This window comes from Pseudomonas sp. EA_15y_Pfl1_P101 (assembly GCF_963970835.1).
Taxonomy (GTDB): domain Bacteria; phylum Pseudomonadota; class Gammaproteobacteria; order Pseudomonadales; family Pseudomonadaceae; genus Aquipseudomonas; species Aquipseudomonas tritici.
Genome location: NZ_CAXAPA010000003.1, coordinates 54,407 through 111,565, shown reverse-complemented (window position 1 = coordinate 111,565; position 57,159 = coordinate 54,407). Strand labels below are relative to the sequence as shown.

General features: G+C 60.3%; 55 protein-coding genes (1 of these 55 running past the window's edge). 24 read left to right on the top strand and 31 right to left on the bottom strand.

Translation table 11 applies throughout. The annotated features are described in order from the left end of the window. Positions 1-61 precede the first annotated feature (61 nt). The 11 genes from AACY36_RS05225 to arcD (AACY36_RS05175) form a co-directional block, all read right to left on the bottom strand. A complete protein-coding gene (locus tag AACY36_RS05225) occupies positions 62-274 on the bottom strand; it encodes a cold-shock protein (RefSeq protein ID WP_339417184.1) in 213 nt (70 codons plus the stop codon). A gap of 392 nt (positions 275-666) precedes the next feature. Beyond that, complete coding sequence (gcvT, locus tag AACY36_RS05220; RefSeq protein WP_339417182.1) at positions 667-1,791, bottom strand: glycine cleavage system aminomethyltransferase GcvT; 1,125 nt, start codon at positions 1,789-1,791, stop codon at positions 667-669. A gap of 39 nt (positions 1,792-1,830) precedes the next feature. After that, positions 1,831-3,207, bottom strand: a complete 1,377-nt coding sequence (locus tag AACY36_RS05215) for an L-serine ammonia-lyase (RefSeq protein ID WP_339417180.1) — start codon at positions 3,205-3,207, stop codon at positions 1,831-1,833. A gap of 187 nt (positions 3,208-3,394) precedes the next feature. Beyond that, positions 3,395-6,235, bottom strand: coding sequence for an aminomethyl-transferring glycine dehydrogenase (gcvP, locus tag AACY36_RS05210; protein ID WP_339417178.1), 2,841 nt, complete (start codon positions 6,233-6,235; stop codon positions 3,395-3,397). Positions 6,236-6,245: 10 nt separating this feature from the next. Continuing rightward, a complete protein-coding gene (gcvH, locus tag AACY36_RS05205; RefSeq protein WP_339417177.1) occupies positions 6,246-6,629 on the bottom strand; it encodes a glycine cleavage system protein GcvH in 384 nt (127 codons plus the stop codon). A 407-nt stretch (positions 6,630-7,036) separates the two neighbouring features. Further along, entirely contained in the window at positions 7,037-8,545 is a 1,509-nt protein-coding gene (locus tag AACY36_RS05200) for a sigma-54-dependent transcriptional regulator (RefSeq protein WP_339417176.1), read from the bottom strand. Positions 8,546-8,656: 111 nt separating this feature from the next. Then, positions 8,657-9,019, bottom strand: a complete 363-nt coding sequence (locus AACY36_RS05195) for a DUF5064 family protein (protein WP_339417175.1) — start codon at positions 9,017-9,019, stop codon at positions 8,657-8,659. An 18-nt stretch (positions 9,020-9,037) separates the two neighbouring features. Next, complete coding sequence (gene arcC / locus AACY36_RS05190; RefSeq protein WP_339417173.1) at positions 9,038-9,967, bottom strand: carbamate kinase; 930 nt, start codon at positions 9,965-9,967, stop codon at positions 9,038-9,040. Between the two features lie 156 nt (positions 9,968-10,123). Beyond that, positions 10,124-11,134: an ornithine carbamoyltransferase gene (locus AACY36_RS05185; protein WP_339417172.1), complete on the bottom strand. Its 1,011-nt coding sequence runs from the start codon at positions 11,132-11,134 to the stop codon at positions 10,124-10,126. 11 nt (positions 11,135-11,145) lie between these two features. After that, positions 11,146-12,402, bottom strand: coding sequence for an arginine deiminase (arcA, locus tag AACY36_RS05180; RefSeq protein ID WP_339417171.1), 1,257 nt, complete (start codon positions 12,400-12,402; stop codon positions 11,146-11,148). Between the two features lie 41 nt (positions 12,403-12,443). Continuing rightward, positions 12,444-13,871, bottom strand: a complete 1,428-nt coding sequence (gene arcD, locus AACY36_RS05175; protein ID WP_339417170.1) for an arginine-ornithine antiporter — start codon at positions 13,869-13,871, stop codon at positions 12,444-12,446. Between the two features lie 447 nt (positions 13,872-14,318). Here arcD (AACY36_RS05175) and arcD (AACY36_RS05170) point away from each other — a divergent pair, with 447 nt between their 5' ends. Both arcD (AACY36_RS05170) and AACY36_RS05165 read left to right on the top strand, forming a co-directional pair. After that, the gene (gene arcD / locus AACY36_RS05170; RefSeq protein ID WP_339417168.1) at positions 14,319-15,746 is read left to right on the top strand and encodes an arginine-ornithine antiporter; all 1,428 of its coding nucleotides are present in this window, start codon (positions 14,319-14,321) and stop codon (positions 15,744-15,746) included. Then, on the top strand, positions 15,743-16,606 hold the full coding sequence (locus AACY36_RS05165) for a DNA-3-methyladenine glycosylase family protein (RefSeq protein ID WP_339417166.1): 864 nt from the start codon (positions 15,743-15,745) through the stop codon (positions 16,604-16,606). The genes arcD (AACY36_RS05170) and AACY36_RS05165 overlap by 4 nt, the downstream gene beginning before the upstream one ends. Positions 16,607-16,703: 97 nt before the next feature. Here the strand turns inward: AACY36_RS05165 and AACY36_RS05160 are convergent, their stop codons facing one another. From AACY36_RS05160 to AACY36_RS05130, 7 genes are all read right to left on the bottom strand, one after another. Continuing rightward, positions 16,704-18,053 carry a CoA transferase gene (locus tag AACY36_RS05160; RefSeq protein WP_339496796.1) on the bottom strand — a complete coding sequence of 450 codons (1,350 nt, stop codon included), beginning with the start codon at positions 18,051-18,053 and terminating at the stop codon, positions 16,704-16,706. 40 nt (positions 18,054-18,093) lie between these two features. Next, the gene (locus AACY36_RS05155; RefSeq protein WP_339417164.1) at positions 18,094-19,437 is read right to left on the bottom strand and encodes a sensor histidine kinase; all 1,344 of its coding nucleotides are present in this window, start codon (positions 19,435-19,437) and stop codon (positions 18,094-18,096) included. 68 nt (positions 19,438-19,505) lie between these two features. After that, positions 19,506-19,970, bottom strand: a complete 465-nt coding sequence (locus AACY36_RS05150; protein WP_032890971.1) for an LTXXQ domain protein — start codon at positions 19,968-19,970, stop codon at positions 19,506-19,508. A gap of 162 nt (positions 19,971-20,132) precedes the next feature. Next, positions 20,133-20,810 carry a response regulator transcription factor gene (locus tag AACY36_RS05145; protein ID WP_339417163.1) on the bottom strand — a complete coding sequence of 226 codons (678 nt, stop codon included), beginning with the start codon at positions 20,808-20,810 and terminating at the stop codon, positions 20,133-20,135. 7 nt (positions 20,811-20,817) lie between these two features. After that, positions 20,818-21,225, bottom strand: coding sequence for a translation initiation factor 2 (locus tag AACY36_RS05140; protein WP_339417162.1), 408 nt, complete (start codon positions 21,223-21,225; stop codon positions 20,818-20,820). A gap of 106 nt (positions 21,226-21,331) precedes the next feature. Next, positions 21,332-21,631 (bottom strand): YciI family protein, encoded by a 300-nt coding sequence (locus AACY36_RS05135; RefSeq protein WP_015885584.1) that lies wholly within the window; start codon positions 21,629-21,631, stop codon positions 21,332-21,334. 1 nt (position 21,632) lies between these two features. Beyond that, entirely contained in the window at positions 21,633-22,229 is a 597-nt protein-coding gene (locus tag AACY36_RS05130) for a septation protein A (protein WP_314568617.1), read from the bottom strand. An 87-nt stretch (positions 22,230-22,316) separates the two neighbouring features. Between AACY36_RS05130 and AACY36_RS05125 the strand changes: the two genes are divergently transcribed. From AACY36_RS05125 to rluB, 6 genes are all read left to right on the top strand, one after another. Beyond that, positions 22,317-23,180: a PHP domain-containing protein gene (locus tag AACY36_RS05125; RefSeq protein ID WP_339417158.1), complete on the top strand. Its 864-nt coding sequence runs from the start codon at positions 22,317-22,319 to the stop codon at positions 23,178-23,180. A gap of 13 nt (positions 23,181-23,193) precedes the next feature. Further along, complete coding sequence (locus AACY36_RS05120) at positions 23,194-23,823, top strand: L-threonylcarbamoyladenylate synthase (RefSeq protein WP_065873575.1); 630 nt, start codon at positions 23,194-23,196, stop codon at positions 23,821-23,823. A gap of 120 nt (positions 23,824-23,943) precedes the next feature. Next, positions 23,944-24,642 (top strand): segregation and condensation protein A, encoded by a 699-nt coding sequence (locus tag AACY36_RS05115; RefSeq protein WP_175403020.1) that lies wholly within the window; start codon positions 23,944-23,946, stop codon positions 24,640-24,642. Positions 24,643-24,654: 12 nt separating this feature from the next. Further along, the gene (gene scpB / locus AACY36_RS05110; protein WP_339417157.1) at positions 24,655-25,599 is read left to right on the top strand and encodes an SMC-Scp complex subunit ScpB; all 945 of its coding nucleotides are present in this window, start codon (positions 24,655-24,657) and stop codon (positions 25,597-25,599) included. Between the two features lie 49 nt (positions 25,600-25,648). Beyond that, positions 25,649-25,840 carry a DUF1289 domain-containing protein gene (locus tag AACY36_RS05105; protein WP_339417156.1) on the top strand — a complete coding sequence of 64 codons (192 nt, stop codon included), beginning with the start codon at positions 25,649-25,651 and terminating at the stop codon, positions 25,838-25,840. Positions 25,841-25,984: 144 nt separating this feature from the next. Then, positions 25,985-27,193 carry a 23S rRNA pseudouridine(2605) synthase RluB gene (rluB, locus tag AACY36_RS05100; RefSeq protein ID WP_181080089.1) on the top strand — a complete coding sequence of 403 codons (1,209 nt, stop codon included), beginning with the start codon at positions 25,985-25,987 and terminating at the stop codon, positions 27,191-27,193. A 107-nt stretch (positions 27,194-27,300) separates the two neighbouring features. On the opposite strand, the gene AACY36_RS05095 is transcribed toward rluB, so the two are convergent. Both AACY36_RS05095 and AACY36_RS05090 read right to left on the bottom strand, forming a co-directional pair. Next, positions 27,301-28,260 (bottom strand): leucyl aminopeptidase, encoded by a 960-nt coding sequence (locus AACY36_RS05095; RefSeq protein ID WP_339427471.1) that lies wholly within the window; start codon positions 28,258-28,260, stop codon positions 27,301-27,303. A 73-nt stretch (positions 28,261-28,333) separates the two neighbouring features. Continuing rightward, positions 28,334-28,471, bottom strand: a complete 138-nt coding sequence (locus AACY36_RS05090) for a hypothetical protein (protein ID WP_003175756.1) — start codon at positions 28,469-28,471, stop codon at positions 28,334-28,336. Positions 28,472-29,108: 637 nt separating this feature from the next. Between AACY36_RS05090 and AACY36_RS05085 the strand changes: the two genes are divergently transcribed. Both AACY36_RS05085 and arfB read left to right on the top strand, forming a co-directional pair. Beyond that, on the top strand, positions 29,109-30,530 hold the full coding sequence (locus tag AACY36_RS05085; protein ID WP_339417148.1) for an amino acid permease: 1,422 nt from the start codon (positions 29,109-29,111) through the stop codon (positions 30,528-30,530). A 111-nt stretch (positions 30,531-30,641) separates the two neighbouring features. Beyond that, positions 30,642-31,055: an alternative ribosome rescue aminoacyl-tRNA hydrolase ArfB gene (gene arfB / locus AACY36_RS05080; protein WP_016975416.1), complete on the top strand. Its 414-nt coding sequence runs from the start codon at positions 30,642-30,644 to the stop codon at positions 31,053-31,055. Here the strand turns inward: arfB and AACY36_RS05075 are convergent. The 3 genes from AACY36_RS05075 to AACY36_RS05065 all read right to left on the bottom strand — a co-directional run bounded on the left by AACY36_RS05075 (position 31,052) and on the right by AACY36_RS05065 (position 33,215). Further along, entirely contained in the window at positions 31,052-32,248 is a 1,197-nt protein-coding gene (locus AACY36_RS05075) for an MFS transporter (protein ID WP_339417144.1), read from the bottom strand. The two genes, arfB and AACY36_RS05075, sit on opposite strands and share 4 nt — an antisense overlap. A 105-nt stretch (positions 32,249-32,353) precedes the next feature. Then, positions 32,354-32,536: a hypothetical protein gene (locus tag AACY36_RS05070; protein ID WP_065873565.1), complete on the bottom strand. Its 183-nt coding sequence runs from the start codon at positions 32,534-32,536 to the stop codon at positions 32,354-32,356. A 367-nt stretch (positions 32,537-32,903) separates the two neighbouring features. Next, positions 32,904-33,215, bottom strand: a complete 312-nt coding sequence (locus AACY36_RS05065; protein WP_049711785.1) for a DUF962 domain-containing protein — start codon at positions 33,213-33,215, stop codon at positions 32,904-32,906. 160 nt (positions 33,216-33,375) lie between these two features. Here AACY36_RS05065 and AACY36_RS05060 point away from each other — a divergent pair, with 160 nt between their 5' ends. Further along, positions 33,376-34,434, top strand: a complete 1,059-nt coding sequence (locus tag AACY36_RS05060; protein ID WP_339496795.1) for an AraC family transcriptional regulator — start codon at positions 33,376-33,378, stop codon at positions 34,432-34,434. Here AACY36_RS05060 and AACY36_RS05055 read toward each other — a convergent pair. The 7 genes from AACY36_RS05055 to AACY36_RS05025 form a co-directional block, all read right to left on the bottom strand. Next, positions 34,391-35,845, bottom strand: a complete 1,455-nt coding sequence (locus tag AACY36_RS05055) for a TrkH family potassium uptake protein (protein ID WP_339417138.1) — start codon at positions 35,843-35,845, stop codon at positions 34,391-34,393. The genes AACY36_RS05060 and AACY36_RS05055 overlap by 44 nt on opposite strands. A 256-nt stretch (positions 35,846-36,101) precedes the next feature. Then, positions 36,102-37,445: an imelysin family protein gene (locus AACY36_RS05050; RefSeq protein WP_339496793.1), complete on the bottom strand. Its 1,344-nt coding sequence runs from the start codon at positions 37,443-37,445 to the stop codon at positions 36,102-36,104. A 126-nt stretch (positions 37,446-37,571) separates the two neighbouring features. Next, positions 37,572-39,623: a putative bifunctional diguanylate cyclase/phosphodiesterase gene (locus AACY36_RS05045; RefSeq protein ID WP_339427470.1), complete on the bottom strand. Its 2,052-nt coding sequence runs from the start codon at positions 39,621-39,623 to the stop codon at positions 37,572-37,574. Between the two features lie 208 nt (positions 39,624-39,831). After that, positions 39,832-40,020 (bottom strand): hypothetical protein, encoded by a 189-nt coding sequence (locus AACY36_RS05040; protein WP_049711790.1) that lies wholly within the window; start codon positions 40,018-40,020, stop codon positions 39,832-39,834. A 153-nt stretch (positions 40,021-40,173) separates the two neighbouring features. After that, the gene (locus AACY36_RS05035; protein ID WP_017125974.1) at positions 40,174-40,770 is read right to left on the bottom strand and encodes a superoxide dismutase; all 597 of its coding nucleotides are present in this window, start codon (positions 40,768-40,770) and stop codon (positions 40,174-40,176) included. A gap of 178 nt (positions 40,771-40,948) precedes the next feature. Then, positions 40,949-41,548 carry a LysE/ArgO family amino acid transporter gene (locus AACY36_RS05030; RefSeq protein ID WP_339427469.1) on the bottom strand — a complete coding sequence of 200 codons (600 nt, stop codon included), beginning with the start codon at positions 41,546-41,548 and terminating at the stop codon, positions 40,949-40,951. A 5-nt stretch (positions 41,549-41,553) separates the two neighbouring features. Continuing rightward, on the bottom strand, positions 41,554-41,955 hold the full coding sequence (locus AACY36_RS05025; RefSeq protein WP_339496792.1) for an ACT domain-containing protein: 402 nt from the start codon (positions 41,953-41,955) through the stop codon (positions 41,554-41,556). 96 nt (positions 41,956-42,051) lie between these two features. On the opposite strand from AACY36_RS05025, the gene AACY36_RS05020 reads away from it, so the two are divergent. From AACY36_RS05020 to AACY36_RS04975, 10 genes are all read left to right on the top strand, one after another. Beyond that, the gene (locus AACY36_RS05020) at positions 42,052-42,948 is read left to right on the top strand and encodes a LysR family transcriptional regulator ArgP (RefSeq protein WP_339417123.1); all 897 of its coding nucleotides are present in this window, start codon (positions 42,052-42,054) and stop codon (positions 42,946-42,948) included. Positions 42,949-43,053: 105 nt separating this feature from the next. Then, complete coding sequence (locus tag AACY36_RS05015) at positions 43,054-44,052, top strand: NAD-dependent epimerase/dehydratase family protein (protein ID WP_339427468.1); 999 nt, start codon at positions 43,054-43,056, stop codon at positions 44,050-44,052. Between the two features lie 114 nt (positions 44,053-44,166). Then, positions 44,167-45,012, top strand: coding sequence for an ATPase (locus tag AACY36_RS05010; RefSeq protein ID WP_339417119.1), 846 nt, complete (start codon positions 44,167-44,169; stop codon positions 45,010-45,012). A 208-nt stretch (positions 45,013-45,220) separates the two neighbouring features. After that, a complete protein-coding gene (locus AACY36_RS05005) occupies positions 45,221-46,480 on the top strand; it encodes a D-mannose isomerase (RefSeq protein WP_339427467.1) in 1,260 nt (419 codons plus the stop codon). A gap of 104 nt (positions 46,481-46,584) precedes the next feature. After that, positions 46,585-47,871: an ABC transporter substrate-binding protein gene (locus tag AACY36_RS05000; RefSeq protein WP_339417115.1), complete on the top strand. Its 1,287-nt coding sequence runs from the start codon at positions 46,585-46,587 to the stop codon at positions 47,869-47,871. A gap of 101 nt (positions 47,872-47,972) precedes the next feature. Further along, positions 47,973-48,881, top strand: coding sequence for a carbohydrate ABC transporter permease (locus tag AACY36_RS04995; protein ID WP_339496791.1), 909 nt, complete (start codon positions 47,973-47,975; stop codon positions 48,879-48,881). Further along, positions 48,874-49,719 carry a carbohydrate ABC transporter permease gene (locus AACY36_RS04990; protein ID WP_065873551.1) on the top strand — a complete coding sequence of 282 codons (846 nt, stop codon included), beginning with the start codon at positions 48,874-48,876 and terminating at the stop codon, positions 49,717-49,719. The genes AACY36_RS04995 and AACY36_RS04990 overlap by 8 nt, the downstream gene beginning before the upstream one ends. 2 nt (positions 49,720-49,721) lie before the next feature. Continuing rightward, positions 49,722-50,882, top strand: coding sequence for an ABC transporter ATP-binding protein (locus AACY36_RS04985; RefSeq protein WP_339417111.1), 1,161 nt, complete (start codon positions 49,722-49,724; stop codon positions 50,880-50,882). Positions 50,883-50,966: 84 nt separating this feature from the next. Then, on the top strand, positions 50,967-52,313 hold the full coding sequence (locus tag AACY36_RS04980; protein WP_339427466.1) for a carbohydrate porin: 1,347 nt from the start codon (positions 50,967-50,969) through the stop codon (positions 52,311-52,313). Positions 52,314-52,415: 102 nt separating this feature from the next. Continuing rightward, entirely contained in the window at positions 52,416-53,261 is an 846-nt protein-coding gene (locus AACY36_RS04975) for a D-hexose-6-phosphate mutarotase (RefSeq protein ID WP_339417109.1), read from the top strand. 114 nt (positions 53,262-53,375) lie between these two features. On the opposite strand, the gene AACY36_RS04970 is transcribed toward AACY36_RS04975, so the two are convergent. After that, positions 53,376-54,236, bottom strand: a complete 861-nt coding sequence (locus tag AACY36_RS04970; protein WP_339417331.1) for a MurR/RpiR family transcriptional regulator — start codon at positions 54,234-54,236, stop codon at positions 53,376-53,378. A 219-nt stretch (positions 54,237-54,455) separates the two neighbouring features. On the opposite strand from AACY36_RS04970, the gene zwf reads away from it, so the two are divergent. The 3 genes in view from zwf to AACY36_RS04955 are tightly spaced (at most 17 nt apart) and all read left to right on the top strand, a layout consistent with a single transcriptional unit that may run on beyond the window. After that, positions 54,456-55,922, top strand: coding sequence for a glucose-6-phosphate dehydrogenase (gene zwf, locus AACY36_RS04965; RefSeq protein ID WP_065873547.1), 1,467 nt, complete (start codon positions 54,456-54,458; stop codon positions 55,920-55,922). Then, the gene (pgl, locus tag AACY36_RS04960; RefSeq protein WP_339417107.1) at positions 55,909-56,622 is read left to right on the top strand and encodes a 6-phosphogluconolactonase; all 714 of its coding nucleotides are present in this window, start codon (positions 55,909-55,911) and stop codon (positions 56,620-56,622) included. The genes zwf and pgl overlap by 14 nt, the downstream gene beginning before the upstream one ends. A gap of 17 nt (positions 56,623-56,639) precedes the next feature. Next, positions 56,640-57,159, top strand: partial view of a bifunctional 4-hydroxy-2-oxoglutarate aldolase/2-dehydro-3-deoxy-phosphogluconate aldolase gene (locus tag AACY36_RS04955; protein WP_065873545.1) — the 5' portion only. The gene runs 146 nt beyond the window's last position; the window shows 520 of its 666 coding nt (coding positions 1-520); it begins with the start codon at positions 56,640-56,642; the stop codon falls past the right edge of the window.

Sequence of the window (57,159 nt, the reverse complement as noted above, 5' to 3'; positions counted from 1 at the left end):
AGCAATCGCACATAAAAAAGCCCCTGATGTCAGCATCAGGGGCTTTTTGTCGCAGTTGGGATCAGCCTTCTGCTTGTACTTCGTCAGCCTGCATGCCTTTCTGGCCTTGCACAGCAACGAACGTCACTTTCTGGCCTTCTTTCAGGCTCTTGAAGCCGTTGCCCTGAATGGCGCGGAAATGCACGAACAGATCCTGACCGCTTTCTGGCGTGATAAAACCAAACCCTTTCTCGTCGTTAAACCACTTGACGGTACCGCTCTGACGTTCAGACATTTTCTTATTTCCTTGACGCTAAAATTAATGACAGCCTCTTTCACATGAAAGAGCACTGGGCTGGGTTGCAGGAAAGTAAGAGACGTCGAACGGGTTGTAGCACAACTACTTCAGCTACTGCCCAGGTCCAGGTTCCAAGCGACCCATGCAAACACAGTGCGCAAACTCTACGCCAACTAATAGATAAAAAACAAGTCCTGGCAAATGCCCCGTGTTTGCTGGGCTTTATGACGCTTTGGCGAATAATGAGGCGTCGACTTATTCGATAGAGTTGGTCACTTGTTATGGGTTTAAACACTTAATAAAGACTATCGGTGATGCACTGTTTTGTGGCGGTTGCGTTACAGATTAGTGCACGCTGGCGCAACCGCGTTACTTATAGAAACAGTCAATCAACCGCGGTAGTAACGTTGCGGCACAAATGGCATTTTACTTACACGCAGTGGCACTTTTTTCCCACGCACCAGCGCAGACACTTCGGTATCCAGCGCGATGAATGCACTGTCCAGGTAACCCATAGCCAGCGGGCCACCCAGCGTCGGACCGAAACCACCGCTGCACACCCTGCCAATCACTGTGCCGTGTTCGTCAACGATTTCCGCGCCTTCACGCACTGGCGTGCGCTCCTGTGGCAACAGGCCAACACGTTTACGACTTACGCCGGCTTGCTGCTGGGTGAAGACCTTGTCGGCGCCCGGGAAGCCACCGGCACGCGCGCCGTCGGCGCGGCGGGCCTTGGAGATCGCCCACAACAGGCTGGCTTCGATGGGTGTGGTGTCGGTGTTCATGTCGTGGCCATACAGGCACAGGCCGGCTTCCAGGCGCAGCGAGTCGCGGGCGCCCAGGCCGATGGCCTGTACTTCGGTCTCAGCGAGCAGGCTGCGGGCCAGGCTTTCGGCGTTGGCGGCCGGCACGGAGATTTCAAAGCCGTCCTCACCGGTGTAGCCCGAACGACTGACGTAGCAGTCCACACCCAGCAGGCGCAGGGTGGTGAACTGCATGAAGGTCATCTTGGTGACTTCCGGTGCCAGGCGTGCCAGTACCTTGACCGCCGCCGGCCCCTGCAGGGCCAGCAATGCACGCTCTTCGAACAGCGGTTCGATGCTGCACTGGTCGCCGATATGCTGGCGCAGGTGCGCCAGATCCTGATCCTTGCAGGCGGCGTTGACCACCAGGAACAGCTCGTCGTTACCCAGGTTGGCCACCATCAGGTCGTCGAGAATGCCGCCCTGGTCATTGGTGAACATCGCGTAGCGCTGCATGCCCACCGGCAAGTCGATGATGTCGACCGGCACCAGGGTTTCCAGGGCTTTGGCCGCATTGGCGCCGGTGAGGCGGATCTGGCCCATGTGGGACACGTCGAACAGCCCGGCTTGATCACGGGTGTGCAGGTGTTCCTTCATCACACCCAGAGGGTATTGCACCGGCATGTCGTAGCCGGCGAAGGGCACCATGCGCGCGCCCAGCTCAATGTGCAGGGCGTGCAGTGGGGTTTTCAACAGGGTTTCGGTGGACATATTCAGCTCCTGAAAAACGTGCTGGCGCGCCGTTAGGCGTCAGCACTCGATAATGTTGACCGCCAAACCGCCACGGGCGGTTTCCTTGTATTTGCTTTTCATGTCGGCGCCAGTCTGGCGCATGGTGCGGATGACTTTATCCAGCGAGACGAAATGTTGGCCGTCGCCGCGCAAGGCCATACGCACCGCATTGATCGCCTTGACCGAACCCATGGCATTGCGCTCGATGCAGGGCACCTGCACCAGCCCGCCAATCGGGTCGCAGGTCAGGCCGAGGTTGTGTTCCATGCCGATCTCGGCGGCGTTTTCCACTTGGGAGACGCTGCCACCCAATACTTCGCACAGCGCGCCCGCCGCCATCGAACAGGCCACGCCTACTTCACCCTGGCAGCCGACTTCGGCGCCGGAAATCGAGGCGTTTTCCTTGTACAGAATGCCGATGGCAGCGGCGGTGAGCAGAAAACGCACCACGCCGTCTTCGTTCGCGCCGGGGATAAAGCGCATGTAGTAATGCAGTACGGCTGGCACGATCCCGGCCGCGCCGTTGGTCGGCGCCGTGACTACGCGCCCGCCGTTGGCGTTTTCTTCGTTGACTGCCAGGGCGTAAAGGTTGACCCAATCCAGCACCGACAACGGGTCGCGCAGCGCCGATTCCGGGTGCTTGCACAGCTGGCGATGCAGCGCAGCAGCGCGCCGCTTGACCTTCAAGCCACCCGGCAAAATCCCCTCATTGCGGCAGCCCGCGTCGACGCAGTCCTGCATCACTTGCCAGATTTTCAACAGGCCTGCGCGGGTCTCCGCTTCGGGGCGCCAGGCACTCTCATTGGTCAGCATCACCTGGCTGATGGACAACCCATAGGTAGTGCAATGACCGAGCAGGTCTTTGGCGTGTTTGAAGGGGAAGGTCAGCGGCGTGGCGTCTTCGACAATCCGGTCAGCGCCTGCGGCGTCCTCATCTACCACAAACCCGCCACCGACCGAGTAGTACTCGCGGCTGCGGATCTGGATGTTGGCGGCGTCAAAGGCACGAAAGATCATGCCGTTGGGGTGGTAGGTGAGGGGTTTGCGAATCATCGCCAAGTGTTCTTTCTCATTGAACGCAATGCTGTGTTCGCCGAGCAAATTCAGGCAGCCGTCCTTGCGCATCTGCGCCAGGCGCGTCGCCACGGTTTCGGTGTTGACGGTGTCCGGGTGTTCGCCTTCCAGTCCGAGCAGCACGGCCTTGTCGCTGCCGTGGCCTTTGCCGGTGGCGCCCAGCGATCCATAGAGTTCCACCTTGACGGTGGTGGTGGCGCTCAGCAGGTTGTCACGGCGCAAGCCCTCGACAAACCGGGCTGCGGCGCGCATCGGGCCGACGGTGTGGGAACTGGAGGGGCCGATGCCAATCTTGAACAGGTCGAACACGCTAAGGGACATGGTTGTTCTCCGGTTTCTTATTATGTGTGGGAGGTACTCGATTCAACTGTGGAAGAGGTGTGTGTGGGAGCCGGGCTTGCCCGCGATGCAGGCACCTCGGTCCATCTGGCAGACCGAGGTGAGGCTATCGCAGGCAAGCCAGCTCCCACACAAGCCAGCTTTCACATCTAATCGAGCACAGCCTCAGTTATGCGTAGCTCTCGATCGACGGGCATGCACACACTAGGTTGCGATCGCCAAACACGTTGTCGACCCGGCCAACCGGCGGCCAGTATTTGCCTTCGATCAACGAAGCCACCGGGTACACAGCCTGTTCACGGCTATACGGGTGTGTCCACTCGCCCACCAGCTCGGCTGCGGTGTGCGGCGCGTTCTTCAGCGGGTTGTCATCCTTGTCCAGGGTGCCGTTTTCCACGGCGCGGATTTCTTCGCGGATGGCGATCATGGCGTCGCAGAAGCGGTCCAGTTCTTCCTTGGATTCGCTCTCGGTCGGCTCGATCATCAACGTGCCCGCGACCGGGAACGACATGGTCGGCGCATGGAAGCCGAAGTCGATCAGGCGCTTGGCCACGTCATCTACGCTGATGCCGCTGCTGTCTTTGAGTGGGCGCAGGTCTAGGATGCATTCATGCGCTACCAGGCCGTTGCTGCCGGTGTAGAGCACGGGGTAGTGCTCCTCCAGACGACGGGAAATGTAGTTGGCATTCAGGATCGCCAGTTGCGAAGCGCGCTTGAGGCCCGCGCCGCCCATCATGCTGATGTACATCCAGGTGATCGGCAGAATGCTTGCGCTGCCGAACGGCGCCGCGCAGACCGCGCCTTCCTTGCGTTCCATGGCTGCGTGGCCTGGCAGGAACGGCGTGAGGTGCGACTTGACGCCAATCGGGCCGACGCCCGGGCCGCCACCGCCGTGGGGAATGCAGAAGGTCTTGTGCAGGTTCAGGTGGGACACGTCGCCGCCGAACTTGCCCGGTGCGCACAGGCCGACCATGGCGTTCATGTTGGCGCCGTCGATGTACACCTGGCCGCCGTTGTCGTGAATGATGCCGCAGATTTCGCGGATACCTTCTTCGAACACACCATGGGTGGACGGGTAGGTAATCATCAGCGCGGCGAGGTGGTCGCGGTGCTCGATGGCCTTGGCGCGCAGGTCTTCGATATCGACGTTGCCACGCGCATCGCAGGCTGTGACGACAACGCGCATGCCAGCCATGTTGGCGGTGGCAGGGTTGGTGCCGTGGGCCGACGATGGGATCAGGCAGATGTCGCGGCGTTCATCGCCACGGCTCTGGTGGTACGCACGGATGGCCAACAGGCCCGCGTACTCGCCTTGGGAGCCGGCGTTCGGCTGCAGGGAGATTGCATCGTAACCGGTGGCCGCGCAGAGCATGGCTTCCAGGTCGGAGGTCAGCTCCAGGTAACCGGTGCTTTGCTCGGCCGGGGCGAAGGGGTGCAGGGCACCGAACTCGGCCCAGGTCACCGGGATCATTTCGCTGGCGGCGTTGAGCTTCATGGTGCACGAGCCCAGCGGGATCATGGTGCGGTCCAGCGCCAGGTCCTTGTCGGCCAGCTTGCGCAGGTAGCGCATCAGCTCGGTTTCCGAGTGATAACGGTTGAACACCGGGTGGCTGAGGACGGGCGACTGGCGCAGCAGTGCGGCCGGTAGGGCGCTGTCAACGTTGGCAGTGAAGGCTGGCAGCGGCTTGCCGTCGGCGAAGATGCTCCACAGCGTTTCGATATCCGCCTGGGTGGTGGTTTCGTCCACCGACACGCCAAGACGCTCAGCGTCCACCACACGCAGGTTGATGCGCTGGGCACGGGCCTTGTCGTGCAGGGCGGCGGTGTTGGCGCCGGTGTTGAGGGTAATGGTGTCGAAGAAGTTGGCTTGCTCGACTTTCAGGCCCAGGGCGGTCAAGCCCTTGGCCAGGATCGCGGTCAACTGGTGCACGCGCTGGGCGATCTGGGTCAGGCCTTTGGGGCCGTGGTACACGGCGTACATGCTGGCGATGTTGGCCAGTAGCACCTGGGCGGTGCAGATGTTGCTGGTGGCCTTTTCGCGGCGGATATGCTGCTCGCGGGTCTGCATCGCCAGGCGCAGGGCCGGCTTGCCGAAACGGTCGACGGACACACCTACCAGGCGGCCCGGCATGTCGCGCTTGAACGCATCCTTGGTGGAGAAGTACGCCGCGTGCGGGCCACCGAAGCCCAGCGGCACGCCGAAGCGTTGCGCGCTGCCGATGGCCACGTCGGCGCCGAATTCACCCGGTGGGGTCAGCAGGGTCAGGGCCAGCAGGTCAGCGGCTACCGCGACCAGTGCGTTGGCGGCGTGGAAGCGCTCGGTGAGCTCGCGGTAGTCGAACACGTCACCGTTGCTGGCTGGATATTGCAGCAGGGCGCCGAAAAACGGGGTGACGTCGTTCAGTTCGCGCTCATCGCCTACGACCACATCGATACCCAACGGCTCGGCACGGGTGCGCAGCACGTCGAGGGTTTGCGGGTGGCTGTGGATCGAGGCGAAGAAGGCATTGCTGCCCTTGTTCTTGCTCAGGCGTTTGCAGAAGGTCATGGCCTCGGCGGCAGCGGTGGCTTCGTCGAGCAGGGAGGCGTTGGCGATCGGCAGGCCGGTGAGGTCGCTGATCAGGGTCTGGAAATTCAGCAACGCTTCCAGGCGGCCTTGGGAAATCTCTGGCTGGTACGGCGTGTAGGCGGTGTACCAGGCCGGATTTTCCAGCAGGTTACGCAGGATCGGCGACGGCGTGTGGCAGTTGTAGTAGCCCTGGCCGATGTAGGTTTTGAACAATTGGTTCTTGCCGGCGATGGCCTTGATCCTGGCCAGGGCCTCGGCTTCGCTCAGGCCGTCTTCCAGGCCGAGCACGCTGGTGCCCTTGATGCTTTCCGGGATCACGCTGGCGCTCAGGGCTTCCAGGGAGTCGAAACCCAGGCTGGCCAGCATGTGCTGCTCGTCTTCCTGACGCGGGCCGATGTGGCGGGCGATAAATTCGTTGGCAGTGCTCAAGTTGATCGTCATGGCGCGCTCCTCAGGCTTCAGCGTTGGCTTTGATCAGGCGGTCGTACGCGTCCTGATCCAGCAGTTTAGCTACCGCCTCGGCGTCGGCCGGTTTAAAGCGGAAGAACCAACCTTCGCCCATCGGGTCTTCGTTGACCAGTTCCGGGTTGCCATCGAGTTTTTCGTTCACTTCGAGCACTTCACCGTCCAAAGGCATGTACACGCCGCTGGCGGCTTTTACGGACTCGACGGTAGACGCTTCGGCGCCCTTGTCGTAAGCCTGCAACTGCGGCAGTTGCACGAAAACCACATCACCCAGCGCGTTCTGCGCAAAAGCGGTGATCCCCACGGTGACGCTGCCGTCAGCTTCGGCGCGCAGCCATTCGTGATCTTCAGTGAAACGCAACTCGCTCATGGAAACTCCTCGGGGCCAGATTCGTCTGGTGGACGGGATTGGAATAATGGGGAGTTACTTAGCAATATCGCGGCCAAGCTTGTTAAAGCCTTTTAAATCAAGGGTTTAATAAAAAATGGTTATGACGATAGGGCATTTGGCTGTAGCGATTTCGCTACACTCCGACGCGCAGAAAAAAGCCTATGCGGATCAAAGCCTTGCATGGCGCGCAAAAAACAAGGTTGTAGCGATATCGTTCCGCTGTAGCGCTTTCAGTACAGCCGATGTCGTTCTCAGACCAACTTTTGCAATACGGTCCTGTGGGCGCTGGCTGGCCTGCGATGGCGGTCCATCAAACCCAAATGGGCCGGCTGACCCACCGCTATCGCAGGCCAGCCAACTCCCCCATTGAGACTGCGTTTGTTCAGTCAGGGTTTGTTGGGAATGCCGTACTTGCGCAGGCGATGGGCAATCGCCGTGTGGGAAGTCTGCAAGCGGCTGGCCAGTTGGCGCGTCGAGGGGTAGCTGCTGTAGAGCTTTTCCAGCAGGCTGCGCTCGAAATCTTCCATGGCCTGTTCCAGGCTGTCGACTTCACCGTCGCCCTGGCGCGCTACTGACGTGCCGGCGATGTCGAGGTCGCCAATGTCCACCAGGCTGCTTTCACAGATGGCGGCGGCTCGGAAGATCACGTTTTGCAACTGGCGCACATTGCCCGGCCAGCGGTTGCCCAACAGCGCCGGGTAAGTGCCGGGCGCCAGGCGGCAGACCGGACGTTGGATCTGCGCACAAGCCTGCTGCATGAAATAGCGCGCCAGCAGCAGGATGTCCTGGCCGCGTTCGCGCAGCGGCGGTACTTCGACGTTGAGCACATTGAGGCGGTAGAACAAGTCTTCGCGAAAGGTGCCCTCGCTGACCATCTTTTCCAGGTCGCGGTGGGTGGCGCTGAGGATGCGCACATTGACCTTCACTTCACGGTCGCCACCGACGCGACGGAAGCTGCCGTCATTGAGAAAACGCAGCAGCTTGGCCTGCAGGTACGGCGACATCTCACCGATCTCATCCAGGAACACCGTGCCCTGGTTGGCCAACTCCATCAGCCCCGGCTTGCCGCCGCGTTGCGCGCCGGTAAAGGCGCCCGGTGCATAACCGAACAGTTCACTTTCGGCGAGGTTTTCCGGCAGCGCCGCGCAGTTCAATGCCAGAAAGGGCGCGCTGTGACGCGCGCTGATGGCGTGGCAGGCACGTGCCACCAGCTCCTTGCCGGTGCCGGTTTCGCCTTGAATCAATAGCGGTGCATCCAATGCCGCCACCCGCTGCGCGCGCGCCTTGAGCGTGCGGATGACGGGGGATTCGCCGAGCAGCGCATCAAACCCTTCGGCATGGTCGTGGTGCAGCGCCGACAGTTGTTCGCCGATACGGTTGGGTTGGTAGAGGGTGAGCAGGGCACCGGCGTCGGTGATCGGCGTGGCGTCCAGCAGCAAGGTCTGGCCGTTGACGCTGATCTCACGCAGCGGCAGGCGAAAGCCGTGTTCCAGCAACGTGTCCAGCAGCGTCGGGTCGTTGAACAGCTCGCTGATGCTTTCCCCGGCCGGTTCGCGGCCATACAGGGCGATCAGTGCCGGGTTGGCCAACAGAATCTTGCCGGCGCTATCCAGGGCCAGCACCGGGTCGGTCATGGCGGCCAGCAGGGCATCGAGTTGCAGGTGGCGGCGTTGACCGGGGAGGATATCCACCACCGTGACCGCCTGTACGCCGTGCACGCGGAAGAGGGCGTCGCGCAGCGCTTCCAGCACCTCAGCGCTCAGGGTCGGCGCATCGATGTAGACATTGGGCGGCACCATTTCCACCGCATCCAGGTTGAGATTACGCCCACCGAGCAAGGCCAGGACTTCCTGGGTGATGCCGACGCGGTCGATGAAGCTGACGTGGATACGCATGGGGCGGATCTTGATTCTGGAGTGCGGAGGGTGGCCAGTATGCCTTGGAGATGATGGAGATCAAAATGTGGGAGCAAGCCAGTCAGCTCCCACAGGGGATTTGCGGTGTTGTTACTCCAGGTGCTCGGGCTTGACTGGATCACCCGGCTTCACATCCAGCTGATGCCGCACATCCTCGAACATCAAGTCGTACTGCTTGTGCATCGAGCCGTTCAACACCGCGGTCTTGGGCATTCCATACTTCTGCGCAATATTCATCGCATGCCGCGCAAAGTCGAACGCCTGGTCCTTGGGCAGGAAGAACGCTTCCTTGAGGTCCTTGCCCTGCACCGAGCCATGCAGCGTGAACAGCATCCCCTTGCCTTCCTTGGGGTCCTGGCTGACTTCATACTCGATGCACAGGTTGTAGCTGTAGTCCTGGGCATTCAGCGCGTGACGTTCAACGTGCAAGTGACCGGGTTCAAAGGTGGCCATAGGCGTCTCTCCTCCACTTCACAGATAGGTGATGCCAGGTTTTGCCGTGCTGATGCGTGTACCGGCGCTGCCCTGGACGATGGCTTCGATGTCCGAGAGTGAACCGATGACGGCGGTTTTGCCAGTCTGGCGGGCGAACTCGCAGGCGGCTTGCACCTTGGGCCCCATGGAACCGGCGGCGAAGCCGAGTTTTTCCATTTCGTCAGGGTGGGCCTGGCCGATGGCTTTTTGGGTCGGCTTGCCGTAGTCGATGAAAGCGGCGTTGACATCGGTGGCGATCACCAGCAAATCGGCGTCCAGTTGCGCAGCCAGCAAGGATGAGCAGAGGTCTTTGTCGATCACCGCTTCGATGCCTTGGAGCTTGCCGTCTTCGCCGTACATTGTCGGGATGCCGCCACCTCCGGCGCAGATCACGATGGCGCTTTTTTCCAGTAGCCACTTGATCGGGCGGATTTCAAAGATACGTTTCGGCCGTGGGCTGGCGACCACACGGCGGTATTTATCGCCGTCTGGTGCAATTGCCCAGCCTTTTTCGGCGGCGAGCTTTTGCGCTTCGGCCTTGGAGTACACCGGGCCGATGGGCTTGGTCGGGTTCTGGAACGCTGGGTCCTTGGCGTCGACTTCCACCTGGGTGAGCAAGGTGGCGAACGGCACTTCGAAGTCCAATAGATTGCCCAGCTCCTGCTCGATGATGTAGCCGATCATGCCTTCGGTCTCGGCGCCGAGCACGTCCAGCGGGTAGGGCGAAACCTGGGTGTAGGCCGCCGCCTGCAATGACAGCAGGCCGACTTGCGGGCCATTGCCGTGGGCGATCACCAGCTCGTTGCCGGTATGGATCTTGGCGATCTGCTCGGTGGCGATGCGAATATTGGCGCGTTGGTTGTCCGCCGTCATGGGTTCACCACGGCGGAGCAGGGCGTTGCCGCCCAGGGCTACGACGATGCGCATACAAAGTGTCCTTCTGAAAGTTCTGATGAAGGAACGCGGTCAATGTGGGAGCTGGCTTGCCTGCGATAGCATCACCGCGGTCTGCTTGATAGACCGAGGTGCCTGCATCGCGGGCAAGCCCGGCTCCCACATTTGTCCTCATTGCCAACTTAAGGGTTAGATATCCGCCAACGCCGACACCAGAATCGCCTTGATGGTATGCATGCGGTTCTCCGCCTGCTCAAACGCAATGTTGGCCGGCGATTCAAACACCTCTTCAGTCACTTCCACGCCATTGGCCAGGTTCGGATAGCGCGCGGCGATGTCCTTGCCGACCTTGGTTTCGCTGTTGTGGAACGCCGGCAGGCAGTGCATGAACTTCACGCGTGGGTTGCCCGAGGCTTTCATCATCTTGGCGTTGACTTGGTAGGGCAGCAGTTGCTCGATGCGCTCGTCCCACGCTTCCACCGGCTCACCCATCGACACCCAGATATCGGTGTGGATGAAGTCCACGCCTTTCACGGCTTCTTTCGGGTCTTCGGTGATGGTGATGCGTGCGCCGCTTTCTTCGGCGAACGCCTGGCATTGCTTGATGAAATCTTCGTGCGGCCACAGGGCTTTCGGCGCACCGATGCGCACGTCCATGCCCAGCTTGGCGCCGATCATCAGCAGCGAGTTGCCCATGTTGTAACGGGCATCGCCGAGGTAGGCGTAGCTGATGTCATGCAACGGCTTGTCGCTGTGTTCGCGCATGGTCAGGGTGTCGGCGATCATTTGCGTCGGGTGGAATTCGGCGGTGAGTCCGTTGAACACCGGCACGCCGGCGAATTTGGCCAGCTCTTCGACGATTTCCTGCTCGAAGCCACGGTACTCAATGGCATCGAACATGCGCCCGAGCACCCGGGCGGTGTCTTTCATGCTTTCTTTGTGGCCGATCTGCGATGAAACCGGATCGATATAGGTGACGTGGGCACCCTGGTCATGGGCTGCGACTTCGAAAGCGCAACGGGTGCGGGTCGAGGTTTTTTCGAAGATCAGCGCGATGTTCTTGCCTTTCAGGTGCGCACGCTCGGTGCCGGTGTATTTGGCGCGTTTGAGGTCTCGGGACAGGTCCAGCAGGTAGTTGAGCTCGCGGGTGGTGTGGTGCATCAGCGAGAGCAGGCTGCGGTTGCGCATGTTGAAAGCCATGATGGATCTCCTTAATAGTCGATTGGGTCGCGGATGATCGGGCAGGTCATGCAGTGGCCGCCGCCACGGCCGCGGCCGAGTTCACCGGCGCTGATGGTGATGACTTCCACACCGGCCTTGCGCAGCAAGGTGTTGGTGTAGGTGTTGCGGTCGTAACCGATCACCACGCCAGGCTCCACGGCGACTACGTTGTTGCCGTCGTCCCACTGCTCGCGTTCGGCGGCGAAGCTGTTGCCACCGGTTTCAACCACACGCAGGGCCTTGAGGTTGAGCGCTGCGGCTACGGTCTCAAGGAAGTTGGTTTTCTCGCGTTGGATATCGATACCGTGCGGCTTGCTTTCGTCAGGGCGCAGGGTGAAGGGGACGATTTGGTTGACCACTTCGGGGAAGATGGTGACCAGGTCGCGGTCGCAGAAGCTGAACACGGTATCCAGGTGCATCGCCGCGCGGGATTTCGGCAGTCCGGCAACGATCACGCGTTCCACGGCTTTGTTTTTGAACAAGTTGCGCGCCAATTGGCCGATGGCTTGGTGGGACGAGCGTTCGCCCATACCGATCAAGACCACGCCGTTACCAATGGGCATCACGTCGCCGCCTTCCAGCGTGGCGGCACCGTGTTCCTGGTCGGGGTCGCCGTACCAGATCTGGAAGTCCGCGTGGGTGAACTCAGGGTGGAATTTATAGATGGCGCTGGCCAACAGGGTTTCCTGGCGTCGCGCCGGCCAGTACATCGGGTTCAGCGTCACGCCGCCGTAGATCCAGCAGGTGGTGTCACGGGTGAACTGAGTGTTGGGCAGCGGGGGCAGGATGAAACTGGCGTGGCCGAGGAAGTCGCGGAACATCTCGATGGTCTTGCCACCAAAGCTGCTCGGCAGGTCATCCGCCGATACGCCGCCGATCAGGAACTCAGCGATCTTGCGCGGCTCCAGACTGCGCAGCCACGAGCTGACTTCATCGACCAGGCCCAGGCCGACCGTGTTGGAGGTGATCTTGCGCGCCAGGATCCAGTCGAGCGCTTCAGGGTTGGCAACGATGTCGGTCAGCAGGTTGTGCATTTCCAGCACATCAATGTCCCGCTCGCGCATCTTGGTCACGAAGTCGAAATGGTCGCGCTTGGCCTGGGCCACCCACAACACGTCATCGAACAGCAGTTCATCGCAGTTGTTGGGCGTCAGTCGTTGATGGGCCAAGCCTGGGGAGCACACCATGACTTTGCGCAGTTTGCCGGCTTCGGAATGTACGCCGTACTTTACTTTTTCCGTGGTCATTACAGATCCTCCAAGGAACAACAGTTTCTTTGGGTAAAAAGCTACAAGGTCAAAAAGCCGTCGTAGAGCCCATACGCCGCCACCAGGGCGCCAATGACCACTGCGGCGAAAATCAGCTTCTCGACGAGGGTGAAAATCGGTTTGCCCAGTTCACGCTTGGCCTTGGCGAACAGGATCGCGCCGGGGGCGTAGAGCAGGGCGGAGAGCAGCAGGTATTTGGTGCCGCCGGCGTAGAGCAGCCAGATCGCGTAGATCAGGGCGACCGCGCCAATGAACAGGTCTTTCTTGCGTTCGGCCAGGGCGTTTTCGTAGGTTTCGCCACGCACCGCCAGCAGCAGGGCGTAGGCCGCCGACCACAGGTAAGGCACCAGGATCATCGAGGTGGCGAGGTAGATCAGCGACAGGTAGGTGCTGGCGGAAAACAGTGTGATCACCAGGAAAATCTGCACCATCGCGTTGGTCAGCCAAAGGGCATTGACCGGCACGTGGTTGGCGTTTTCCTTACGCAGGAACTCCGGCATGGTGTGGTCCTTGGCAGCGGCGAACATGATCTCCGCACACAGCAGCACCCATGACAGCAACGCCCCGAGCAGCGAGATGATCAAGCCGACGCTGATCAGCACCGCGCCCCAGTGGCCCACCACATGCTCCAGCACGGCGGCCATCGACGGGTTCTGCAGCTTGGCCAGTTCTGGCTGAGTCATGATCCCCAGCGACAGTACGTTCACCAGCATCAGGAACAGCAACACGGTGATAAAACCAATCACGGTAGCCTTGCCCACGTCGGAGCGTTTTTCCGCACGGGAGGAGAAGATGCTTGCGCCTTCGATGCCGATGAACACCCACACGGTGACCAGCATCATGTTGCGCACCTGGTTCATCACACTGCCCAGGTCAGGGTTTTTCACGCCCCAGATGTCTGCGGTGAAGATGTCCAGCTTGAACGCGAACACTGCGATCAACACGAACAGCACCAGCGGCACGATCTTGGCGACGGTGGTCACCAGGTTGATGAACGCCGCTTCCTTGATCCCGCGCAGCACCAGGAAATGCACGGCCCACAGCAGTACCGACGCACCGATCACTGCGGCCGGCGTGTTGCCTTCGCCAAAGATCGGAAAAAAGTAGCCGAGGGTGCTGAACAGCAACACGAAGTAACCGACGTTGCCCAGCCAGGCGCTGATCCAGTAGCCCCACGCGGAGGAGAAACCCATGTAGTCGCCAAAACCGGCCTTGGCGTAGGCGTACACCCCGCCGTCGAGGTCGGGCTTGCGGTTGGCAAGAGTTTGAAAGACAAACGCGAGGGTCAGCATGCCGATGGCGGTAATCACCCAACCAATCAACACCGCACCGACATCGGCGCTGGCGGCCATGTTTTGCGGCAGTGAGAAGATCCCGCCACCAATCATTGAACCGACGACAAGTGCAACCAGTGCGCCTAATCGAAGTTTTCCGGGAGATTCAGACATCGCATAACTCCAATGCAGGAGAAGAGAGGCCGCAGAATAATGCCGTGCGCTAATCAATCATCTGACTCAGATCACTTCATTGGCAGATACCTTTGTGAATTAATAACTTGAGGTTGAAAGCTTCAGGCACGAATTTTCCGCGCAAAGCCGCTTCCCAGAGCGATCCCTGCGTTTTGATTAATCATTTAGTGCTGCCTATGGGCGTTTGAAGCTAGACCGTTTTCTCGAATGTGCAAACTTTGCGAAAATGCGACAGCAAGTAGCGTGGAAGCGACAAGGTAGTCGCCGTATTTAAATCATAAGTAAGCCTAAACTATACAAGCTGTCATGCCGTTGGGTTATGGGCGTAGCGTTTTTATCGCAGTCTCTAATAAACGATACACTGGCTGAGTTAATTAGTTGAGTGCACGGTTGTTAGCTCGAATTATTATTTATTCAGGAGTGTTCATGTCCCAACCGGCCCAAAAACTTCGACTCAGTGCTTTGATTGCCTTGGTAGTGGGCTCGATGATCGGCGGCGGGATCTTCTCCCTACCGCAGAACATGGCCGCGCGCGCCGAGGTAGGTGCCGTATTGATCGGCTGGGCGATCACCGCCGTCGGCATGCTGACCCTTGCGTTTGTGTTCCAGACCCTGGCCAATCGCAAACCCGATCTGGACTCGGGGGTGTATGCCTACGCCAAGGCGGGTTTCGGCGACTATATGGGCTTCTCCTCCGCATGGGGCTATTGGATCAGCGCCTGGATGGGCAACGTCGGTTACTTCGTGTTGCTGTTCAGCACCCTCGGTTACTTTTTTCCGGTGTTTGGCCAGGGCAACACACCAGTGGCCATCGGCTGTGCGTCGTTGCTGCTGTGGGGCGTACATTTCCTGGTAATGCGCGGGATCAAGGAGGCGGCCCTCATCAACCAGATCACCACGGTGGCCAAGATCGTGCCGTTGCTGATGTTCATCGTGATCGCCGCCGTAGCGTTCAAGGCGGATATTTTCACCCGGGACATCTGGGGCCTGGGTAATCCGGGCATCGGCAATGTGGTGGACCAGGTGCGCAACATGATGCTGGTCACCGTGTTTGTGTTTATCGGCATCGAGGGCGCCAGCGTGTATTCGGCGCGCGCCGAGAAACGCTCGGACGTGGGCCGCGCCACGCTGATCGGCTTTCTTGGCGTGTTGGCGTTGCTGGTGCTGGTGAATGTGCTGTCCCTGGGGATCATGAGCCAGCCGGAGCTCGCGCAGTTGCAAAACCCGTCCCTGGCCGGTGTGCTGGAGCATATCGTCGGGCCCTGGGGCGCGATGGCAATCAGCATTGGCCTGGCGGTGTCACTGCTCGGCGCCTTACTGTCCTGGGCGCTGCTCTGCGCGGAAATTCTCTACGCCACCGCCCATGACAAGACCATGCCGGCCTTTCTGAAAAAGGAAAACGCCAACCAGGTGCCGGTCAACGCGTTGTGGCTGACCAATGTGATGATCCAGGCCTTCCTGGTGATTACACTGTTTTCCCACAGCACCTACACCACCCTGATTTACCTGGCCTCGTCGATGATTCTGGTGCCGTACCTGTGGTCGGCGGCGTATGCGGTGTTGTTGAGCGGGCGTGGCGAAACCTATGAGGGCGCTCACGGCCAGCGCATGAAAGACTTGCTGGTGGGCCTGATCGCCCTCGGCTATGCGGTGTGGCTGCTCTACGCTGGCGGCTTGAAGTACCTGCTGCTGTCGGCGCTGCTGTATGCACCGGGCGTGATCCTGTTTGCCCTCGCCAAGCGTGAGCAGGGCCAGCCTCTGTTTACCCACCTGGAAAAAGGCATTTTCAGCTGCGTGATCGCGGGCGCCGGGTTGGCGGCGTATGGGCTGTATAGCGGAGTGCTGTCGCTGTGAGACTGGCGTATCAGCCGCCTTATGACTGGGCGGCGATGGTGGGTTTTCTATCGGCGCGCGCTATCGCTGGGATGGAGACGGTCGAAGCTGGCATGTACCGGCGCAGTATCAGCGTGAGCGGCCAGCACGGCTGGCTCAGCGTGGTACCGGGGGCTGGCGATTGGTTGGACGTGGCGGTGGAGTTTCCAGAGGGTTCGGCGCTGCCTGAGATCGAACGGCGCCTGCGCAAGCTGTTTGATCTGGATGCCCAGCCTCAGTTGATCAACGCGCAATTGGCGACGGACCCGTTGATGGCGCAGTTGGTGGCGGCGCGTCCCGGCCTGCGCGTGCCGGGCACTTGGGATGGCCTGGAACTGGCGATTCGGGCAGTGCTGGGCCAGCAGATCACGGTAGTGGCCGCGATTCGTTTGGCGGGCAAGCTGGTGGCGCAATACGGTCAGCCGCTGCAAACACCGTATGCGGGTATCACGCATGTTTTTCCCACGCCCGAGGTATTGGCGGCTGCGGACCTGGCGACCTTGGGCATGCCCAAGGCGCGTGGGCGCACGTTGTCGGGTGTCGCACAGGCGTTGCTGGATGATCCTGAAGTGTTCGAACCCAAGGCCAGCCTCAAGGAAGGCGTGGCACGGCTGGTGGCTTTACCGGGGATTGGCGATTGGACGGCGCAGTACATCGCAATGCGCCAGATGCGTGAGGCGGATGCGTTTGCGACGGGGGATATCGGGCTGATTAATGCGCTGGCAGCGTTGGCGGGTGGGCCGGTTTCGGCGCGGCAGTTGTCGGCGCGGGCCGAGGCTTGGCGGCCGCTCAGGGCTTATGCGGCGCAGCATTTGTGGACGTCGTTGCAGCGGTCAGATTGATAGTGTCTGTACGGGCCTTATAGCAGGCAAGCCAGCGCCCACAGTTGGAATGCGGTCAAGTGTGGGCGCTGGCTTGCCTGCGATAGCGCAGGTCAGATCACCACTGCGGCCGGTGCGACCCCAATTCCCCAGCCGGCAAATCCCACTGCAACGGCGTGCCGCTGATGGTCAGCGGCGCCAACAACCGATGGGCCTGGCCCCAGGTTGTTTGCTCCATCACCAAACCCTGATCCCCTGGCTCTTCAGTGCGCAACCCCGGTTGCTCCGGCACCTGTCCCGCCTCCACCAATAACTTCGCCGTACGTGCCAACGACAACCGCGCCGAACCGCCGCGCCCGGTTTTCAACCGTTCGCTCAATGCCTGAATCGCACTGGCCGCCATCAAATACCCGGTCGCGTGATCCAGCGCCTGCAACGGCAGCGGCACCGGTTTATCCGATTGTTTCCAGGCCATGCCCGCGTCGGCAATCCCGCTGCTCATTTGCACCAGGCTGTCGAAACCCCGGCGATTTCGCCACGGGCCGCTCCAGCCGTAGGCGTTGAGACTCACGTCGATCAGGCCGGGGGTGAGGGTTTGCAGTTCGTTGGCGGTGTAACCCAATTGCTCCAAGGCGTCGGCACGGTAGCCGTGGAACAGAATGTCGGCCTCCTTGAGCAGGCTTTCGAAAATCCGACGGCCTTCTGGGGTCTTCAAGTCGAGACGGGCACAGCGTTTGCCGAGGGTCATTTCCGGTACTACGCCGGGTTCGTTCCAGGTCGGCGAGTCGATACGCAGCACGTCGGCGCCCAGGCCCGCGAGAAAACGACTGGCCACGGGGCCGGCCAGCACGCGAGTCAGGTCCAGCACCTTGATGCCCGCGAGTGGCCGCGTCACCGAGCCGAGCCAGGGTTTGTCGGCGTCGGGTTCAAAGGTCTGGCGCTGCACCAGGTCTTCAGCATTCACCGCCAACCCTTGCGGGTGCACTTGCCAGGCCTGCCAGGCACGCATCTGCGCCGCACAGCCACCTTCATCGACAATCGCCTGTTCCAGTTCAGCGGCGCTCCATGGGGCAACGCGGGCAGCCATCTCGGCACGGTCAGTGACTTTGCCTAACACCCGCTCGGCGGCGCCTCGGTGATGGGGGGCGTTGGTGTGCAGGCGAATCCAGCCATCGGCGCTGGCATAGTCACCGGCTACCGGATCCCACAGCGGCGGCACTTGCCAGCCCACCGGGCGAATCGAGGATGAAAACCAGAAAGAGGCGAGGCGCCGGTCCACGCTGACGCCGGGCAAGCGCCCGGTCTGTTGCTGGATCAACTGGGCCAAGGCCTGGCCGGCAGCGCCGATACTGGCGCTGGCCAGTTCGGTCACGGCTAAAGTCGAGGGCAGGGCGCCGGCTTCGGTAAAGGTCAGGGGCGTTTGCGGCAGGTCGAGTGCAGCTTGGATGGGAGTCAGCAGGTCAGTCATCGAAGGCCCTCCGTAAGAGAAGGGCCACTATAAGAGATGATCAGCCCGGTGTGACAACCCCAGGCACCAACGGCAGGTCGATGCTGGCGATAAAACCACCCTCTGCAGGGTTGGCCAGGATCAGGCTGCCACCGTGGCGTTCGGCGGCGCGACGGGCAATCGCCAGGCCCAGGCCGTGGCCTTGTGCTGTTTGGCCGGGAGCGCGATAGAACGGTTCGCCCAACTGGCTCAAGTGTTCGGCTTCAACGCCTGGGCCGTGGTCGCGCACGCTGATCAGGATGCGCTCGCCCAGGCGCTGGGCCTGCAACTCGATCGGCAATCCCGGCGGGTTAAAGCGCTGTGCATTGCGCAGCAAGTTATCCACAGCACGTTCGATCATGGTCGGCCACCCCTTGAGGTGCAGGTCGGTGTGAGTGATCAGTTTCACTGCTTGGTCCGGCGCGCTAAGTTGCGCGTCTTTCTGCAGGGTCTTGAGCAGCGGGTTGAGGTCGATGTCTTCGGCGCTGGCATTGTCGGCGTCGACACGGGCCAATACCAGGATTTCGCTGATCAGCGCTTCCAGTCGATCGCATTCGCGGGTCAGGCGTGGCCAGAGTTTTTCCCGCTCTTCGGGGTTGGCGCGTTCGGCCAAGGCCAGGGCGATTCGCAAGCGGGCCAGGGGCGAGCGCAGTTCGTGGGACACGTCCCGCAGCAATTGGCGCTGACTGCCGATCAGGCTTTGCAGGCGCGCGCCCATGCGGTTGAAGTCGGTGGCCAACACGCCGAACTCATCGCGCCGGTTAGCCAGTTGCGCCAAGCTGTTTTGCTGGTAGGTGGCCTGGCCGAGGTCATGCACTGCACCGCGCAGACGGCTGAGCGGGCGAGTGATGGACAACGTCACCAGCAGGCTGAACAGGGTCAGCACTACCAGCGCAATTGCCAGTGCACTCAACGGCCACGTCAGGCTACTGCGGTGCCATTCGTCCAGTTCCGGGTGCGGGATGCGGTAGATCAACAGGTAGGTGTCGCCGGTTTTTGCACTGGTGTATTCGGCGGTCAGGCGGCGCCAGGGCAGATGGCCGTCCTGGCTGTCATTCTGGCGAGCTTCGAAGGCGGCGGCGCGACGTGGGAAAGTACCGCGCACCACCGGGTCGCCGCTTTCGTTGAGCACTTGCACGTCGATGTGGTACTGGCGTTTGCGCTGCTGCAGCAGATCCTGCGCAGCGACCTCACCCTGGGCTTCGTAGCGTTGGGTCCACTCTTGCGCCAGGTTATTGAGGCCGGGGTGACGGCTGAGAATCCAGGCATCTTGATTGAGCATGTGCCCAATCAGGATCGACAACCCGGCAACCAGGGCGATGGCCAGCCAGAAACTGGCCAGGATGCGCCAGAACAGTGAACGCACAGGAAACCCTCAAACAGGAAAAGCCCAGTGGCGCAGGCCACTGGGCTGGGAACGTTAATGGGAGGGCATTATTGCGCTTTTTGCGGCTGTTGCGCTTTCCAGGCTTGGAATTCCTTCCATTCGGCACGACGCTGTTCTTGCTTCTTGACGATCTCGTCGAACTTTTTCTGCTGGTCAGGCTTGAGTACCGCGCGGATATCGGCCTGGGTTTTCTGCTTGCCGGCGGCGATTTCGTCCTGCATGGCTTTCTGGTCAGCGGCTGGCAGTTTGTCCAAGTACTTCTTGGTCAAGTCTTTGCGAGCGTGCCATTGGTCGCCCATCAGTTTGCCGATCTGCTGGCGCTGTTCCTTGCTCAGGTCCAGTTGGCTGAAGGGGCCGCCTTTGCCACGCGGACCGTGTTCACCGCCGTGGCCCGGGCCACCCATCATGTGACCTTCCGGGCCACCCATCGGGCCTGGGCCTTCTGGCATTGCTGCCATGGCAACGGTCGGCAGGGCAGCGGCGAACATCAAAGCGATAAGGGTCTTGCGCATGGTGATTCTCCTGTCTCTATTCCGGTGAGTCCGGATGTGAGTAGATTACGGAGATCAAGGTCAGCCGCCGTCAGGAGAGGGTAAAGGTTTGGTAAGGGGGAGGGGGCAGCTGCAAGTCTTTAGCTGCAAGCGGCAAGTAAGAGCTTTTCGCTTGCAGCTGCTTTAAAGACTGTAATAGTAACCACGGCTACGCAATGCCACGATCCGCGGCCGGCCATCCGGGTGCGGGCCGATCTTTTTGCGCAGGTTGCTGACGTGCATGTCCAGGCTGCGATCGTAAAGGGTCAACTTGCGGCCCAGGGCGATCTGCGCCAGTTCCTGTTTGTCCAGTGGCTCGCCGGGCTGGCGTAGCAGGGCTTCCAGCAGACGACTTTCGGAGACGGTGAGGGTGAATTCCTGTTCATCGATGCTGACCACGCCGCGCACCGGGCTGAAGCACAAGTCGCCCAGTTCCAGCTGTGAGGACACGGCGGCCGGGTGGCTGCGGCGCAGCACGGCGCGCAGGCGAGCGGTAAGCTCGCGGGGGTCGCAGGGCTTGGCCAGGTAATCGTCGGCGCCCAGTTCCAGGCCGAGGATGCGGTCCAGGGGTTCGCCGCGGGCCGAGAGCATCAGCACCGGCAGCTCCGGGTGGTCGTTGCGCAATTGCTTGAGCAGCTCCAGCCCGCTGCCGTCGGGCAGCATCACGTCGAGCACCACCGCCGCCGGGGCGCTGTCGGCCAAGGCTTTGCGGGCGCTCAAGCCGTCATGGCAGGCGCGCACCTGGAAGCCTTCCTGGCTCAGCCAACGGGTCAGCAGCTCGCAGAGCTCCTGGTCATCATCTATCAGTAACAGCTCGCTCATGACTCACTCAATTTAGCCATTGTCGACGGCGACGGTGCCCACCGCTGGCGAAGATCCCGCACAGCAGGGCGATCAGAGCGACGGCCCCGCCGGTGACAAACCATTGCTGTTGCTCGGTCAGCCAGCGGGTCAAGGCGCCGCCCTGTGAATCTTTGAGTTGCTGGGCCAGGCGTTGATTCTCTTGGCGAAGGCGACTCAATTGGGCGCTTTCGCGGGAGGCCTCCGCACTTTGCAGCTGCTTGCCCAGTTCTTCACGCTGGCGTTCGCTTTCTTTCAAACGTTGCTGCAACTCGGTGATCTGGGCGCCGGCACTCAAGGACAGGGGCGTGGAACTGCCGGTGTTCGAGGTTTCTTCAGCGTGGGCCGTAGCCCCGATCATTAACACTGCCAACAGACACAACTGACGTAAGCGCATCGGAACTCCTGATTCCACACGAATATTCAGAACGTTGTCGGCAGGTTACTCAGAATAATGAGCAATTAGGAGCGCGCCGAACTGAAATGGTTCGGCGCGACCTGAGTCAAGGCAGGACTTGCTTGAACGGCTTGATCACGACGTCAGCGTAAACGCCTGCTGCAACGTAAGGATCGGCCTTGGCCCAAGCCTGGGCATCGGCCAGGGAGGCGAACTCGGCGACGATCAGGCTACCGGTGAAACCGGCATCGCCTGGGTCATTGCTGTCCACCGCCGGATGCGGGCCAGCCAATACGATACGGCCTTCGGCTTGCAGCTGTTTGAGGCGCTCGACGTGCGCCGGGCGCACGGAAAGGCGCTTTTCCAGCGAGTTGGCAACGTCGGTAGCAATGATGGCGTAGAGCATGTCAGTCCTCGGTTTTTGGCGTGGTAGGGTCGGTGTCATGCAGATGGCGCGACAGGTAAATACCCTGGGCAACCAGGAACAGCACGGTCATGCCAAGGCTGCCGAAGACTTTGAAGTCGACCCAGTAGTCCTGGAAGGTGAACGCCACGAACAGGTTGGCGGCGCCGCAGAACAGGAAAAACACGATCCAGGCGATGTTCAGGCGCACCCACACCGGCTCTGGCAGGGTCAGGGCATGGCCCATGATCCGCTTGATCAGCAGGCGGTCACCGATGAAATGGCTGCCGATAAACGCCAGGGCGAACAGCCAGTTCACCACCGGGGCTTTCCATTTAAGGAAGGTTTCGCTGTGAAAGGCCAGGGTCAGGCTGCCGAAGACCAGGCACGCAACCAGGGTCAGCCATTGGCTTTTTTCCAGTTTGCGCTGGGAGATGAAGAGGGCGCCGTAGACCACGAGTGAGCTGATGATGAGCACGGCGGTGGCGCTGTAGATGCCCCCGAACGTCAGCTCATGGCCGGCCAGATCAATGACCCTGGGGTCGAGTTTGTAAACGATGAAAAACAGCAACAGCGGGATGAAGTCGATGAATTGTTTCACAGTAAGAGCCAGAAGCTGGATGTGGCGGCATAATAACAAACATCCTTGGTAGCGAAAGCGCCAGCTGACTTGAGGTTACAAAGCCCCGTGAATGTTGATTTGCACTGCCACAGCACGGCCTCCGACGGCGCCCTGGCGCCTGCGGTACTGGTTGCGCGTGCGTTTGAAAAAGGCGTGCGAGTCCTTTCGTTGACCGACCACGACACCCTCGAAGGGCTGGACGAAGCCCGCGAAACCGCGCAGGCGCTGGGCATGCAGCTGGTCAACGGTGTGGAATTGTCCTGCACCTGGGGCGGCGCCACCATTCATGTGCTTGGCTACGGGTTTGATCAGAAAGCCCCGGCATTGGTGCAGTCCATCGCTAATTTGCACGATGGCCGTTGGCTGCGGTCAGAAGAAATAAGCCGCAAACTCAGCCTTAAAGGCATGCCCAATGCCCTCGACGGCGCCCGCGCCATCCAGCAGCAACTGGGCGACAGCGGCAACGCACCGGCCCGGCCGCATTTTGCCGACTGGATGGTACGTGAAGGTTTTGTTAAAGACCGTGCCGAAGCCTTTCGCAAATGGCTGGGCGCCGGCAAGTTGGGGGATGTGAAGTTGCATTGGCCGACCTTGGAAGACACCGTCGAGACCCTGCGCGCCTCCGGGGCCTGGGTCAGCCTGGCGCACCCTTGGCATTACGATTTCACCCGCAGTAAGCGCCGCAAGCTGATCAGCGACTATATTGGTGCGGGTGGCCACGCGATTGAAGTGGTCAATGGGCATCAACCCGCCGAACAGGTGGGCAGCCTGGCGATTCTTGCTCGCGAATTTGGTCTGCTGGTCAGCGCCGGCAGTGACTTTCATGGCCCAGGCGGCTGGTCCGAGATCGGCGAGTATCGCCAGGTCCCGGAGGACTTGCCGCTCTTGTGGGGGCGATTCAAGCATGACCCCATTATTGCCACCGTCTGAACAGGTAGAACACGTGAGTCAATTTTTCCAGATTCATCCGGAAAACCCCCAGGCGCGCCTGATTAAACAGGCCGTCGAGATCATTCGCGCCGGCGGCGTGGTGATCTACCCGACGGATTCGTCCTACGCTATTGGTTGCCAGATCGGCGACAAGGGCGCGGTAGAGCGTGTAAGGCGACTGCGTGACCTGGACAAGAACCACAACTTTGCGCTGATCTGCAGCGACTTGTCCCAACTAGGGCTGTTCGCCAAGGTCGACACCGGCACCTTCCGCCTGCTCAAGGCTCACACGCCGGGCCCCTACACGTTCATTCTCAACGCCACCCGTGAAGTGCCGCGCCTGCTGCTGCACCCGAAGAAACGCACCATCGGTCTGCGCGTGCCGGAGCATCCGATTGCCCTGGCGCTGCTGGCCGAGCTGGGTGAGCCACTGATGAGCGTGTCGTTGATCATGCCCGGCGACAGCGAACCGCTGGAAGACCCGTACGAAATGCGCCAGCTCCTGGAAAAACAGGTGGACCTGATCATCGACGGTGGCTTCGGGGGTGGCAAAGCCTCTACGGTGATCAACCTGGCCGACGGCGAACCGGAGGTAATCCGTGTGGGGTGCGGTGACCCGGCTCCGTTTATGGTTGAGGCCTGAATGTCGTCTGTGGAAACCGTCGACAGCCAGGCCGGCGCCCAGCAGGAACTGCCATTTGCAATGGTGTATGGCCAGGCCGTGCTGGAAATGCCGCTGGACTTGTACATCCCGCCGGACGCCCTGGAAGTCTTCCTTGAAGCCTTCGAAGGCCCGCTGGACTTGCTGCTCTACCTGATCCGCAAGCAGAACATCAACATCCTCGACATCCCGGTGGCGGAAATCACCCGTCAGTACATGGGCTATGTCGAGTTGATGCAATCGGTGCGCCTGGAACTGGCCGCCGAGTACCTGGTGATGGCCGCCATGCTTGCCGAGATCAAGTCGCGCATGCTGCTGCCGCGCTCGGAGACGGTTGAGGCCGAAGAAGACGACCCGCGCGCCGAACTGATCCGTCGCCTGCAAGAATACGAGCGCTTCAAGGCGGCCGCCGAAGGCATCGATGGCTTGAGCCGGGTCGGCCGTGACGTGGTGGTGCCCAAACTCGACGCGCCCGAGGCCCGTGCGCGCAAGTTGTTGCCGGACGTGAGCCTGGAAGAATTATTGATGTCCATGGCCGAGGTATTGCGCCGTGGGGATATGTTTGAAAGCCACCAGGTCAGCCGCGAAGCGTTGTCGACCCGCGAGCGCATGAGTGATGTGCTGGATCGCCTCAAGGGCGGCGGGTTTGTGCCTTTTGTCGAACTGTTTACGAAAGAAGAAGGGCGCCTGGGGGTGGTGGTGACGTTTATGGCGATCCTTGAATTGGTCAAGGAATCCTTGGTCGAGCTGGTCCAGAATGAGCCTTTTGCGGCTATCCACGTGCGGGCGCGAGCCGAATAAAGAGCTGAATCGATGAATCTGACTGAACCCCGCGAATTGGCGACGCTGCTGGAGGCTTTTCTCCTGGCCTCGGGTAAACCGCAATCCCTGGAGCGCTTGTTCGAACTCTTTGAAGAGTCCGAGCGCCCTGAGCCGCCGGTGTTCAAGAAGGCGCTGGAGATATTGCGCAAATCCTGCGACGGCCGTGCCTTTGAACTGCGCGAGGTGGCGTCGGGTTATCGCCTTCAGATCCGTGAGAAGTTTTCCCCGTGGGTTGGGCGTTTGTGGGAAGAGCGCCCGCAACGTTATTCGCGGGCAATGCTGGAAACCATGGCGCTGATCGCCTACCGCCAGCCCATCACCCGAGGCGAGATCGAGGACGTACGTGGCGTGGCGGTCAATAGCCATATCGTCAAGACCTTGCTGGAGCGCGAGTGGATCCGCATCGTTGGCTACCGTGACGTTCCCGGCAAACCGGCGATGTTTGCCACCACCAAGGTGTTCCTCGACCATTTCAACCTGAAAAACCTCGACGACCTGCCGCCGCTCGCCGAACTGCGCGAAATGGAGCCAGACCCGGTGCTGGACTTCGACGACGCCCCCGTGCCCGCCAGTTTGCAAGCGTTGGCGGATGCCAGTGCCGAGCCGGAAGAGCCGAAGGACGAGACCAGTTTCCACACGTTGTTGCTGGAACTGGACGACATGGAGCAGGGGATCAAGACCGACTTCGACGATTTGCTGCGTGACGGCGCGGTTGAACCTGAAACCCAGCTGAACGTTGAAGTTGAGCCTGAAGTCGAACCTGAGATTGAGGTTCAGCCTGAGCCCGAGGAAGATAGCCTCGGCGTCGCCGAAGCCCGCGAGAAACTCCTGGCCGCCGTCGCCGCCCTCGAACAGCCGCCGCTGAGCGACGAAGAAGACGAAGCCCGCGCCCTGGCCGAAGCCATCGAAAACGAGCGCCGCGAGTTCGAAGACTGACGTGAGCAAGCCCGTACACATTTGATTATTGTTGCCAGGGAGAAATCATATGAGTTCAACCAAAGACCCCTGCATCAGCGTCTGCAAATTCAGCGACGACATTTGCGTCGGCTGTGGCCGCAACAAGCGCGAAATCCGTGCCTGGAAGAAACTCGACAAGGTCGACAAGCGCACAGTGTTGGCCGAGGCCGAGCTCCGATTGCTGGCGCTGGGCGCCACCGGTCGGCGGAAAAGCAAATGACTTGGGTCATATCGACTAGTCTGTGATGCGCAACGCGCGTCATGTGCGTATGATTCGCGACCCTTTGCCGAGCTATTCGGCCAAAGCCCCGCTTTCAACACTCTTCAGGCCACGCCTGAATCGACCCACCGGGAGGTGCTTAAGATGAACGACAAAGACCAGAACGACAGCCAGGAAATCGGCCCAGCAGGTGAAAAACTGCAAAAGGTGCTGGCGCGTATCGGCGTGGGCTCGCGCCGCGACGTCGAAGCCTGGATCACTCAGAAGCGCATCAAGGTCAACGGCGTCGAGGCCACCCTCGGCCAGCGCGTCGACCTGCACGATGCAATCACCATTGATGGCAAGGTCATCAAGCGTGAAGAGGCCGCCGAATCGGTGCGCCGCGTGATCATGTACAACAAGCCCGATGGCGAGATCTGCACCCGTGACGACCCGGAAGGCCGTCCGACCGTGTTCGACAAGATGCCTAAGCCAAAAGAAGGCCGTTGGATCAACATCGGTCGTCTCGACATCAACACCACCGGCTTGCTGATGTTCACCACTGACGGTGAATTGGCCAACCGCCTGATGCACCCGTCCTACGAGATGGACCGCGAATACGCTGTGCGTGTGCGTGGCGAAGTCGATGACGAGATGATCGAGCGCTTGAAAGCCGGCGTGGTGCTGGAAGACGGCCCGGCCAAGTTCACCGATATCAAGCAGGCCCCTGGTGGCGAAGGTTTCAACCACTGGTACCACTGCGTGGTGATGGAAGGTCGTAACCGTGAAGTCCGTCGCCTGTGGGAATCCCAGGGCCTGGTGGTCAGCCGCCTGAAGCGCGTGCGTTTCGGTCCGGTGTTCCTGAACTCCGACCTGCCGATGGGCCGCTGGCGCGAAATGAGCCAGTACGAAGTCGACATCCTCAGCGCCGAAGTCGGCCTGACACCAGTCGCGATGCCGCAGATGAACGCCAAGAGCAAAGACAAGCTTGAGCGTATGCAGCGTAAATCGTCGCGTCCGGTTGCTCGTACCGAGCGCGTTGCCCGCACCCTGCGCCCTGCGCTGAATGCACCGGCTACCGGCGGTCGTATTTCCCGTGAGCCGCAGATCGAAGGCGAGCGTCGTCCAACTGCGCCATCGCGCCAGGAAGGCGAGCGTGCTCCTCGCACGCCGCGCCCAGCTCCGGCCGGTGGTCGCAGCAATCGCGGTGAAGCGGATCGCCCCGCCGACAGCGCCAGCACCAAGCGTCCGGCCAAGCCGGCGGCAAACAAGCGCCCCGGCCCGAAACTGGTCGCGGACGAGCCGTCGGGCAAGCGCCGTGGCGCTCCGGCCGGTTCGGGTCAGCGTCCTGGTTTTGGTCGTAAGAAGCCTTAAGAGCAGCGGCAAGCTTTTAGCTTCAAGCTGCAAGAGAAACGCGCTGGCCCTCACAGGTTGGCGCTTTTTTTTGCTTGAAGCTTATAGCTTACGACGTGTAGCTGGCCCTAAAACGCAAATCTGCCATCAAAAACCGGTTTATCGTCCAGGGCCAAAGTCCCACTGGCAAAGATCAGGTCCAGGTGATGGCTGCCTTTCTGCCCACCTCCCAAGCCCAAATGCAACCCACAATGGCGCTCCTCAAACCCGGCATTGCGCGCATACAAATCCTTGACCCCTTCATTGGTACCAATCCCCAATTCCTCCACGCGCCGGTTGGACGGGTTGGCATTCAGGTACTTGTTGAAGTCATCGGCCAACCCCGGCACCTCACTGGCTACGCTGCAGACGGTCGAGTGCTCGATCCACAGCTGCAGCGGTGATTGCAGCACGCCATATTTGCGTGCAAACGGGATGGTGCTGAGAAAGGTGCCGACAAACCGCACCTGGCCATTGATGGCTTCGCTGTGGGTCGCGATCTCGCCGGGTGCGAGGTCGTGGTTGCCGATGCCGTTGATATTGGTCCACTTCTTGATGCTGCTCAGCGGCGCCTCCAGCCGCGAGCCGTGCTTGTCGGTGAAGCGCAGCACATTGGCCTGGGACATGCGCCGGATCAACGTGGCATTGAGGTCGGCAATGCGCTGTGGCTCGACGCTGAAGGTGTCGTAGAAATAGTCGCCGTAATCCTTGAACAGCAGGGATTTCTTCCAGTGCTCGGCCATCACGCCCTGCAGCGCGCGGATAAAGTCCGGGCCTTCGGCGCGTGGGTTGGGCAAGGTCGAGGAATCGTAGAAAAACAGATAGAGGTCGCAGGCTTCGATGGCTTGGGCCAGCGCGTCGCTGGCGGCCAGGTCCAGGCGCTGCACCTGGAAATTGAAACGGGCGGCGCTGCTCTGGGTGATCGCCTGGGCAATGGCGTCGTAGCGCTCGGTATGGCCCAGTAACACGGTGGGACGATTCAGGCCGCTGAGGGCCGGGTGGTGCGCGAGGTAGTAGAGAAAGTGTTCGACGGCGCGGGCCTTGTCCATGACGTGCATCCTTTTGTGCCTTGGGTAAGGGTGGCAGGTGCCGTGCACAGCACCTGCCGGATACCTGCCGATTTTAGAAAGGCCACATCGCGGTGCCGAACGGCACGACGGCATCGGCTTGCATCATTTCAACGGCGGCCTCATGGGTCGGCGCTTCAAACCAATCGTCGAGTTGCAGTTCGGTTTCCAGGTCGTTTTCCAGTGCTTGCATGGTGTAGCTCCTAGAGGACGGTGTTTGAGAACGGCTTGCCAACGGGCTGCGCTGGGCAAGTGGGATGAACCTAGGAGAGCCTGTTTCAGAATGCAAAATATTTATTGACACGGTTCCAATTGCACAATTTTTTCTATTTGGGGGCGTCTGCTTTTTTTCCATAAAAAACAGCAGGCTGATCAGGATGATTTTTAAGAAGTTCCCCGCCGCCAATTTTCCGTGAGTTCACGCTTGTAACGTAGATTTTCCGCGCTGTAACGATTAATTGACGATAAAACCGCGTGCTTGTTGAGCGGTGAAGCCCTGTAAGAAATGCCTGACAGATCGTCGCATGCACCGTTGCGGGGCGGCCTCAAGCTGTCGAGCGGTGTACAATCCGCCGCGTTTTACTGTGACGCCCTTGCGTACCCACGCAAAAGGCCAAGACCTCAGGGTTATCGACCCTGATCACTCCGCCCGGCCACGAGCCAGACGGGTTCGATTTCGTCACAGATAAAAATAAACAGGTGACGCATGACCGTTAGAAAGACGCTGTACTCCTGGTGCCTGCGCTGGGGTTTGAGCAGCGCTGCTTGAGTCGAGATTCAAGGCAGCAACGTGCATTCAACATCATCAAACCTTGCGTGAGATCCTTTTCATGAGCGGACCCCATTCCTCTTCAGGCGAGCTGAAACGCGGCTTGAAAAATCGGCATATCCAATTGATCGCCCTCGGTGGCGCCATCGGCACCGGCCTGTTCCTGGGCTCTGCCGGGGTGCTCAAATCCGCCGGCCCTTCGATGATCCTGGGTTATGCCATCTGCGGCTTCATTGCCTTCATGATCATGCGCCAGCTCGGCGAAATGATCGTTGAAGAGCCGGTCGCTGGTTCCTTCAGCCACTTTGCCCACAAGTACTGGGGCGGTTTCGCTGGCTTCCTGTCGGGCTGGAACTGCTGGCTCCTGTACATTTTGGTGGGCATGTCGGAGCTGACGGCCGTCGGCAAATACGTGCATTACTGGTGGCCGGAGATTCCGACTTGGGTCTCGGCGGCAGCGTTCTTCGTGCTGATCAACCTGATCAATCTGGCCAACGTCAAAGTCTTTGGTGAGGCTGAGTTCTGGTTCGCCATCATCAAGGTGGTGGCCATCGTCGGCATGATCGCCCTGGGCAGCTACATGCTGGTCAGCGGCAGCGGCGGGCCGCAGGCTTCGGTGACTAACTTGTGGGAGCACGGTGGGTTCTTCCCTCACGGCGTCGGCGGTTTGGTGATGGCCATGGCGATCATCATGTTCTCCTTCGGTGGCCTGGAAATGCTTGGCTTCACCGCTGCCGAAGCGGACCAGCCACGCACCGTCATCCCGAAAGCGATCAACCAAGTGATCTACCGCATCCTGATTTTCTACATCGGTGCTCTGGTCGTGCTGTTGTCGCTGACACCGTGGGACAGCCTGCTGACAACCCTCAACGCCTCCGGCGATGCCTACAGCGGCAGCCCGTTCGTGCAGGTGTTCTCGATGCTGGGCAGCAACACCGCCGCGCATATTCTTAACTTCGTGGTCCTGACGGCGGCGCTGTCGGTATACAACAGCGGCACTTACTGCAACAGCCGCATGCTGCTGGGCATGGCCGAACAGGGTGATGCGCCCAAAGCACTGGCGAAGATCGACAAGCGCGGCGTGCCAGTGCGCTCCATCCTCGCCTCGGCGGCGATCACCCTGGTGGCGGTGTTGATGAACTACCTGATCCCGCAACACGCACTGGAACTGCTGATGTCTCTGGTCGTGGCTACGCTGGTGATCAACTGGGCGATGATCAGCTTCTCCCACTTCAAGTTCCGCCAGCACATGAACCGCACCGGCCAAGTGCCGTTGTTCAAGGCGCTGTGGTACCCGTATGGCAACTATGTGTGCCTGGCGTTCGTGGTGTTTATCCTGGTGATCATGCTGATGATTCCAGGGATTCAGGTGTCGGTGTACGCGATCCCGGTGTGGGTGGCGTTTATGGCGGTGTGTTACTGGATCAAGAACAAGCGCGCTGCGCAGCCGTACCCTCACGTGGTAACGCCAGCGGCGAAGTAACCCTTTGGCGTGTTGAGCAAACCCGGACCTGCGCCGGGTTTGCTGTTTCAGGGGCAAGGGCAAGGCGCATTCGCGTATCCTTGGATACCTTCGACCGGAACCCTTTGCCCAATGCTGGTGATTTCCAACAACGTGCACCTGCCCGACGCCGAGATCGAGCTGACCGCCATTCGCGCACAAGGCGCCGGTGGGCAGAACGTGAATAAGGTGTCGAGCGCGGTGCACCTGCGTTTTGACATTCCGGCGTCGTCGCTGCCGGAGTTCTATAAGGAGCGGCTGCTGGCGCTGCGCGATAGCCGTATCACCAGCGAAGGCGTGCTGGTGCTCAAGGCCCAGCAATACCGGACCCAGGAACAGAATCGCGCGGATGCGCTGGAGCGTTTGGTGGAGTTGATTCTCAGCGCCACCAAGGTCGAGAAGAAGCGCCGCCCGACCAAGCCGACCCTGGGCTCGAAAAAGCGTCGCCTCGAATCCAAGACCAAGCGTGGCAGCATCAAGGCTGGGCGCGGCAAGGTCGACTTTTAGTCGCCGCGCGCTTCACGGGCCTTGGGTGCCTGGCGGTACAGGTACACGCTCAGTAGCAAACCACCCAGGGCGGCGAGGGCGGCGAACAGGAAGATCGACGCAAAGCCGAAGCCAGCCGCCACGGCCCCGGCGAGCGGGCCGGTGATGCCCAGCGATAAATCGATAAACAGCGAATAGGCCCCCACCGCCGAGCCACGGCTGGACGCCGGTACCAAGTTCACTGCCTCCACCCCCAACGCCGGAAACACCAGGGAAAAGCCGAAGCCACTCAACGCCGCGCCGGCCAGGGCCAGGTTGGCGTCCGGCGCCAGCCACAGCAACAGCAGCCCTAGGATTTCTACCGACAGGCAGGCAATCGCCACGCGAAAGCCGCCGATCCGGTTGATCAGGTTACCGAACAGCAAGCGCGCGCCGATGAAACTGGCGCCGAACAGGCTCAGGGCCCACACCGCGTTATCCCAGTGCTGGGTGGTGTAATACAAGGTGATAAACGTGGCGATGGTGCCAAAACCGATGGAGCCCAACGCCAGCGCGCAGCCGTGGGGCAATACCCGGCCCAGTACATTCATGAACGGCAGGCGCACGCCAGCGACGATCGGCGCTGCGACTTTGTTCCAGGCCAGCAATAAGCCGACGACCGCCAGCAGAATGATGCTGACGCCCATGCTCCACAGCCCGAAGTTTCTCACCAGCAGCACACCCATAGGTGCTCCTACGGCCAAGGCGCCATAGCTGGCGATGCCGTTCCAGGAGATGACTTTGGCGGTATTTGCCGCACCGACCCGGCCGATGCCCCAGCCGATGGCGCCCGACCCCACCAGGCTTTCAGCGCTGCCTAGGACCAGGCGGCCAATCAGCAGGCTGCAGAGGCTCACGGCAGGCACGCTTGAAAACCACGCCGCGAGCAGCATGAACACGCCGCTCAGGCCACAGCCCGCTAAACCGATCAGCACCGCACGCTTGCTGCCCAGGTTGTCGATGATTTTGCCGGCATAGGGGCGGCTCAGCAGGGTGGCCAGGTATTGCACGCTGATCACCAGGCCGGCAATCACCGCGCCGTAGCCCAGTTCACTGTGGACATAGCCTGGCAATACGGCCAGGGGAATGCCGATATTCAGGTAGCCGATAAAGGTGAACAGTACGATGGAAACAACGTGCAGCGTGACCGCCATGGGGCGCTGGGTATCTGGCATGGGGAGAGGTCCACTGTCGCAGCAGGTAAAGATAGGCTGCTAATGATACCGGTGGTTTGGCCCGCGCAGGGCGGTAAAACGCAAAAACCTCAGGTCACAAAGAACTCAGGTTTGCGCAGGGGCCAGCAATTGCGTAGTGACCAGGGCGGCCAGCGCGTTTTCCTGGGTGCCGAAGCGCTTGAGCAGCACGGCTTGTTTGTCTGCGCTGAGGCGGTTCCAGACCTCGACCATCTGCAGGGCAGCATCGAGTACGGCGGTGTCCGGGGGAGTGGGGGAGGAGTCAGTCATGGCAGGTATCTCGGATGATTCAGGCAGTGTGGAAAGCGCTCAAAGCTGCGCTTTCCACACGGTCTGGTACGGCGTCAGTCCTGGCTTTTGCTGTCGACTGGTTTTGCTTCTCTGGCCTCAGGCTGCTTGTCGCTGGCCTGCTGCGGTGTTGGCTGCTCTGTAGGGTGCAGGCTTGGGAAGGGGAGATTAGGTATCTCGTGCATTGTCGTCGCTCCTCGCAAGGTCTGTTTTTTCAATCGCAGGTGATTCCGCGCTCTCAAAAAGCCTTGGCAGGATACAGCACTGTAAATGACAAATAGACTTTTATCTCGACGAATAGGTAACCCTTGATCCTGCAAACGCAAGTGACATGGGGTCACACTTACCTTTAGAAAGGCACTTTGCCCAGGATCATGTCGCGATACATCACAAAATCCCCGAGCAAGCTGTAGAACGGGTGCTGAAACGTCGCCGGGCGGTTTTTTTCGAAGAAGAAGTGACCGATCCACGCAAAGCTGTAGCCAGCAATCGGCACGGCAATCAGTAGGCCCAGCGAGCCTCTGCCGATGGCGTACGCCAAAATCCCGATCACCAGCGTGGTGCCGATAAAATGCAGGCGCCGGCACGTGCTGTTGCCGTGCTCGCTCAGGTAATAAGGGTAGAACTCAGCGAAGCTATTGAATTGCTTGACGTTTTCCACAGTGACCGGCCCTTTGATTGTTATGCCGCCCAACAGGTGTTCGGCGGGGAGCTTATTTAAGTCTAGAGTGATCAGTGGTAACGGCCAGTGACAATAGATGCCACTTTAGTATCCTTGGCTTCCTGGCTGCCATTTGAACCTGCTTTTTTAAGAAGACGCCATGAGCGAACGAACAACTTCTGCAAGCTGGGCGATGGGGATCGTCAAGGCATTGGAAATGGACGGCTTGGATTGCCGCGCCTTGTTCAAGCAGCTCGGCCTGGACTACGCCGCCCTGAATGACCCCGATGCGCGGTTTCCGCAAGACTCCATGACGCGCCTGTGGCAACGGGCGGTAGCGCTTTCAGGCAACCCGGCGATCGGCCTGAACATGGGTAAAGTGGTGCGCCCGGCGTCGTTTCATGTGGCTGGCTATGCACTGATGTCCAGCAATACCCTTGCCGAGGGCTTTATGCGCCTGGTGCGCTACCAGCGCATCATCGCCGAAAGTGCAGACCTGAGTTTCCGACTGATCCCCGAAGGTTATGCGCTGATTCTGACGGTGCATGGCGATCACCTGCCGCCCACCCGGCAAAGCGCCGAAGCTTCGCTGGCCAGCGCCTTGGCCCTGTGCGGTTGGCTGACCGGTCGTACCCTGCAGCCGCGCAAGGTGGTGTTGCAAGGTGATCAGCCGGCGGACCTGTCGCCCTACAAACAAGCCTTCCATGCGCCTTTGGAATTCAACGCGCCCTATGACGCGCTGATTTTCGAGCGGGCCGACATGGACGCGCAGTTGCCCACGGCCAACGAGGCCATGGCGCTGCTGCATGATCGATTTGCCGGCGAATACCTGGCGCGTTTTTCGGAGAGCCGCGTGACCCACAAGGCACGGCAGGTGTTGTGCCGGCTGTTGCCCCAGGGTGAGCCCAAACGAGAAGTGGTGGCCCAGACGTTGCACCTTTCCCAGCGCACCTTGCAGCGGCGTCTACAGGAGGAGGGCACCAGCTTCCAGACCCTGCTCGATGACACCCGCCGCGAATTGGCCGAGCAGTACCTGGCGCAGCCCAGCATGACGTTATTGGAAATCGCCTACCTGTTGGGTTTTGCCGACCCGAGCAACTTCTTTCGCGCGTTTCGTCGTTGGTTCGACGCCACGCCCGGCGAATACCGGGCGCGGTTGCTGGAAGCGTCGGCCATCAGTGGCGCCAAAACGCCGGAATGCACAGAACAAAGACCGTAATGATCTCCAGTCGGCCCAGCAGCATGCCGAGTGACAGGATCCACTTGGCCGCATCCGGCAGGCTGGCGAAGTTACCCGCAGGGCCAATGGTTTCGCCAAGGCCAGGGCCGACGCCGGAGACGGTACTGGCTGCGCCGGTCAAGGCGGTCATCCAGTCCAGGCCCAGAAGCGACAAGGCCAGGGCGATGGCGCAGATGGTAATGGCGAAGAAAAACGAGAACGTCAGGATCGAACGCACGATCTCTTCGTCAAGGCGATGGCCGTTGTACTTCTGCTTGATCACCGCGCGCGGGTGAATCAGTTGGTTCAAGTTGGCCTTGAGCAGGATATAGGCGACCTGAAAGCGGAAGATCTTGATCCCACCCGCCGTAGAGCCTGAACAACCACCGATAAAGCCCAGGTAAAAGAACAGCATCAGTGAGAAGTTGCCCCACAGGCTGTAGTCCCCCAATGCAAAACCCGTGGTGGTGACCACCGAGGTCACGTTCAACGCCACATGACGCAAGGCTTCCAGCCAATGCAGGTTGGTGGTCCACCAGTACCAGGTGCCCAGTACCAGCCAGGTCACGATCAACAAACCGAGCAAACCCTGCACTTGCTGATCCTTGATCAACGCCTTGCGGTTGCCACGCAAGGTGGCCACATAGAGCGTGAACGGCAAGCTGCCGAGGATCATCACCACCACCGCCACCCAGTGCACGGCAGGTTGTTTCCAGTGGGCCAGGGACTCATCCGAAGTGGAGAAGCCCCCGGTGGAAATCGCCGACATCGCGTGGTTGATCGCATCGAACAGGCCCATCCCGGCCCACCAGAACGCCAGGCTGCCGAGGATGGTGATGCCGACGTAGGCCGCCACGATCAGCCGCGCCACCATGTGCGAGCGGGGCATGACCTTTTCCGAGCGGTCCGAGGATTCGGTCTGGAACAGGCGCATGCCACCAATGCGCAGCAGTGGCAGGATCGCCACCGCCATGCCGATAAAGCCGATGCCACCCAGCCAGTGCAGCAGCGAGCGCCAGATCAGGATGCCTGGCGACATGGCGTCCAGGCCGCTCAACACGGTGGAGCCGGTGGCGGTGATACCGGACATGCTTTCAAAAAACGAGTCGGTGTAGCTGATGTGTTGGGTCAACAGAAACGGCAACGCCGCAAAGATGCACACCACCACCCAGCTTGTCACTGTGAGTAGGTACATGTCCCGCGGGCGCAGGTGCACATGCTCGGGGCGACCTGGAATCACCAGGGCCAGGCCGGCAAGAAAGGTGATCATGCTGGCCCACAGGAAAGAGGGCAGGTCACTGGTGCGTTCGAAGATCACCAGGGTCGCCATTGGCACGACCATGGCGATCGCGAGGGTGATCAGGAAGATGCCGATGATGAAACCGATAATGCGTAGGGTCGGCAACGCCATGAAGTGAGCTCGGGGTTATTGGGCAGAGGCGCCATTCTACCTGCGGTGCAGGTCTTGTAAACCGGGGCTTGGAAGCGATGTAAGTCGAATGTGGTGCTTGCTCGCGAATGCGCAGTGTCAGTCAACGGATTCACTTGCTGATCCACCGCATTCGCGAGCAAGCCCGCACACATTGGTTTTGTGGCGCCTGATTGATTGTCGACAGGCGCATACAAAAAAGGCGACCCAAAGGCCGCCTTTTCCAATTCGCTACTGATCAGAACTCGTGATCAGCGCTGTCCGGGTTCAAGTCGCTGATGCCCAGCTTGCCTGCCGCCGCTTCGATCGAACCGGTCTGCTTGACCAGCGCAGCGATGGCGTCACGCACGACCTGGTTGCCCGCATCGTTACCGGCAGCGATCAACTGGTCGTAGTGCTCACCCTTGTTGGCGTGGTCAACCATGACCTGGATCTTCGCTTCGGTGGCTGCCAGCTCCGCTTTCAGCGCGGTATCGGCAGCTGGATCGGCCTTGGCCACCAGGGATGACAGGCTGGCGCCGGTCATTTTGGTGCCGTCAACGCGGGTGTACTCGCCCAGGTAGACGTTGCGGATACCCTTGGCGTCATAGAAGTGCGAGTTGTGGGTGTTGTCGCTGAAGCAGTCTTGCTCGTCTTCCGGCGAGTTGGCTTCCAGGGAAACCTTCATGCGCTCACCGGCCAGTTCGCCGAGGGACAGGCTGCCCATGCCGAACAGCATCTTGCGCACGCCGTCGGTGGCAGGTTCTGCCTCCAGGGTGGCGCGGTAGTTGTCTTCGACGTTTGGTTTCCAGTTGCCGACCATTTCTTCCAGGTCGCTGACCAGCAGTTGAGTCACAGCGCTCAGGTAGGCACGGCGACGCTCGTTGTGGCCGCCTGTAGCGCCGTCGCCGGTCAGGTAGTCCGACGCAGGACGGTTGCCGGCGCCTGGGCCGGTGCCGTTCAGGTCTTGGCCCCAGAGCAGGAATTCGATGGCGTGGTAACCGGTGGCGACGTTGGCCTCGGAACCGCCCAGCTCATTGAGGCTGGCGAGTTTTTCCGGGGTGATGTCCTTCACGTCGACCTTGTCTTCGCCGACCTGGATCTCGGTATTGGCGATGATGTTGGCAGTGGCGCCTGGGTTACCCAAGGCGTGTTCGTAGGACTTGTCGGTGTAGTCGATCAGGCCTTCGTCGAGCGGCCATGCGTTCACGTGGCCTTCCCAGTCGTCGATGATGGTGTTGCCGAAGCGGAACACTTCGCTTTGCAGGTACGGAACGCGGGCGGCGACCCAGGCGGTACGCGCGGCTTTCAGGGTTTCGTCGTTCGGCTTGGCGAGAAACGCGTCGATCGCAGTTTGCAGGGTTTTAGCGGTGGACTCGGCGTCACTGTAGACCGCAAACACCATGTCTGCGTAATGCGCGACCACGGCCTTGGCGGCGGCTTCGTCGATCTGACCGGCAGGGGTGGCAGCGGCTGGAGCGGTGGTGCTGGTAGCCGGGGTCGGCGCCTGGTTTGCAGGGGCCTTGTCTTTACCTTCGCCGCAACCGGCGAGAGAAATGGCAATGGCCAGTAGACTGGCGGTGGCCAGGGGCATACGAATCATGGCGAACATCCTGCTTCGGTTGTTGAGAGGGCGCGCGGGGGCGCGCAAAGCTGCGACATAATGCGAAAGATTTGCATTTTGTGTAAAGGGTTATACGCGGGAAATATTTAGTATCATCTTGCCAGGTCAGAGAATGGCGGCGTTATTGCGCTCCGATTGCTTCAAAAAAGCCGCCAGCTCTCGGGCCTGCAAGGGCTTGCTGTAGTGGTAACCCTGACCCTCATGGCAGCCTTCGGAGATGATGTAAGCCTCCTGCTCAGCGGTTTCCACGCCTTCGGCGATCACCTGCATGCCCAGGCTTTTGCCCAACTGGATGATCGCGCGCACGATGGTGGCGTCGTCGTCATCGTCCAGCAGGTCCTGGACGAAGCTCTTGTCTATCTTGATCTTGTCCAAGGGCAGGCTTTTCAAGTAGCTGAGGGATGAGTAGCCGGTGCCGAAGTCATCAATCGCGATCAACGCCCCGGACCGGCGCAGGCTCAGCAGGTGCTGGGCGGCGGTGCTGATGTCTTCCATCAAGCCGGTTTCCGTGACTTCCAGTTCCAGGCTGCGCGGCGGCAAGCGGTAGATTTGCATCAGGTTATTGACCACCCGCGGCAACTCGGTGTGGTGCAACTGCACGGTGGACAGGTTGACCGCCATGCGCAGGTCGGTAAAGCCAAGGTCGTGCCATTCGCGCAATTGGCGGCAGGCTTGGTCGAGTACCCATTCGCCTATCGGGATAATCGTGCCGTTTTGCTCTGCCAGCGGGATAAACAGGTCCGGCGGGACCAGGCCGTGTTCCGGGTGCTGCCAGCGCAGCAGGGCTTCCACGCCCACTACACGGTGGTCGCGGTAACTGATCTGCGGCTGGTACACCAAGTAGAATTGATTGCGGCTGAGGGCGTCGCGCAGGTCCTTTTCCAGCTCCCGGCGGCGGCGCATCTCACTGTCGACGCTGGCGATATAGAACTGATAGCGGTTGCGCGAGCGGGTCTTGGCCAGGGTCATGGTCTGTTCGGCTTTTTGCAGCAGCTTTTCAGTGCTGTCGCCGTCTTCCGGGAATAAGGTGATGCCGATGGTGGCGCGCAGTCGAATCTGTTCGTGATCGAGGACGAAGTCTGCTTCCAGGTCATCAAGGATGCTTTGCGCCAGCTCGGCGGCTTCGTAAGGCTGTTCGATATCGGCTTGGACCAGCGCGAACTGATCTCCGCCCAGACGGGCCAGGGTGCCGAGGCGCCCACTGTGCGCGCGTAAACGGTCTGCCAGCGCCAGCAGCAGTTTGTCGCCGGCTTGATAGGTGAACTGTTCGTTGACGCTTTTGAAATCATCCAGCCCCACGCACAACACTGCTACGCGCCGTTGTCGGCGGCCTGCGTCAATAAGGATCTTGTCCAGTTGCTCCTGCAGTTTCTGGCGGTTCGGTAAACCGGTCAGGAAGTCGTACTGGGCCATGCGCAGCAGGCTGGTTTCGGCTTCATGGCGCAGGTGGGTGTTGCGCTCGATTGACTCGAGCAGCTGGTTGGCGGTATTGATCCACAGCCCCAATTCGTTGCGTTCGTGACCCTTGAGCTGCGGGATCTTGTGTTTGCTGGGCCGGTCCGGGTTGATCGACGTCAGGTGTTCGATAATCCGCGACAGCGGCTTGGTCAGCAGCCAGTGATAAACCAGGTAGAGCACCAGGCCCATGGCGAGGGCGCGCAATACACCGGAAATAAAAATGATCACCGAATTGACGATAAATCCCTGGCCATAGGTGGCCGTGTCGAGGGTGATACTCAGGTCACCGTAATACTCGCTGTAGGGGCCTTTGCCGACCAGGGGCTTGGTAAACGTGCGTTCCTGGCCAAGAATCAGGTCGGTCAACCAGCGGCTGGGGGCGTGCTGCAAAGTGCGGCTCTTCTCGGCCAGCATGGTTTCGTTGGGGTGGCCGATGGACGCCATGCGCACCGCGTCATCCTGGAACAGGCCCTCAATCACTTGCATGCCCATTTCGCGGTCCAGGCTGTAGATGGCCTGGGTCGAGGGGTCGCGAAACATGTCGAGGATGCGCTGGGCATCGCTGACGACGGCCTGACGCGTCTTGTAGGCATCGTAAACGATCTGCGCCACGCTCAGTGATACGCCCACAATCAATGCCGACAGCAGCACAACCCGTAGCAACTTCACGGACAAGCTGTTCTTGAGTTCCAGCTTCAAAGGGGCATTCCTTGTCTCATGCGGGTGGCCTTCAATATGCCATGAGTATTGGCAATCCCGTGAGGGCAGTCAAAGGAACATTAGGGCCGCAGACGTCTTGATGCGGGATACGCAGAAAAAACCAGAAAAAAACGGCGGATTTACTCCGCCGTCTGGGTGCTCGACTCACCTGTGGTCAGGTCAATGCCCTTCCAGGCCGTGAGCGTATTCACTGATACGCGGAAATCTCGATCTTTGGCGGCGGTGGCGGCATCATGTCTTCGCCTGGCCGGCCGGGTGCATTGGCACCACCGCCTTCACCGCCCCCTCCACCACCCGCACCACCGGCGAGGCCTTTCATCAGCCCGCTGATGAGTTGCATCGCCATCTGCCCACCTGCTTTTCCGATTTCTTCCATTGTGACTCTCCAGAAGCATGTGAGAGGGTTATTCCTCTCACTGCGTAGGTGGCACATTCCTTTGTGCGGGTTCCACGATTCCGGGCAAGTCGCTGATGCTGAGCGCACAAAAAAGCCCGGCAATCGCCGGGCTCTTTCTACTGCAAGCGTTGCTTAGGCAGTGAAGGTCTTGCCTTCGAACTGCTCAGCCACGAACTTCCAGTTGACCAGGTTCCAGAACGCTTCCACGTACTTTGGACGCACGTTGCGGTAGTCGATGTAGTAGGCGTGTTCCCATACGTCGCAGGTCAGCAGCGGGGTGTCGCCGCTGGTCAGCGGGTTGCCGGCGCCGATGGTGCTGGCCAGGGCCAGGGAACCGTCAGCCTTTTTTACCAGCCAGCCCCAACCGGAACCGAAGGTGCCGACAGACGTCTTGGTGAACTCTTCCTTGAACTTGTCGAACGAACCAAACGCAGCGTTGATGGCTTCAGCCAGCGCGCCGGTAGGTTGGCCGCCGGCGTTTGGCGCCAGGCAGTTCCAGTAGAAGGTGTGGTTCCAGACCTGAGCGGCGTTGTTGAAGATGCCGCCCGAAGAGGATTTAACGATCTCTTCCAGGGTCTTGCCTTCGAACTCGGTGCCTGGCACCAGGTTGTTCAGGTTCACGACATAGGTGTTGTGGTGCTTGTCGTGGTGAAATTCCAAGGTTTCCTTGGAGATGTGCGGCTGCAGGGCATCGTGTGCGTAGGGCAGCGGCGGCAATTCGAAAGCCATGATGATTCTCCTAATCAGGTCAGTTGCGGTGAGCGCAAGGCCGATCACGGGCGGCCAAACAAGCGCCGGGGAGTTTGTACTCTTTGCGGCGCCGGGTCCGGATCATAGCACCGGGGGTGCGGCAAAACCACGCAACAACTGTGTGGGATAGAGGTTCCAGAGCGTTTTGGAATATTCCTCAGGCGCTGATCAATTGGTAGGCCACGCTGAACATCATCAGCGCTACCAACAGGTCCAGCAGGCGCCAGGTGGCGGGGCGCGCCAGCCAGGGGGCCAGCCAGGCCGCGCCGAGTGCCAAAGTCGCGAACCACAGGAGCGAGGCGCTGGCGGCACCGGCCACATAGGCGCCGGGTTCGGTTTGCTGCGCGCCGAGAGAGCCGATCAGCAATACAGTGTCCAAGTACACGTGAGGGTTGAGCAGTGTCACCGCCAAGGCACTGAGCAACACGGCGCGCAAGGACCGCACCTTCAGGTCGTCGCCTTGTTCCATTCGCTGTTTTGAACAGGCCCGACGCAGTGCGCAAGCCCCGTACCAGATCAGGAAAGCTGCGCCGCCCCAGCGCGCAATCGCCAGCAGTAAAGGGCTTTGTGCCAGCACTGTGGCCAGGCCAAACACCCCGGCAGCCACCAGCAGGGCATCGCAGATCACACACAACGCCGCGACCGGCACGTGATGCTCGCGACGCAGGCTTTGCGCCAATACAAAGGCATTCTGGGAACCGATGGCCATGATCAGGCCGAACGCGACCAGCAGGCCATTCAGATAACTTTGCCACATAGGGTTTACTCCGCGTCCGCTGCCAATTGCCGCAAAACGTGCAGGGCGCGCTCGGCGTCGGCACGCCCGACAAACAGGTGGTCGTGGTAATAGCCGGCAATCACATTGCAACTGATGCCGGCCTTGCCCAGTGCGCTGGCGAAGGCGGCGGTCAAGCCCACGGCTTCCAGGGCCGAGTGCACATTCAAGGTGATCCACGCGGCAACGTAGTCAAAGGCCAAGCCCGCCTGTTCCGCCTGCTGGCGTTCAACGATCAGGGTCAGGCCTTCCTGCTCGCGAAAGCTGCCGATCACCTCGCAACCGGCAGGGACACGGTGATCGGGCAGGGTGCAGAACACGTAGTCACCCTCATTGAGATGGGGGCTCATGCTGCGCAGCAAGGTTGCCAGGGCGGTTTCGCCAGTCATGGGAGGTTCCTTATAGAGAGAAGCGATGCTGGCTATTCTCTTGGCATAGGCTGTATAAGAAAAACAAATATTACTGATCGCTCATTAGAGAAACTGATGTTCGACTATAAATTGCTTTCTGCCCTGGCGGCGGTGGTGGAACAGGCTGGCTTCGAGCGCGCCGCGCAAGTGTTGGGGCTCTCGCAATCGGCGATCTCCCAGCGCATCAAGTTGCTCGAGGCGCGCATCGGCCAGCCGGTCCTGGTGCGGGCCACGCCGCCGACGCCTACCGAGATCGGCCGTCGCCTGCTCAACCATGTGCAACAGGTGCGACTGTTGGAGCGCGACCTGCAAAGTCAGGTGCCGGCACTGGACGAGGAAGGCATGCCTGAGCGTCTGCGCATCGCGTTAAACGCCGATAGCCTGGCCACCTGGTGGGCCGAGGCCGTCAGCGATTTTTGCGCCGAACAACATTTGCTGCTGGATTTGGTGGTGGAAGACCAGACCGTGGGCCTCAAACGCATGCGTGCTGGCGAAGTGGCCGCCTGCATCTGCGCCAGCGAGCGCCCGGTTGCAGGGGCACGCAGCCTGTTGCTGGGCGCTATGCGCTACCGGGCGCTGGCGAGCCCGGCTTTTATAACCCGGCACTTTCCGCATGGCGTACGCGCTGATCAACTGGCGCGCACCCCCGCACTGGTGTTCGGCCCGGATGATTTCCTGCAACACCGTTACCTGGCGTCCCTCGGCGTGGACGGTGGTTTCGAGCACCATTTGTGCCCATCGTCCGAAGGCTTCATCCGTTTGACAGAAGCAGGCCTGGGCTGGGGGTTGGTGCCGGAATTGCAGGTGCGCGACCAACTGGAAAAGGGCGTATTGGTCGAGTTATTGCCAGATAAGCCCATCGACGTGCCGTTGTACTGGCATCATTGGCGCAGTGGCGGGCAACTGCTGGGCTTGTTGACCGATCACCTGGCCCAGGCATGTGGCCAATGGTTGGTGCCCTATCAGCAGTGACAAGCGTCAAGCTGCAAGCTGCAAGCTGCAAGAGAAGAGCTTGCAGATCGTATTTAATTTGCGGCTTATAGCTTGAAGCTTGCAGCTGCATCCGTAGGAGGCTCCATGAAAGTTCTGGTCACCGGCGCAAGCGGCTTCATTGGCGGGCGCTTTGCGCGTTTCGCCTTGGAGCAGGGCCTGGACGTGCGGGTCAACGGGCGGCGCGCCGAAGGTGTGGAACACCTGGTGAGGCGCGGCGCTGAGTTTATCCAGGGTGATCTGAATGACGCCGACCTGGTGCGCGGTCTGTGCCGCGATGTCGAAGCCGTGGTGCATTGCGCTGGCGCTGTCGGGCTGTGGGGGCGCTATCAGGACTTTCACCAGGGCAACGTGCTGGTCACTGAGAACGTGGTCGAGGCCTGCCTCAAGCAACGGGTCGGCCGACTGGTGCACCTGTCGTCGCCATCGATTTACTTTGACGGCCGCGACCACCTGGGCCTGACTGAAGAGCAAGTCCCCAAGCGCTTCAAACATCCCTATGCCGCCACCAAATACCTGGCGGAACAAAAGGTATTTGGCGCCCAGGAGTTCGGCCTCGAAGTGCTGGCCCTGCGCCCGCGCTTCGTTACTGGCGCCGGCGACATGAGCATCTTCCCACGCCTGCTGAAAATGCAGCGCAAGAACCGCCTGGCTATCGTCGGCGACGGCCTGAACAAGGTCGATTTCACCAGCGTGCACAACCTCAACGAAGCGCTGCTCAGCAGCCTGCTCGCTACCGGTTCAGCGCTAGGCAAGACCTACAACATCAGCAACGGCACGCCGGTGCCGGTGTGGGATGTGGTGAACTACGTGATGCGCCAAATGGAGTTGCCGCAGGTAACGCGGTATCGGTCCTACGGTTTGTCCTACAGCGTAGCGGCCCTCAACGAAGCCTTCTGCGCAATGTGGCCAGGGCGTCCGGAGCCAGCATTGTCACGCCTGGGCATGCAAGTCATGAACAAAGATTTCACGTTAGACATCAGCCGCGCCAGGCATTATCTGGACTACGAGCCCAAGGTCAGCCTGTGGACCGCCCTCGACGAGTTCTGCAGTTGGTGGAAGGCCCAGGACCCAGGGTTCAAGTAAGCACACAACAGGCAATACTTCGGGAACCGAATCTGGCATTCCAGGTCGATCAGTGCGCCGGGAAGGCGGTTTATACTCCCGTCGCTCGCCACTTCACCGATTCAGGGTTGATTCATGCGCAACGATGCTAAAGACGACTTCGACAACGTTCCCAGCCTGCGGGCCGATGTCGGGGATGACGATGATTTCGAACCTACCCCGGCCACCTCGGTGCGTTCGCGCAACACTAAGGTCGTCAAGGTCAAGAGCGCCAGCACTGGCCCGTTGTGGGCTTTGATCGGCGCTTTGCTGATCGCTTTTGCGGGCCTGGCCTGGTGGAGCTTCCAGCAGATTTCCCTGATGGGCCAGCAATTGGTTGCCACCCAGGAAAGTTTTGCGCGCATCAGCGAAGAAGCGGCGGGGCGTCTGCAAGATATTTCCGGCAAGGTGGTGGCCAGTGAAGCGAGCGTCAACAACGGTAGCGAAGCGTTGAAACTGCAGATCAAGCAACTCGAAAGCCAGTTGCTGGAGCAGGGAAGACAGCAGGTCGGCGTGGCCGGCCGGGCCACCGAGTTGGATAAGCGCCTGGCGCAAATGACAGCCAGCACCACTGAACTGTCTAACGCCAACAGCAAGCTGCAAGGCCAGGTCCAGGCCCTGACCGACGCCGTGGCGACGCTTAAGGCGGCGCAAGGCGACGCAGGTAAGCGTGATGCCGAAATCAAGGAGCTTTCCGCTGACGTGGCCGCGTTGAAGAAGCAGGGCAACCCAAGTGCGGCCATCGCCCGCATCGAGCAGGACCTGGTAGTGCTCAAAAGCGCGCAGGATAACCAGCCGGTCAATAGCGATGCGCCTACGAATAAAGAGTTCGACGTGTTCCGCATCCAGACCACGCGTAACATCACCACCTTGCAGAGCCAGGTGCGGAACCTGCAGCAACAGCTCAACGCGCCGGCGAAGATCACCCCGCGCGGCCAGTGACCGTTGCTGAGATAACACGGGTGTAAACCGATTTAAATGGGGGAGCGAGCACGCCCACTCCCCCATTCGAGTTGCAGCCAAGCGCTCGATAATGGTCGCTTGCAACATTGTCACCAGTCGGTGACATTTCCCATCCCCTTCGTTACTTGCCCCCGCCGCGCCCTTGTTTAGACTCCGGTCATCCCACAAAAAATAATAAGGGCCACCCATGACCACGCAACCACTGCCTGCCAGCAGTTGGCTGAACGCGCCTGCCCATCGCGCTTGGCTCGCCGCTGAAGGCCAGCGCCTGCTGGCATTCGCCAAGGCATCTCGACTGCCCGATGGTTTCGGCAACCTTGACGACAAAGGCCAGCTGCCAGCCGATGCCCAAGCCGAAACCATGAACACCGCCCGCATGACCCACAGTTTCGCCATGGCTCATGCCTTGGGCTTGCCTGGGTATGCCGAGCTGGTCGCACACGGTGTTGCGGCCCTCAGTGGCCCGCTGCGGGACGCTGAGCACGGAGGCTGGTTCGCCGCCCCCCACGCCCTCGATGGCAACCGTGGCAAGGCTGCTTACCTGCACGCCTTCGTCGCCCTGGCCGCGAGCTCGGCGGTGGTGGCCGGCGCTCCCGGCGCACAAAACCTGTTGAACGACGCCATCCATATCATCGACCAGTTTTTCTGGAGCGAGGAGGAGGGCGTGATGCTCGAGTCGTTCGCCCAAGACTGGAGCGGCATCGAAGCCTATCGCGGCGCCAACAGCAACATGCACGCCACCGAAGCCTTTCTCGCCCTGGCCGATGTCACCGGCGATACACGCTGGCTGGACCGCGCGATGCGGATCGTCGAGCGGGTGATCCACACCCACGCCGCCGGCAACCAGTACATGGTGATCGAGCATTTCGACGCGCACTGGCAACCGCTGCTCGGTTACAACGAAGACAACCCCGCAGACGGCTTCCGGCCCTACGGCATCACCCCCGGCCACGGTTTTGAATGGGCACGGTTGGTGCTGCATTTGGAAGCGGCACGCCTGCAAGCCGGGTTGGCCACGCCGGACTGGTTGGTGAACGACGCCAAGGGCCTGTTCGCCAGCGCCTGCGAATATGCCTGGTCCGTGGATGGCGCCCCCGGCATCGTCTACACCCTGGACTGGACCTACCGACCGGTGGTGCACGAGCGCTTGCATTGGACCCACGCCGAAGCCAGCGCCGCTGCCCAAGCCTTGCTCAAGCGTACCGGCGAGTTGCACTACGAAACGTGGTACCGGCGCTTCTGGGAGTTTTGCGAGGCTCACTTTATCGACCGTACCCACGGCAGCTGGCACCACGAACTCAGCCCCCATAACACGCCCAGCAGCAACATCTGGGGCGGCAAGCCAGACCTGTACCATGCCTGGCAAGCGGTATTGCTGCCTGCGCTGCCGTTAGCGCCAAGCATGGCCAGTGCAATAGGGGCTGGGCGTTATGTCACCAATTGGTGACATTTGGGCGTCCCTTTGTTACCTGCGCCTCAAAAATCCATGTTTAAACTCCGTGCAGCGCAAGCTTAAGACTTGCATGCATAACAACAAGAAAAGGTATTCAGATGAACGCGATTAATCGCCTCGCCGTAGCTATTTCCATTGCCTCGTTGTTTCCCCTCAGTGCATTCGCGGCCGACTCGAAAGGGACGGTTGAAGTTGTGCATTGGTGGACCTCGGGCGGTGAAAAAGCGGCTGTAGATGTCCTGAAGGCCCAAGTTGAAAAAGACGGCTTCACCTGGAAAGACGGTGCCGTCGCAGGTGGCGGTGGCGCCACGGCCATGACCGTGCTGAAAAGCCGCGCGGTCGCCGGCAACCCGCCCGCCGTTGCCCAGATCAAAGGCCCCGACATCCAGGAATGGGCGTCCACCGGCCTGCTCGACACCGACGTTCTGAAGTCTGTCGCCAAAGACGAAAAATGGGACTCCCTGCTCGACAAGAAAGTCTCCGACACCGTGAAGTACGACGGTGACTACGTTGCCGTACCGGTCAACATCCACCGCGTGAACTGGCTGTGGATCAACCCGGAAGTCTTCAAGAAAGCCGGCATCACCAAGAACCCAACCACCCTCGAAGAATTCTACGCAGCGGGCGACAAGCTCAAGGCCGCGGGCTTCATTCCGCTCGCCCATGGTGGCCAGCCGTGGCAGGACAGCACCGTTTTCGAAGCCGTCGTCCTGTCGGTGATGGGTGCCGATGGCTACAAGAAAGCCCTGGTCGACCTGGATAACGCCGCACTGACCGGTCCGGAAATGGTCAAGTCGCTGACCGAGCTGAAGAAAGTCGCGACTTACATGGACGTCGACGGTAAAGGCCAAGACTGGAACCTCGAAGCGGGCAAAGTCATCAACGGCAAGGCCGGCATGCAGATCATGGGTGACTGGGCCAAGTCCGAGTGGACCGCTGCCAAGAAAGTCGCCGGTAAAGACTACGAGTGCGTAGCGTTCCCGGGCACCGACAAAGCCTTTACCTACAACATCGACTCCCTGGCGGTGTTCAAGCAGAAAGACAAAGGCACTGCGGCGGGTCAGCAGGACATCGCCAAAGTCGTGCTGGGTGAAAACTTCCAGAAAGTGTTCAGCATCAACAAGGGTTCGATCCCTGTGCGTAACGACATGCTGACCAAAATGGATTCGTACGGCTTCGACTCTTGCGCCCAGGCTGCCGCCAAGGACTTCCTGGCAGACGCCAAGACCGGCGGCCTGCAGCCAAGCATGGCGCACAACATGGCCACGACCCTGGCTGTGCAAGGTGCGTTCTTTGACGTCGTGACCAACTTCATCAACGACCCGAAAGCTGACCCAGCCGACACCGCCAAGAAACTCGGCGCTGCGATCAAGTCGGCCAAATAAGCTACAAGCTGCAAGTTAAACGCTGCAACTGGTGTGCTGCCTCTCTTGCCGCTTGTAGCTTGTAACTTGCAGCTGCCTTTATTCTTTTAGTGGATTTTCCCATGAGTTCTGTTGCTGTGTTCAGCAAAGCCTCGCCGTTCGATGCACTGCAGCGCTGGCTACCCAAACTGGTGCTGGCGCCCAGCATGTTCATCGTGTTGGTGGGCTTCTACGGCTACATCCTGTGGACGTTTGTACTGTCGTTTACGACATCTACGTTCCTGCCAAGCTACAAATGGGCGGGCCTCGCGCAATATCAGCGTTTGTTCGACAACGACCGCTGGTGGGTCGCGAGCAAGAACCTGGCCCTGTTTGGCGGGATGTTTATCGGCATCACCTTGGTTATCGGCGTGACACTGGCGATCTTCCTCGACCAGAAAATCCGTCGCGAAGGCTTTATCCGCACCGTTTACCTGTACCCGATGGCGCTCTCGATGATCGTCACTGGTACCGCCTGGAAATGGCTGCTCAACCCGGGCATGGGCCTGGACAGACTTCTGCGTGACTGGGGCTGGGAAGGCTTCCGTCTCGATTGGCTGATCGACCCGGACCGCGTGGTCTACTGCCTGGTGATCGCCGCGGTATGGCAAGCTTCGGGCTTCATCATGGCGATGTTCCTCGCCGGCCTGCGGGGGGTTGATCAATCGATCATCCGCGCCGCGCAGATCGACGGCGCGAGCATGCCGCGCATCTACTGGAGCGTGGTGCTGCCGAGCCTGCGTCCGGTGTTCTTCAGTGCGGTGATGATCCTGGCGCACATTGCGATCAAGAGCTTCGACCTGGTGGCGGCGATGACTGCTGGCGGCCCCGGCTATTCGTCCGACCTGCCTGCGATGTTCATGTACTCGTTCACCTTCAGCCGTGGCCAGATGGGCGTGGGCTCGGCCAGTGCAATCCTGATGCTCGGTGCGATCCTCGCGATCATCGTGCCTTACCTCTACTCCGAGCTGAGGACCAAACGTAATGACTAGTCTCGTCTCCAAATCGCCCATCAGCCTGAGTCGCATCGCGATCTACGCGGTGCTGATCCTTGCCGTGCTGCTGTACCTGGTGCCGCTGGTGGTGATGCTGCTCACCAGCTTCAAGACCCCGGAAGACATCAGCACCGGCAACCTGCTGAGCTGGCCGACCGTGGTCTCCGGCATCGGCTGGGTCAAGGCCTGGGCCACCGTGGATGGCTACTTCTGGAACTCGATCAAGATCACCGTGCCCGCTGTGCTGATCTCCACCGCTATCGGTGCGTTGAACGGCTACGTGCTGTCGTTCTGGCGCTTCCGGGGTTCGCAGTTGTTCTTCGGTCTGTTGTTGTTCGGCTGCTTCCTGCCATTCCAGACCGTGCTGCTGCCGGCTTCCTTCACCCTCGGCAAGATGGGCCTCGCCAGCACCACCACCGGCCTGGTGTTTATCCATGTGGTCTACGGCCTGGCGTTCACCACGCTGTTTTTCCGTAATTACTACGTCAGCATTCCGGATGCGCTGATCAAAGCGGCGCGCCTGGACGGTGCCGGTTTCTTCACCATTTTCCGCCTGATCATCCTACCGATGTCGACCCCGATCATCATGGTCTGCCTGATCTGGCAGTTCACCCAGATCTGGAACGACTTCCTGTTCGGTGTGGTGTTCTCCAGTGGCGACTCCCAGCCCATCACGGTGGCGCTGAACAACCTGGTCAACACCAGCACCGGGGCCAAGGAATATAACGTGGACATGGCGGCGGCGATGATCGCCGGGCTGCCGACCCTGCTGGTCTATGTGATCGCAGGCAAGTATTTCGTGCGCGGCCTCACGGCCGGCGCGGTCAAGGGGTAATCATGGCTACGCTTGAACTTCGCAATGTAAACAAGACCTATGGCGCCGGCCTGCCCGACACCTTGAAGAACATCGAACTGTCGATCAAGGAAGGCGAATTCCTGATCCTGGTCGGCCCTTCGGGGTGCGGTAAATCCACGCTGATGAACTGCATCGCTGGCCTGGAAACCATCACCGGTGGCGCGATCATGATCGGTGATCAAGACGTGAGCGGCATGAGCCCCAAGGATCGCGACATCGCCATGGTGTTCCAGTCCTACGCGCTGTACCCGACCATGAGCGTGCGCGAGAACATCGAGTTCGGCCTCAAGATCCGCAAGATGCCCCAGGCCGAGATCGACGCTGAAGTGGCGCGCGTGGCCAAGCTGCTGCAGATCGAACACCTGCTCAACCGCAAGCCGGGCCAGCTATCCGGTGGCCAGCAACAGCGTGTGGCCATGGGCCGTGCCCTGGCGCGTCGGCCGAAGATCTACCTGTTCGACGAACCGCTGTCCAACCTCGACGCCAAGCTACGCGTCGAGATGCGCACCGAAATGAAACTGATGCACCAGCGTCTCAAGACCACCACGGTCTACGTGACCCACGACCAGATCGAAGCGATGACCCTGGGCGATAAAGTCGCGGTGATGAAGGACGGCATCATTCAGCAGTTCGGCACGCCAAAAGACATCTACAACAACCCGGCCAACCAGTTCGTGGCGAGCTTTATCGGTTCGCCGCCGATGAACTTCGTACCCCTGCGCCTGCAGCGCAAGGACGGTCGCCTGGTGGCCGTGCTCGACAGCGGCCAGGCCCGTTGCGAGCTGGCGCTGAACGTGACAGACGCCGGCCTTGAAGACCGCGACGTGATCCTGGGCTTGCGTCCGGAGCAAATCATGTTGGCGGCGGGTGAGGGCGACACGGCGTCGAGTATTCGTGCCGAAGTCCAGGTCACCGAGCCGACCGGCCCGGATACCCTGGTGTTTGTGCAACTCAACGACACCAAGGTCTGCTGCCGACTGTCGCCCGACGTGGCACCCCAGGTGGGCGAGACCCTGACGTTGCAATTCGACCCTTCCAAGGTCTTGCTGTTCGACGCCCAAACGGGCGAGCGATTGGGCACTGCTTCCTCATTGCCTGCACAGGGGCATGCCGACAATGTGGCCCAATTCAAAGGCCGCTGAAGCAGATAACGTGTTGTTTTAGATAAAAAAGTTAACCGCGTTAAATAAAAACAGTTTAATAACAATAAAGACGAGGATGTAGGGATGAAAAAGCAACACAACAACACTCGATTGATCTGCCAAATGTCAGCCGCAGCAGCCCTGGTATTGTCCGCCAATGCGATGGCGGCCGATGCGTTCAGCGCTGATTCGAAGTGGATGACCGGCGATTGGGGCGGTGAACGTACCAAGCTGATCGAGCAAGGTATCGACATCAAGGCTGACTACGTAGGGGAGATGGGCTACAACGCGCATGGCGGTTACAACACCGACAAGACGGGTCGTTACGCCGACCAGTTCGGTTTGGGCGTAGCGCTGGACCTGCAAAAGCTGTGGGGTTGGGATAACACCCAGGCCAAGATCCAGCTCACCAACCGTAATGGCCAGAACATCTCCAACGACCGCATCGGCGACCCACGTGCCGGCACGCTCAGTTCGTCGATGGAAGTCTACGGCCGTGGCCACATGGTGCGTCTGACCCAGTTCTGGATCCAGCACCAGATGTTCGACAACAAGCTGGACGTCAAACTCGGCTACTTCGGTGAAGGCGAAGACTTCAACACCTTCCCGTGCGACTTCCAGAACCTGTCGTTCTGCGGCTCCCAGGTCGGCAACTACGTGAACACCTGGTACAACTGGCCCGTCAGCCAGGCCGCGATCCGCGTGAAGTACAACATCACGCCTGAGCTGTATGCGCAAATCGGTGCCTACAACCAGAACCCATCGCAGCTCGAGCACGGCAACGGCTTCAAGCTCAGCGGCAGCGGCACCAAGGGCACCGTGATTCCTGTGGAATTGGTTTGGTCGCCGAAGGTCAACAACCTGCCGGGCGAATACCGTGTGGGTTACTACAAGAGCGCGGCTGATGCTGCCGACGTACGTGAAGACGTGAACGGCAACGATGCGGCTACCACTGGCGCCGCGTACCGTACCCGCAGCAGCAAGAAAGGCTACTGGTTTGTTGCCCAACAGCAACTCACCACGCATAACGGCGACGCTTCCCGCGGCTTGAATATCGCGGCCAACGCCACCTTCCACGACAAAGAAACCAACCTGGTCGACAACTACCAGTCGTTGATGCTGGTGTACAAAGGCCCATTCGACGCACGTCCAAAAGATGACGTCGGCATTGGCGCTGCTCGCCTGCACGTCAACGATGACGTGAAGAAGAACGCTGAGCTGCTGAACGTCGCCAATGGTGTGAATGATTACGACAATGCGCTGTTCTCGCCCATTCGCGAGACCGAGTACAACTTCGAAATCAACTACGGCTTCCACGTTACCAACTGGCTGACCGTGCGTCCTAACCTGCAATACGTCGTCCAGCCTGGCGGCGTGGATAAAGTCGACAACGCGCTCGTGGCGGGTCTGAAAATTCAGTCTACGTTCTAACGCTGTTGCGATAAGCTCCTCTCTCTGTGCGCATTTTGCGGGTAGCCATGGCTATCCGCTTTTTTTTGGGTCGCATTGTGAAGATATTCAGGACCGTGGCACATGCATGAGCAACCGCTGCAACGTTTTTTCAAATCCCTGCGCGAGCGTCCAGTGTTCGCCTGGGAGCGCTTTCAGATGCGCGATGTATTGGTCATTGATCATCCGCTGTGCCAAGCGGTGTTCAGTCGCCAGGGCGCGCAGCTGTTGCACTTCCAACCCCGTGGCCAGAAACCCTGGTTGTGGTGTGCAGCCAAGTGGCCACAGGTGGGCGCCATCCGTGGTGGCGTACCGGTGTGCTGGCCGTGGTATGGCCGCCACCCGAGCGAAAATGCCTGGCCGTCCCATGGCTGGGCGCGGCTGATCGACTGGAAACTGCTCGACAGCAGCACTGACGACGAGGGTGTGCGCCTGCACTGGCAATTGCAGTTGTGCGACTGGCAGGTGGACTTGCACGCGCACCTGGGGGAGACCCTGGAACTGCGCCTGAGCACCGAGCACCAGGACGAGCTGCCGTGCCAGCTGAGCCATGCTTTGCACGCTTATTGGCGTATCGGTCACGTTGATGAGGTAGCGCTGTCTGGGCTTGATGGCGCGCAAGGTTACGACCAGCTCAATCGCCAGGTTTGCCAGCAGGAAGGTGAGCTAAGGGTAGAGGGCGGGTGCCAGCGGGTGTTTCAGCATGACGGTGAGTTGCAGCTCAAGGACCATGCCTGGCAGCGTGAACTGTGCATTGATACGGGTGACAGCGCCGACACGGTGGTGTGGCATCCCGGCAGCCGGCCACTGTTGGGGGTGAGCTTTAACGAGGCGTCGGGGTTTGTGTGCGTGGAGTCGGCGATGGCTGGGGCCAGTTTGGCGCCGGGGGAGAGGGCGCATTTGAGTTTGCAGGCGCGGGCAGGGTTTTAGCGGTGTGGCTGATGACGCTATCGCGGGCAAGCCCGGCGCCCACATGGGAATGCATTCCAGTGTGGAAGCGGGCTTGCCCGCGATCAGGCCGGTAGTGCCACCGCAAATGTCTGTTTAGTTGAACTCGTCGCCCACCGGATACCGGCTGTCATTCAAGCTTTCCTTGATCTTGCGCAAATGCGGCTGGAAATCCACGCCACGACGCAAAGTCATGCCGGTCGCCAACACATCCAGCACCGTCAACTGGATGATCCGCGAGGTCATCGGCATGTAGATGTCGGTGTCTTCCGGCAGCGGAATGTTCAAGCTCACCGTGCTGGCCTTGGCCAGCGGCGAATTCTCAGCAGTCACGCCCAGCACGGAAGCGCCGTTTTCCCGTGCGATCCGCGCCACTTCTACGAGCTCACGGGTACGCCCGGTGTAGGAAATGATCACGAACAACTCGCCCGTGTGCGCCACCGAGGCGATCATGCGCTGCATCAGCACGTCGGCGTGGGCGGTAACGGCCAGGTTGAAACGGAAGAACTTGTGCAGCGCATCCATGGCCACCGGGGCCGAAGCGCCCAGGCCGAAGAAGTGGATCTGCCGTGCCTGGATCAACAAATCCACGGCTTTGCTGATCAGGGCAGGGTCCAGCGCCTGGCAGGCACTGTCCAGCGAGGCGATGGCGCTGCCGAAGATTTTCTGGGTGTAGGCCTCAGGGTTATCATCGGCCCCCACCGCGTGGCTGACATACGCCGCGCCACTGGCTAGGCTTTGCGCCAGCTGCAATTTCAGTTCAGGGTAACCGCTCACGCCGAACGAACGGCAGAAACGGTTGACCGTCGGTTCACTGACCGAGGCAGCCTGGGCGAGGGCGGCGATGGAGAAGCGGGTCGCCTGCTGCGGGTTGAGCAGGATGACCTCGGCGACTTTTTTCTCTGCCTTGTTCAATTCTTCGAGGCGATTCCGGATCTGTTCCAGAAGATTTCGCACGCGGTCCATTCAGTCTTTCCTTCGGGCGACGATGCAAATAAAAGGTGGCGACCAATCGATGAGTGGTCTTTTGCGGTGGCCTATCCTACTGAGGGTAGCTGAACACCACCACTCGCAATGCGTATTTCGGGAAAATGTTGTGTTTATTACTACATTTTTCCTTGAGTGATGCCTTGAAAAAAGGTATTTGTAGCTTAACTTGATAAAAGAACAAACATCATGCCTTCGATAACCGTAGAACCCTGCACCTTTGCCCTGTTTGGCGCCTTGGGTGATCTGGCGCTGCGCAAGTTATTTCCTGCCCTCTATCAACTCGATGGCGCCGGGCTGCTGCACGACGACACGCGCATCCTGGCCCTGGCCCGTGAAGCCGGTTCCGAGCAACAACACCTGGCCCATATCGAGCAAGCACTGCGCAAATACGTCGGCAAGGAACTGGACGAAGCCATCGCCCAGCGTTTCCTCGCGCGCCTGACTTACGTTCACGTCGACTTCATGAAGGCTGATGACTACGTGGCCCTGGCTGAAATCGCCGGCACCGAGCAGCGTCTGATCGCCTATTTCGCCACGCCTGCAGCAGTCTACGGCGCGATCTGCGAGAACCTGTCCAAGGTCGGCCTGGCGGAAAACACCCGCGTCGTGCTGGAAAAGCCGATCGGTTCGGACCTGGAGTCCTCGCGCAAGGTCAATGACGCCGTTGCGCAGTATTTTCCGGAAAACCGCACCTACCGCATCGACCACTATCTGGGCAAGGAAACCGTCCAGAACCTGATCGCGCTGCGTTTCGCCAACAGTCTGTTCGAAACCCAGTGGAACCAGAATTACATTTCCCACGTGGAAATCACCGTGGCTGAGCAGGTCGGTATCGAGGGCCGTTGGGGCTACTTCGACAAGGCCGGCCAACTGCGCGACATGATCCAGAACCACCTGTTGCAACTGCTCTGCCTGATCGCCATGGACCCGCCGGCCGACCTGTCCGCCGACAGCATCCGCGACGAGAAGGTCAAGGTGCTCAAGGCCCTGGCGCCAATCAGCCCGGACGGGCTGACCACCCAAGTGGTGCGCGGCCAGTACATTGCCGGCTACAGCGCCGGCAAGCCAGTGCCGGGTTACCTGGAAGAAGAGAACTCCAACACCCAGAGCGACACTGAAACTTTCGTCGCCCTGCGCGCCGATATCCGCAACTGGCGTTGGGCCGGCGTGCCGTTCTACCTGCGCACCGGCAAGCGCATGCCGCAGAAGTTGTCGCAGATTGTCATCCACTTCAAGGAACCGTCCCACTACATCTTCGCCCCCGAGCAGCGCTTGCAGATCAGCAACAAGCTGATCATCCGCCTGCAACCGGACGAAGGTATTTCCTTGCGCGTGATGACCAAGGAGCAGGGCCTGGACAAGGGCATGCAACTGCGCAGCGGCCCACTGCAGCTGAATTTTTCCGACACCTACCGCAGCGCACGGATTCCCGATGCTTATGAGCGGTTGTTGCTTGAAGTAATGCGCGGCAATCAGAACCTGTTTGTTCGCAAAGATGAAATCGAAGCCGCGTGGAAGTGGTGTGACCAGCTGATCGCCGGGTGGAAAAAATCCGGTGATGCGCCCAAGCCGTACGCGGCGGGTTCCTGGGGGCCGATGAGCTCGATTGCACTGATCACGCGGGATGGGAGGTCGTGGTATGGCGATATCTGAATTGAAACTGCCTCAGGGTGTCAGCGCCCATGAATACCGTACGCCGGCCTTGTTGGCGGACGGTCTGGCCAATGACGTGGCCGAACAACTGCGCGGGGCTATCAGTGCCCGTGGCGAAGCGACCCTGGTCGTCTCCGGCGGGCGTAGCCCCGTGGCGTTTTTCCAGAACCTGGCCAAGCAAGGCCTGGACTGGTCCAAGGTCACGGTCACGCTGGCCGATGAGCGTTGGGTGCCGGTTGAGCACGCCGACAGCAATGCCGGCCTGTTGAAGCAACACCTGCTGCAGGGCCCGGCGGCCAAGGCCAGGTTCCTCAGCCTGTACAGCGCCGCAGCTAATCTTGAAGACGCTGCCGAGCAGGCTGATCGCCTGCTGGGCGAGTTGCCAGCCATCGATGTGCTGGTGCTCGGGATGGGCGATGACGGCCACACCGCATCGCTGTTCCCCAACAGCCCGAACCTGATTGAAGCCTTGCAGGCCGACGGTACCCGCCGTTGCTGGCCGATGCTGGCGCCGACCGTGCCACATCAGCGCCTGACCATGAGTCGCGCCCTGCTGGCCACTGCCCATTACACCGTCCTGTCGATTTCCGGCAGTTCGAAGTTGACCACCTTGAGCGCCGCGCTGGCCAGTGACGATGTCTCTGCCATGCCGATTCGCGCGTTTTTGCAACCTACATTAGAGATTTACTGGTGCCCATGAGCCAAGGATCAGCCGCTATGAAAAGCCCTCAACCGACCGTGTCCATGGCGGATAAAGTTGCCCTGATCGACAGCCTCTGCGCGAAGGCGCGGATCCTGCCGGTGATCACCATCGCCCGCGAACAGGACATCCTGCCGCTGGCCGATGCCTTGGCAGCCGGCGGTTTGACCGCATTGGAAGTGACCCTGCGTTCCGAGTTCGGCCTCAAGGCCATTCAGGTATTGCGCGAGCAACGCCCTGAACTGTGCACCGGTGCCGGCACTGTGCTGGATCGGCACATGCTCGAAGCGGCCGAAGTGGCGGGCTCGCAATTCATCGTCACCCCCGGCATTACCCGCGACCTGCTGGAAGCTTCGGTGCACAGCCCGATTCCGCTGCTGCCGGGCATCAGTAATGCGTCGGGCATCATGGAAGGTTATGGCCTGGGCTATCGCCGCTTCAAGCTGTTCCCCGCCGAAGTCAGCGGTGGCGTTGCTGCCATCAAGGCCCTCGGTGGCCCGTTTGGCGAAGTGAAATTCTGCCCGACTGGCGGCGTTA

Coding starts and splice junctions, on each gene's coding strand:
- AACY36_RS05225 (WP_339417184.1), bottom strand. CDS start 274: ATGTCTGAACGTCAGAGCGGTACCGTCAAGTGGTTTAACGACGAGAAA.
- gcvT (WP_339417182.1), bottom strand. CDS start 1,791: ATGTCCACCGAAACCCTGTTGAAAACCCCACTGCACGCCCTGCACATT.
- AACY36_RS05215 (WP_339417180.1), bottom strand. CDS start 3,207: ATGTCCCTTAGCGTGTTCGACCTGTTCAAGATTGGCATCGGCCCCTCC.
- gcvP (WP_339417178.1), bottom strand. CDS start 6,235: ATGACGATCAACTTGAGCACTGCCAACGAATTTATCGCCCGCCACATC.
- gcvH (WP_339417177.1), bottom strand. CDS start 6,629: ATGAGCGAGTTGCGTTTCACTGAAGATCACGAATGGCTGCGCGCCGAA.
- AACY36_RS05200 (WP_339417176.1), bottom strand. CDS start 8,545: ATGCGTATCCACGTCAGCTTCATCGACCGCGTCGGCATCACCCAGGAA.
- AACY36_RS05195 (WP_339417175.1), bottom strand. CDS start 9,019: ATGGCCACCTTTGAACCCGGTCACTTGCACGTTGAACGTCACGCGCTG.
- arcC (WP_339417173.1), bottom strand. CDS start 9,967: ATGCGCATCGTCGTAGCCCTGGGCGGCAACGCCCTGCTCCGCCGTGGT.
- AACY36_RS05185 (WP_339417172.1), bottom strand. CDS start 11,134: ATGGCTTTCAACATGCGCAACCGCAGCCTGCTCTCGCTGATGCACCAC.
- arcA (WP_339417171.1), bottom strand. CDS start 12,402: ATGACCACGGAAAAAGTAAAGTACGGCGTACATTCCGAAGCCGGCAAA.
- arcD (WP_339417170.1), bottom strand. CDS start 13,871: ATGTCTGAATCTCCCGGAAAACTTCGATTAGGCGCACTGGTTGCACTT.
- arcD (WP_339417168.1), top strand. CDS start 14,319: ATGTCCCAACCGGCCCAAAAACTTCGACTCAGTGCTTTGATTGCCTTG.
- AACY36_RS05160 (WP_339496796.1), bottom strand. CDS start 18,053: ATGACTGACCTGCTGACTCCCATCCAAGCTGCACTCGACCTGCCGCAA.
- AACY36_RS05150 (WP_032890971.1), bottom strand. CDS start 19,970: ATGCGCAAGACCCTTATCGCTTTGATGTTCGCCGCTGCCCTGCCGACC.
- AACY36_RS05145 (WP_339417163.1), bottom strand. CDS start 20,810: ATGAGCGAGCTGTTACTGATAGATGATGACCAGGAGCTCTGCGAGCTG.
- AACY36_RS05140 (WP_339417162.1), bottom strand. CDS start 21,225: ATGCGCTTACGTCAGTTGTGTCTGTTGGCAGTGTTAATGATCGGGGCT.
- AACY36_RS05135 (WP_015885584.1), bottom strand. CDS start 21,631: ATGCTCTACGCCATCATTGCTACCGACGTTGCCAACTCGCTGGAAAAG.
- scpB (WP_339417157.1), top strand. CDS start 24,655: ATGAATCTGACTGAACCCCGCGAATTGGCGACGCTGCTGGAGGCTTTT.
- AACY36_RS05105 (WP_339417156.1), top strand. CDS start 25,649: ATGAGTTCAACCAAAGACCCCTGCATCAGCGTCTGCAAATTCAGCGAC.
- rluB (WP_181080089.1), top strand. CDS start 25,985: ATGAACGACAAAGACCAGAACGACAGCCAGGAAATCGGCCCAGCAGGT.
- AACY36_RS05095 (WP_339427471.1), bottom strand. CDS start 28,260: ATGGACAAGGCCCGCGCCGTCGAACACTTTCTCTACTACCTCGCGCAC.
- AACY36_RS05090 (WP_003175756.1), bottom strand. CDS start 28,471: ATGCAAGCACTGGAAAACGACCTGGAAACCGAACTGCAACTCGACGAT.
- AACY36_RS05085 (WP_339417148.1), top strand. CDS start 29,109: ATGAGCGGACCCCATTCCTCTTCAGGCGAGCTGAAACGCGGCTTGAAA.
- arfB (WP_016975416.1), top strand. CDS start 30,642: ATGCTGGTGATTTCCAACAACGTGCACCTGCCCGACGCCGAGATCGAG.
- AACY36_RS05075 (WP_339417144.1), bottom strand. CDS start 32,248: ATGCCAGATACCCAGCGCCCCATGGCGGTCACGCTGCACGTTGTTTCC.
- AACY36_RS05070 (WP_065873565.1), bottom strand. CDS start 32,536: ATGACTGACTCCTCCCCCACTCCCCCGGACACCGCCGTACTCGATGCT.
- AACY36_RS05060 (WP_339496795.1), top strand. CDS start 33,376: ATGAGCGAACGAACAACTTCTGCAAGCTGGGCGATGGGGATCGTCAAG.
- AACY36_RS05055 (WP_339417138.1), bottom strand. CDS start 35,845: ATGGCGTTGCCGACCCTACGCATTATCGGTTTCATCATCGGCATCTTC.
- AACY36_RS05050 (WP_339496793.1), bottom strand. CDS start 37,445: ATGATTCGTATGCCCCTGGCCACCGCCAGTCTACTGGCCATTGCCATT.
- AACY36_RS05040 (WP_049711790.1), bottom strand. CDS start 40,020: ATGGAAGAAATCGGAAAAGCAGGTGGGCAGATGGCGATGCAACTCATC.
- AACY36_RS05035 (WP_017125974.1), bottom strand. CDS start 40,770: ATGGCTTTCGAATTGCCGCCGCTGCCCTACGCACACGATGCCCTGCAG.
- AACY36_RS05030 (WP_339427469.1), bottom strand. CDS start 41,548: ATGTGGCAAAGTTATCTGAATGGCCTGCTGGTCGCGTTCGGCCTGATC.
- AACY36_RS05025 (WP_339496792.1), bottom strand. CDS start 41,955: ATGACTGGCGAAACCGCCCTGGCAACCTTGCTGCGCAGCATGAGCCCC.
- AACY36_RS05020 (WP_339417123.1), top strand. CDS start 42,052: ATGTTCGACTATAAATTGCTTTCTGCCCTGGCGGCGGTGGTGGAACAG.
- AACY36_RS05015 (WP_339427468.1), top strand. CDS start 43,054: ATGAAAGTTCTGGTCACCGGCGCAAGCGGCTTCATTGGCGGGCGCTTT.
- AACY36_RS05010 (WP_339417119.1), top strand. CDS start 44,167: ATGCGCAACGATGCTAAAGACGACTTCGACAACGTTCCCAGCCTGCGG.
- AACY36_RS05005 (WP_339427467.1), top strand. CDS start 45,221: ATGACCACGCAACCACTGCCTGCCAGCAGTTGGCTGAACGCGCCTGCC.
- AACY36_RS05000 (WP_339417115.1), top strand. CDS start 46,585: ATGAACGCGATTAATCGCCTCGCCGTAGCTATTTCCATTGCCTCGTTG.
- AACY36_RS04995 (WP_339496791.1), top strand. CDS start 47,973: ATGAGTTCTGTTGCTGTGTTCAGCAAAGCCTCGCCGTTCGATGCACTG.
- AACY36_RS04990 (WP_065873551.1), top strand. CDS start 48,874: ATGACTAGTCTCGTCTCCAAATCGCCCATCAGCCTGAGTCGCATCGCG.
- AACY36_RS04985 (WP_339417111.1), top strand. CDS start 49,722: ATGGCTACGCTTGAACTTCGCAATGTAAACAAGACCTATGGCGCCGGC.
- AACY36_RS04980 (WP_339427466.1), top strand. CDS start 50,967: ATGAAAAAGCAACACAACAACACTCGATTGATCTGCCAAATGTCAGCC.
- AACY36_RS04975 (WP_339417109.1), top strand. CDS start 52,416: ATGCATGAGCAACCGCTGCAACGTTTTTTCAAATCCCTGCGCGAGCGT.
- zwf (WP_065873547.1), top strand. CDS start 54,456: ATGCCTTCGATAACCGTAGAACCCTGCACCTTTGCCCTGTTTGGCGCC.
- pgl (WP_339417107.1), top strand. CDS start 55,909: ATGGCGATATCTGAATTGAAACTGCCTCAGGGTGTCAGCGCCCATGAA.